Source organism: Halopseudomonas sp. 4NH20-0008 (assembly GCF_057548395.1).
Genome location: NZ_BAAJMD010000001.1, coordinates 342225 through 397387, shown reverse-complemented (window position 1 = coordinate 397387; position 55163 = coordinate 342225). Strand labels below are relative to the sequence as shown.

Genomic DNA, 55163 nt, shown 5'->3' with positions numbered 1-55163 from the left:
GCGTCAGGCCCTGTTCAACCAGTTCCTGCAGCATAGCGAGCCCATGGGCGGCATGCTGCTGGGTCGGCTGGCCTTTGATGGCCCGGCTTTTGCTCAGCATGCCGAGCAACTCTCGCAACTGGCCGATACGCCCTGGACACATTTCCCCAGCCCTGATCCCGACAACCCGCAACCCAATGCCGCGTTACCGGCGGTCTGGTCCGATGCCGAGGGCTTTGCCGCCCGCATCGAGCAATACCAGTCAGCGGTTGCCGCACTTCAGCAGACCACCGCACAGGGCGTCGACGCCCCCGAGCAGGTTTCCTCCGCCGTGCAGACCGTGCAGCAGGCCTGTAAGGCGTGTCACGACGGCTATCGCCGGTGACACGCAGCTTCAAGCCTCAAGCTTCAAGCTGCAAGCTATCCGCACTGGTTTTAGCTTGCCGCTTATAGCTTGCCGCTTGCCGCTGCTTTTAGCGCGTCTGCCTTGTCCGTCTTCTCCCACGGAAACGCAGTAAAAGTATCGCCCTTGACCGTCATCTCCACCGGGTTACGACCGAAGTGACCGTAGGCGGCGGTGGCGCGGTACATCGGGTGCAGCAGGTCGAGCATGCGCGTGATGGCGTAGGGGCGCAGGTCGAAGTGCTCGCGTACCAGTTTGACGATCTGCTCGTCGCTGATCTTGCCGGTGCCGAAGGTATTGATCGAGACCGAGGTCGGCAGTGCCACGCCGATGGCGTAGGACACCTGGATTTCGCAACGCTCGGCCAGCCCGGCGGCAACGATGTTCTTGGCCACATAGCGACCGGCATAGGCGGCACTACGGTCAACCTTGGACGGGTCCTTGCCGGAGAAGGCGCCACCACCATGGCGAGCCATGCCGCCGTAGGTGTCAACAATGATCTTGCGGCCGGTCAGGCCGCAGTCACCCACCGGACCGCCAATCACGAACTTGCCGGTCGGGTTGATGTGATACTGGGTGTCGGCATGCAGCAGATGCGCGGGAATCACTTGCTTGACGATCTCTTCCATGACCGCTTCCTTCAGGTCAGCCTGGCTGATTTCCGGATTGTGCTGGGTCGAGAGGACGATGGCGTCGATGCCCACTACCTTGCCGTTGTCATAGCGGCAGGTCACCTGTGATTTGGCGTCCGGGCGCAGCCAGCTCAGGGTGCCGTTCTTGCGCACTTCCGACTGACGCTCGACCAGGCGATGGGCAAAGGTAATGGGCGCAGGCATCAGTACGTCGGTTTCGTTACTGGCATAGCCGAACATCAGGCCCTGGTCACCGGCGCCCTGGTCTTCCGGCTTCTGCCGATCCACGCCCTGGGCGATATCCGGTGACTGCTTGCCGATGATGTTGATCACGCCGCAGGTATCGCCGTCGTAACCGACCTCGGATGAGGTGTAGCCAACATCCTTGATCACATTGCGCACCAGGTCTTCCAGGTCGACCCAGGCGCTGGTGGTGATTTCACCACCGACGATGGCAACACCGGTCTTGACCATGGTTTCGCAGGCGACGCGGGCGAATTTGTCTTCGCTGATGATGGCATCCAGCACAGCGTCAGAGATCTGGTCGGCGAGTTTGTCCGGGTGACCTTCGGAGACGGACTCGGAGGTGAAAATCGAGTAATCACTCATGCTGCAGTACCTTCTGTTCGCAATGCGTTGTCGGAATGGGGTTTGAGATATTGCTGTATCTGAATTTGAAAGCCGTTGCGCAGGCCCAGATACAGGCTGTTGCCTGCACTCAGTCCGGCTTCGGCAGCCCAATGGTTCAGGTCGAGCTGGTCAAAACCGAGCCACAGGTCGCCACAGCTTTCACGAACCCAGTTCTGGTCATGGCTGCACAGCTCGGTGAGGATCAGGCTGCCGCCGGGCTTGAGCAGGGCGGTAAAGCGCTTGATCGCTTCGGCCGGGGCGGGCATGTGGTGCAACACCATATTGCAGACCAGGCAATCGGCAGCGGGCAGTGACTGCGGTTGCAGGGCGTCGGCGAGCTGGCAGTCAACGTTGTAGAGTCCGGCCTCGGCGCAATGCTGGCGTGCACGCTCAAGCATCGAGGGTGCGTTATCCAGACCAATCACGCGCGTGAAGCGCGCGGCCAGGTCCGGCAGAAAGCCACCTTCACCGGGGCCGACTTCTATGGCCAGGCTGTTATCGTCCTGACGCAGATTGTCGATCATGCCCAGCAGCGGTTCACGATAAAGGCCAAAGTGGGCGATCAGGTCCTGCTGCGCCGGGGTGCCTTCACTGAAACGGGCAAAGAACAGCCGTGACAGCTCGGCGCGCTGGCTGTGAATGGCGTCGATGCCTTGCTGCAACGCCGGGCTCAGCGCGTCGGCATCAATGCAGTTGAATAGCTCGGCATGCATGCCATGCCAAGGCTGGCTGCTGTCCGGCAGGCTGCGGCGGTAGAAGATCGAGTTGCCTTCGCGGCGGGTGCTGACCAATCCGGCATTGGCCAGGACTTTCAGATGATGGCTCATGCCGGATTGGCGCATATCAAACAGCTGCGCCAGTTCCAGTACACCCAGTGAGTCATTGCGCAGTACCCGCAGTATTTCCAGGCGCAACACATCGCCGGTTGCCTTGCAGAAGGCGGCCAGTTGTTGTGTGACGCTGCTGGATGGCGGCGTGATATGAGCAATCTGATTCATGGGCTGAAGTGTAGGGGCGGATGCGAGGTACCGCAACACCTATATCAAAATAAATTGATATAGGTGTTGCGGTCTGTGTCGGTTACAGGTGCCCGTTTGTCTGATGCAAAGTGCCTGCGCAAGGCTTTATCGGGGTTTTCGTTGCCCGTCGGCGCGGATTGCGCGAAAATGCTCGGCCTTGCTTCGGGTCAACTCTTTGTTTGACCCTTATTCTGTCTTGTCAGCCACAGGAGTTACCCATGCCCAGCCGTCGTGACCGTGCCAATGCCATTCGTGCCCTCAGCATGGATGCCGTGCAGAAAGCCAAAAGCGGCCATCCCGGCGCACCCATGGGTATGGCGGATATCGCCGAAGTGCTGTGGCGTGATTACCTCAAGCACAATCCGAGCAACCCGCAGTTTGCCGACCGCGACCGTTTTGTGCTGTCCAACGGTCACGGCTCGATGTTGATCTACTCGCTGCTGCACCTGACCGGTTACGATCTGTCGATTGATGATCTGAAAAACTTCCGTCAGCTGCACAGCAAGACCCCGGGTCACCCGGAATACGGTTATACCCCAGGCGTGGAAACCACCACCGGCCCCCTGGGCCAGGGTATTGCCAATGCCGTGGGCTTTGCCCTGGCGGAAAAGGTGCTGGGCGCGCAGTTCAACCGTGACGGCCACGCTATCGTGGACCACTTCACCTACGCCTTCCTCGGTGACGGCTGCATGATGGAGGGCATCTCCCATGAGGTCTGCTCACTGGCCGGCACTTTGGGTCTGGGCAAGCTGGTTGCCTTCTACGATGACAACGGGATTTCCATTGATGGAGAAGTCGAAGGCTGGTTCAGCGACGACACGCCGAAGCGCTTCGAGGCTTACGGTTGGCAGGTGATCCGCAATGTCGATGGTCACGATGCCGATGAGATCAAGATGGCCATCGAGACCGCGCGCAAAAATACCAGTCAGCCGACGCTGATCTGCTGCAAGACCATCATTGGTTTTGGTTCGCCGAACAAGCAGGGCAAGGAAGAGTGTCACGGTGCGCCGCTGGGTGATGATGAAATCGCCGCCACCCGTGCCGCACTGAACTGGAGCCATGGTCCGTTCGAGATTCCGGCGGACATTTATGCCGAATGGGATGCCAAGGCGGCTGGTGCAGTCGCCGAGGCGGAATGGAATACCCGCTTTGCCGACTATCAGCAGGCCTATCCGGATCTGGCATCCGAGTTCAAGCGGCGCATCGCCGGTGAGCTGCCGGCTGATTTTGCCGCCAAGGCCAGTGCCTATGTGGCAGACGTGGTCGCCAAGGGCGAGACCATCGCCAGCCGCAAGGCCAGCCAGAACAGTCTGAATGCCTTTGGTCCGCTGTTGCCTGAACTGCTGGGCGGCTCCGCCGATCTGGCCGGTTCCAACCTGACCCTGTGGTCCGGCTGCAAGGGTGTCGAGGCGGCTGATGCGGCGGGCAACTACCTGTACTACGGCGTGCGCGAGTTCGGCATGAGCGCGATCATGAACGGCGTGGCGCTGCACGGCGGCTTCATCCCCTACGGTGCGACCTTCCTGATCTTCATGGAGTACGCGCGTAATGCGGTGCGTATGTCGGCGCTGATGCGTCAGCGTGTGTTGTATGTGTTTACCCATGACTCCATCGGTCTGGGCGAGGATGGCCCGACCCACCAGCCGATCGAGCAGATGGCCAGTCTGCGTGGCACGCCGAATCTGGATACCTGGCGTCCGGCCGATGCGGTCGAGTCGGCCATTGCCTGGAAATACGCGATTGAGCGGGCCGATGGCCCCAGCGCGCTGATTTTCTCGCGCCAGAACCTGAACCATCAGTCGCGCGATGCCGAGCAACTGGCCAATGTGGCCCGCGGCGGTTATGTGCTCAAGGATTGCGCCGGTGAGCCCGAGCTGATTCTGATTGCCACCGGTTCCGAAGTCGGTCTGGCGGTGGATGCCTACGAACAGCTGACCTCCCAGGGCCGCAAGGTGCGCGTGGTGTCCATACCGTCGACCAGCGTGTTCGATCAGCAGGATGCTGCCTACAAGCAGCAGGTACTGCCGCTGGAAGTGGGTGCGCGGATCGCCATCGAGGCCGCCCATGCGGACTTCTGGTACAAGTACGTGGGCCTGGATGGTCGCATCATCGGCATGCACACCTTTGGTGAATCCGCCCCGGCAGCCCAGCTGTTCGAGGAGTTCGGTTTCACCCTCGAAAACGTGTTGGCGGTCGCTGAAGAACTGTTGGAAGACTAACCCAGCGACAAGCTTCAAGCGCCTAGCGGCAAGCAGCCCCGTGCAGCTTGGGGCTTGAAGCTTGAAGCTTGAAGCTCAACGGAGTTGCTTAATGCCCTCTTCCCGTCCCTATCGTATTGCGCTCAACGGCTATGGTCGCATTGGCCGTTGCGTGTTGCGTGCGCTGTACGAGCGTGGCGATACCGGGATGCAGATTGTGGCGCTGAATGATCTGGCGGATCAGGCCAGCATTGAGTACCTGACCCGCTTTGATTCGACCCATGGGCGCTTTCCCGGTGACGTGGGGGTGCTGGACGATGGTCTGCATATCAATGGCGACTGTGTACAGGTGCTGCGTGCCTCCGAGCCTGAGGCTATTGATTGGAAGGCTTTGAATATTGATCTGGTACTGGAATGCTCGGGCCAGTACACCACCCGCGAGCAGGCTCAGCGCTTTATTCATGCTGGTGTGCCGCGCGTGCTCTTTTCACAGCCTATGGCCAGTGAGCAGGCGGTGGATGCCACGGTGGTCTATGGCGTGAATCATGATCTGCTGGGTGGTGCGCAGCGACTGGTGTCCAATGCTTCCTGTACAACCAATTGTGGTGTGCCGCTGCTCAAGCTGCTGAATGAGCAGATCGGGCTGGACTATGTGTCCATTACCACTATTCACTCGGCGATGAATGATCAGCCGGTGATTGATGCCTACCACCATGATGATCTGCGTCGGACGCGTTCGGCGTTTCAGTCGGTGATTCCGGTGTCGACCGGTTTGGCACGCGGTATTGAACGTTTGTTGCCGGAGCTGGCGGGGCGCATTCAGGCCAAAGCCATTCGGGTGCCGACGCTGAATGTCTCGGCCCTCGACATCACATTGCAAACAGCGCGTGATACTACAGCTGAAGAGATCAATGCATTGCTGCGGGCGGCGGCCGAGGGTGAGTATGCCGGGTTGCTGGATTACACCGAGCTGCCGCATGCCAGCTGTGATTTCAACCATGATCCGCATTCGGCGATTGTCGATGGCAGCCAGACCCGTGTGTCGGGGCCGCGCATGGTGAATCTGCTGGTGTGGTTTGATAACGAATGGGGCTTTGCCAATCGCATGTTGGATGTGGCGGGGTATTGGTTGCGGAGTTGCGAGTCAGAGTGACTGTGAAGAGTGGAGAACTGCTCGCATGTGCTGCAAGGATCGTGCATGCGCTATTGCCGATAGTTGATCAAGGACACGCTGCAAGTACGTCCCTGTAAGCTCGCTATGCCCATCCGACCGCCATGGATGGCGGAAGTGCCGAAAATGCAGGAGCATTTTTCGGCCCTGGGCATAGACGGTCCTTGATCAACTATCGGCAACCGCGCCTCAAAGTTATGTGGGTGCTTCCGGCTCAGGTAGTGCTGATTACTGAAAGTCTATTTGATTGAAAATTGATTTATTCAAGGAGCGGTAAATGAGCGTATTGACCATGCAGGAGCTGGACCTCAAGGGCCAGCGGGTGCTGATTCGTGAAGACCTGAACGTGCCGGTCAAGAACGGCAAGGTCAGCAGTGATGCGCGGATTGTGGCGTCGCTGCCCACCATCAAGCTGGCGCTGGAGAAGGGCGCGGCGGTGATGGTCTGTTCGCACCTGGGGCGCCCGGAAGAGGGTGTGTTCAGTGAAGAGAACAGTCTGGCGCCCGTGGCGGCCTACCTGAGTGAGGCGCTGGGTCGTGAGGTGCCGCTGGTACGTGATTACCTGGATGGTGTTGCGGTACAGCCGGGTGAGCTGGTGCTGCTGGAAAACGTACGCTTCAATGCCGGTGAGAAGAAGAATACCGATGCGCTGGCCCAGCAGTATGCTGCGCTCTGCGATGTATTTGTCATGGATGCCTTTGGCACCGCGCACCGCGCCCAGGGCTCAACCCACGGTGTGGCCAAGTTTGCCAAGGTCGCTTGTGCTGGCCCGCTGTTGGCCGCCGAGCTGGAGGCACTGGCCAAGGCGCTGGACAAGCCGGCGCGGCCGATGCTGGCGATTGTGGCTGGTTCCAAGGTGTCGACCAAGCTGGATGTGCTGACGGCGCTGGCGGACAAGTGTGATCAGTTGATTGTGGGGGGGGGTATTGCCAATACCTTTCTGGCAGCGGCCGGTTACCCGGTAGGCAAGTCCCTGTATGAGGCGGATCTGCTGGACACGGCCAAGGCCATTGCGGCCAAGGTCAGCGTGCCGCTGCCGGTTGACGTGGTGGTGGCCAAGGCCTTTGCCGAGGATGCAGAAGCGACCATCAAGGCGGTTGCTGATGTAGCCGAAGACGACATGATTCTGGATATCGGCCCGCAAACCGCCCGTCTGTTCGGTGAGATGCTCAAGGCCTCCGGTACCATTCTGTGGAACGGTCCGGTCGGGGTATTCGAGTTTGACCAGTTTGGCGAGGGCACCAAGGCCTTGGCGCTGGCCATTGCCGAGAGCCAGGGCTTTTCGATTGCCGGCGGTGGCGACACCCTGGCGGCGATCGACAAGTACGGTGTGGCGGAGCAGATTTCCTATATTTCCACCGGTGGTGGCGCGTTCCTCGAATTTGTCGAGGGCAAGGTGCTGCCTGCGGTCGAGATTTTGCAGCAGCGAGCGCGTTAAAGCGCAGCGGCAAGCTGCAAGCCATAAGCGACAAGCTACCCAGAGTGCAGAGGCGTTTGAAGAAAAGCCGTTAAACTGCCAGTCTGTGCAGATAACTTGCCGCTTGAAGCTTGCCGCTTGAGACTTTATTTAACGATACGGAGAAACAACCCATGGCCCTGATCAGTCTGCGCCAAATGCTGGATCACGCTGCCGAGTTCGGTTACGGCGTGCCGGCTTTCAACGTCAACAACCTGGAACAGGTTCGGGCAATCATGGAGGCTGCTGCTAACAGCGATTCTCCGGTGATCCTGCAAGCCTCTGCCGGTGCTCGCAAGTACGCCGGTGCGCCCTTTCTGCAGCATATGATTCTGGCGGCCATCGAGGAGTTTCCACATATTCCGGTGTGCATGCACCAGGATCACGGTACCAGTCCGGCGGTGTGCCAGCGTTCAATTCAGCTGGGCTTCTCGTCGGTGATGATGGACGGCTCGCTGGGTGAAGACGGCAAGACGCCGATGGATTATGACTACAACGTGCGCGTCACCCGTCATACGGTGGATATGGCGCATGCCTGTGGTGTGTCGGTTGAGGGTGAGCTGGGTTGTCTGGGCAGTCTGGAAACCGGTATGGCCGGCGAGGAAGACGGTATCGGTGCCGAGGGCGTTCTGGATCACAGCCAGATGCTGACCGACCCCGAGGAAGCCGCTGACTTCGTCAAGCAGACCCAGGTTGATGCCCTGGCGATTGCCATTGGTACCAGCCACGGTGCTTACAAGTTCACTCGTCCGCCGACGGGTGACATTCTGGCGATCGAGCGCATCAAGGCGATTCACGCGCGCATCCCCAGCACGCATCTGGTCATGCACGGCTCCAGTTCGGTGCCGCAGGAATGGCTGAAGGTGATCAACGAGTTTGGTGGCGAGATTCCGGAAACCTACGGTGTGCCGGTTGAAGAGATCGTTGAAGGCATCAAGCACGGCGTGCGCAAGGTCAACATCGATACCGATCTGCGTTTGGCCTCTACCGGTGCGGTGCGTCGCTTCCTGGCCCAGAACCCGAGCGAGTTCGATCCGCGCAAGTTCCTGGCCAAGACTGTGGATGCCATGCGTGATATCTGTATGGCCCGCTACGATGCCTTTGGTTGTGCCGGTCAGGCGTCGAAGATCCGTCCGGTATCGCTGGAGAAGATGTATCAGCGTTATGAGGCCGGTGAGCTGGCACCCAAGATTCACTGAGTTGACAGCATTGCGTTAACGGGGCCACAGGGCCCCGTGTTTCAATCTGTTTGGAGATACCCTATGCACGGCCCTGAAGATCAGGCTGATGAGGCCTTTACCCACGAACGGCTGCTCGAGGCCGTTGAAAACCAGTTGGCAGCCAACCAGCCGCCGGCGGCCCAGGCGACACTGAACAAGCTGACGTTGGTGGGTTACAGTCGCGAGGATAGCCTTGATCTGATGGCTCAGGTGCTGGCCTGGAGCATCGGCTTGATGCTGGATCAGGATAGCGGTTTTGACATGCCCGCCTATGAGCAAGCGCTGCGTAACCTGCCGGAGCTGCCTGCGTCGCTGGAATAAAGATGCGACACATGCCGTTACAGCACCGGCATGCCGGTCTTTTGTTGCGCTGGCACACTTTCACCTTTCAGGAATAACAAGATGACTCTGATGAGTGTATTGCGCGTATTTTTTTTCTATCTGCTGGCAGTGGTCATTGCCACTGTGCTGGGTACCCTGGTCCAGACCCAGTTCAATCTGGCGGCGCTGGGTCTGATTGGCACTGACATTCCCTTCACTGTTCGCCTCAGCACCAGCCTGGCTGATTTGCGTGGTTTTACGCCTATTTTCGGCATCATGGTGGCCGTGACGCTAGTCCTGGCGCTGCCCGTTGCGGCAGGACTGGGGCGAATTTTCAAGCCCTGGCGCGGGGTGTTGTTTTTCCTCGCCGGCGCAGTAGGCATCAAGGTGGCTTTTGATATTGCCGATTACCTGTTGCCGATGCCGGTGTTTATTGCAGCGACGCGCGGTATTGCCGGTCTGCTGGTGATGATGCTGGCGGTGGGCGTTGGTAGTGCGGTGTTTGGTCGGCTGACCAAGCCCAAGAGCAAACGCGGCTTGCGCGTTCTCGGCTAATTGAGGAGTAACAAGGCATGACGTTCAAAGCGAATACGTTGGCAGTCGCGGTGTTGTTGGGTTCTGCGGGTCTGGCACAGGCGGTCGAATACCGGATTGATACCCTGGCTGAAGGCCTGAACCAACCCTGGTCGCTGGCTTTCCTGCCGGACGGGCGCATGCTGGTTACCGAGCGGGCAGGCCAGTTGCGCATGCTGGATGCCGAGGGTCAGTTGCAGACCGAACCGCTCAGCGGTGTGCCCGAGGTGCTGGTAGAGCGCCAGGGCGGTTTGTTTGAGGTGGCGCTGGACCCCGAATTTGCCGAAAATCAGCGGCTTTTCCTAAGCTATGCCTGCGGCACGGTGGACGCCAACAATACCTGTCTGGCCAGTGCACGTTTGACGGATAACGGCCTTGAGCAGGTGCAGGAGATCTTTCGCGCCGAGTTCGCCAAGCGTGGGGGTGCTCACTACGGTGCGCGTATCGCCTTTATGCCCGACAACAGCCTGGTGCTGACCTTGGGAGATGCCTTTATTCACCGTGAGGAAGCCCAGAACACCAGTAATCATCTGGGCTCGATTGTGCGCCTGAATCGCGATGGTTCGGTGCCTGAGGACAACCCCTTTGTCGGTCAGGCCGGTGCCCTGCCTGAGCTTTACAGTATCGGCCACCGCAACGTTCAGGGTGTGCTCTGGGACAGTGCCAATCAGCGTCTGCTGGCGCATGAACATGGCCCGCGCGGCGGTGATGAACTGAATCTGATCGAGGCCGGCAAGAATTATGGTTGGCCGAAGATCACCTACGGGGTCGACTACAGCGGCGCGGTGATCAGTCCCTATACCGAAATGGAGGGTCTTGAGCAGCCACTGCTGCACTGGACGCCGTCCATAGCACCGTCGGGCATGGCCTTGTACTCCGGTGAGCTTTTTGCTGCCTGGCAAGGCAACCTGCTGGTTTCCACGCTGGCCGGGCAGCATGTCCGTCGGGTGGTTTTGCAGGGCAATGAGGTGGTTGAGCAGGAAGAGCTGTTTGGCGAGCTGCAGTCGCGCTTTCGCGATGTCCGCAGCGGCCCGGATGGGGCTATCTATCTGCTGACCGACTCGCCTGAAGGCAAATTGCTCAGGGTCTCGCCAGCCCAGTAAGTGTGTCCTGTAACAGTCGGCTCAGGCCGGCTGTTCGGAGCCTTTGCCTGGTGCGCTGTAGATCACCACACCGTGTCGGCCGCTGCGCTTTCGCTGATACATGGCTTGGTCGGCCTGGCGCATCATGCTTTCAATATCCGGCTCTATACCGTTACTCAGGCTGATACCGATACTGGCGCCGACGCTGATGCTGCCGTTCGTTAACATGATCGGCATGCTCAGCGCATCGAGCAGGCGTTCACCCAGGCTCAGGGCGTCATCGCGGTCAACAATGCCCTCACTGACCAGAATAAACTCATCCCCGCCCAGACGCGCGACCAGATCGGTTTCGCGCGCGCACTCGCGCAGTCGTTTGGCCGTCTCGACCAGCACTTGATCGCCGGCGTCGTGGCCCATTTCGTCATTGATGGCTTTGAAGGCATCCAGATCAATCAGCACCAGTGCCAGCCACTCATCGCGACGTTCGGTACGCAGTATCGCTTGCTGCATGTGCTGAGCCAGCGCGGTTCGGTTGGCCAGTCCGGTCAGAGGATCCTGCATGGCCAGCAGTTCAAGCTGTGCATTGGCCTTGGCTAGCGCTTCAGTACGCTCGGATACGCGCTTTTCGAGGATCTTTTCCTGTTGCATCAATGAACGCACTACCTGCCGCTGAGCCAGCAAGGCCTCTTTTTGGGCCTGTTCCTTGAGGCGCTTCATTTCGTTGAAGCGCGCAGCCAGACCGAACGATAGGAGCAACATTTCCATGGCAGAGCCAATTTGCATGGCGTTGATGGTCAGGAAGTTGGAGGGTATGACGCCAAAATTGCGCAACCCCAGCAACATTCCGCCAATCAACAGCATCAACCATGCAGTTACAAAGATGGCTGAGCCCGGAACCCGTCGAATCACACACAGGGTACCGGTAACGAAGAGTACCAGGGTGGTCATAACGCCAACCAATGACATCAGCTGCAAGGCAGATTGGACCGGCAGTGCCAGGATGCTCAAAGTCGCAATCATGGCAATCCAGGCCCAGACGGCCAGCACCCGGTCAATCCGTGCAGCTCGCCGTGCAGTATCAAGAAAGGATTGAGCGAAGAGGACACCAACGGCGGCTGAGAGACATAAACTGAAGGGCAGGATAAGGTTGCCGTGTGCACCCAGGTCAGGCCACACATACTGGGCGCCTAGACCGTTGATCGCCAGCATGGCGGTGCCAAAACTGAAAACAAAGCAGACATACAGCAGGAACGAGCGTTCACGCAGAACCAGGAAAAGCAGTAGGTTATAGCCACCGAGCGCCAGCAGCATGCCGAAATACAGGGCTAAGACGACATAATCGCTATTGCTTTGCTGAGTGAAGTGTTCGGCTTTCCAGAGCAGACCGTCGAGGGTCAAATTGCCTTCGGAGCTGGCGCGCAGCATCAGCGTACGGGTTTCACCCGGCTCCAGTGACAGGTTGAATACCGGGTTGCGGTGGCCGGTGCTGCGCTCAGCGTAGGGCAGGGTGTCACCAGCATGTTGCGCCTGCCAACTACCGTCTGGCGCCAGCAGAAACAGGCTGACTCGGTCGAGTGAGGAATAGTGCATCTCGATTACCCAGTCGGTTCTTTTGTCTGCACGGGAGGTTAGCTCCATGTGAAGCCAGACATGATCGTGGGTATAACTGAAGTTCAAGTCGCGCCGCGTGCTGGCATTTTCAAAGGCAGTCAGGCGCGACAGCACCTCGTCGGGTTGCATTGTGCCACTCGGATCGCGCAGAAACTGGCTGTGGGCCTGTAGGCTGAGAGCGGTTTCATTGCCGCTGAGCTCAACTGGCTGGCTGGCCATAAGAGACCTGGGCAATAGAAAAAACAGGCAGACAAACAGCATCAGCAGAGCCGTTGGCCCTGCTGCAAAGCTTGATATTCGATACAGACCAACGCACGGAAGGTCTGATGAGCGAGTTGGAAACATCATGCTTGTCTGGCTGACCTGATCCATGGTGTCGATCGGCAGTTGTCGGGGGCGTTTACCGATGCGTGCAGGTGGGTAATGTGATCCAGTTCGCAGATCATGAGCAGACTATAGGTGGCTCTGGGGCTTGACGTCAAACGCGGCGGAGCCTTTGCCAAGCTGCTGCCGAAAACCGCGTGGTGTGACGCCTAACCAGCGCCTGAAGGTACGGCTGAAGTTGGTTGGGTCGAGGTAGCCCAGGCGCTCAGCAACGGCCTCGATACTCAGATCGGTCTGTGCCAGTAGCCAGCAGGCCAAGTCCGAGCGGACATCATCCAGCAGGGTCTGATAGCGCACGCCTTCATCGTTCAGGTGGCGAATCAGGGTACGGGGTGCCATGTGCTCCTGCGCGGCCATTTGCTCCAGGGTTGGATAGCTGTGCTGGCAGGCCAGCAGGCGCTGCTTGATGCGTTCGCTCAGGCTGCCGCCGCGCACCAGTCGTTGCAGTTGATTTTCACAATCGCGCAGCGCCAGGCGCTCGGCGTCGGGGTCGGCGGCCAGACAGGGTGTGGCCAGGTAATGGGCTGGTAATTCTATGCGTAACTGGCTGCTGCCAAATACCACCTTGCGCGCCAGGTGCTGGTAGGCATTGGCCCAGGGTGGGGCAGGCATTGGCCAGTGCAGCACGATCTGTTGCTGTAGCGGCAGACCGGTGGCGGTTTCCAGCAGGCGCAGGATCGCAGCGGTGAAATGCCCAAGCAGGTATTCGCGTAATTCCGGCAGTATCAGACGCTCATCCAGTACCAGCTCCGGTTTTTCCCCGTCTATCGCGCGGAAAACCGCAATGTTCTGACGCAGGCTTGAATAGCGCTGCAATATGCCGCAGCAGGCGCCGACATCGGCCGTGGCAATACAGGCATAGCCGGCCGATCCATGGGCAGAGACATCCGTATGCCGGCCGACTTCAATACCCAGCCAGGGGCAGTCGCTGAGGGCCAGTGCATGCAGCACCAGACGGTGCATCTGGTCAAAGCTGAGGAAGCGATTGTCCTGGTGCAGTGTGTCCCAGTTCAGACGGGTATCGGCAAGGATTTGCTGGTTGTTAAAACCGCGGCGCTTGAGTTCGGCGCAGATCAGCCGGGCATAAACAGGGTGGATAGAGGGGCTGAGCCAGATTTGCTGAGAAAGCATGGTCTTCATTAATCCTGGGCTGGGCTGTCACAATATGACGATTTATTGCCCGTTGCAACGGTAGGCGCGTTACAAGTCCGGGCGCATGATCAGGGCCGTAGGCGGTTTGTTCAAAAGCAAAAATAAAAGGACTCTGTCATGAACAATAGTGCGTCATCGGCCACGCCGGTGGTCGAGTATGTCGATCACAAGCGGCACCTCTGGCTGTTTTCCCTGTTGGTGCCCTGTACCGCGCTGGTCGGGCCCTTGCTGTACCTGTTCGTATCACCCAAGGTGCTCTGGCTGTGGCTGCCCACCCTGTTTGCCTATGGTGTGATTCCGCTGCTGGATGCGTTGATCGGCGAAGACCAGAGCAATCCGCCCGAGGAGGCGGTACCGGCGCTGGAAGCGGATAGCTATTATCGGTATGTCACCTATGCTCTGGTACCGATTCTGTGGATCAGTTTTCTGGTCAGCGTGATCTTTGTCGGTACCCATGACCTGCCCTGGTATGGTGTGTTGGCCGTGATTCTGGCAGCGGGCGGCACCCTGGGTTACGGGCTTAACCTGGGCCACGAGATGGGACACAAGAAAACCCCGCTTGAGCGATGGCTGGCCAAGATCACCCTGGCATTGGGTTGCTACGGCCATTTTTTTGTCGAGCACAACCGCGGTCATCATCGTGATGTTGCTACGCCAGAAGACCCTGCATCCTCACGCATGGGCGAAAGCATTTATCGGTTTGTCTTCCGTGAGATGCCCGGCGCCTTTTTTCGCGCCTGGGATCTGGAAGCCGAGCGTCTGGATCGCTGCGGTAAATCGGTCTGGAGTCTGGATAATGAAGTACTGCAGCCGGGCCTGATCAGTCTCGCGTTATACGCCACGCTGGTTGCCTTGCTGGGTATCGAGATCATACCGGTATTGCTGCTGATTGCCTTCTGGGGTGCCTTTCAGTTGACACAAGCCAATTACATCGAGCACTACGGCCTGTTGCGGAAAAAACTCCCGAACGGCCGCTATGAACGGTGCCAGCCCTACCATTCCTGGAACAGTAACCATCTGTTTTCCAACTGGGCCCTGTTCCATCTGCAGCGCCACTCTGATCACCACGCCCACCCAACCCGGCGATATCAGTCATTACGTGATTTTCCCGATCTACCCAGATTGCCCAACGGGTATTTTGGCATGTACCTGATTGCTTACCTGCCGCCACTGTGGTTCAAGGTAATGGACAGCAAGTTGCTCGATGCAGTGAATCGTGATCCGGCCAGAATCAACTTCGAGCCGGCCAAGCGCGAGCGGCTGATACGTCAATACGGACTGTCAGAGGGTGGTACACAGGAGGTGGCTGCATGAGTCGCTATCTGTGCCCGGAGTGTGGCTACGAATATGACGAAGAAAAAGGTGACAGGCATTTGGGCTATGCGCCCGAGACCCCCTGGGCATCGTTGCCGGACAGTTTCAACTGTCCGGACTGTGCCATTACCTACAAGACGGATTTTGTGCTGCAGGGTGAGCCTTGATCAGAGAGGCCAGACCCACAGCAGCACAGGGATGCTGACGCACACCACGATTATTTCCAGGGGGAGCCCCAGCCGCCAGTAATCGGTGAAGCGAAAGCCGCCCGGCCCCAGAATCAGGGTGTTGTTCTGGTGCCCGATGGGCGTCAGAAAGGCGCAGGACGCGCCTATCGCGACAGCCATTAGAAAGCTGTCCGGGTTGACGCCCAGTTGACTGGCAACGCTCAGGGCGATCGGGCACATAACGGCAGCCGTGGCGGCGTTGTTCATAAAATCCGACAGCGTCATGGTGATGACCAGAATCAGCCCCAATGCCAGCACTGGACTGCCTTGTGCCAGTTGTTCGAGCATCGACTTGGCCAGCAGATCGGCCGCTCCGGTTGAGGCCATGGCCGCTGCCAGCGGCATCAAGGCTCCGAGCAAAACGATGATCGGCCAGTCCACCGCATCGTACAGTCGGCGCAATGGGATCACCCGGGTCAGCATGTAGCCGAGCACGCCCAGAGTAAAGGCCAGCGCCGCTGATAGCAGTCCGCTGGCAGCCAGTGCGACGCAGCCCAGCATGATGGCCAGGGCTGTATAGGCTTTGCGCTTGTCGGGTATCAGAATGCTGCGCTGGGCCAGCGGAATGCAGCCCTGCTCAAGGGCGAAGGCACTGATCGATTCTGCTGTGCCCTGCATCAGCAGTACATCACCGGGCTGCAGTTCGGTCCAGCGCAGGCGGCGAATGGAACGGTGACCCTGACGCGAGATAGCCAGCAGGTTGATCCCATAGCGTGTGCGGATCTGGATATCCGTGGCACTGTGACCAATCAGCATGCCGCCGGGTTGGGTAACCAGTTCCTGCAGGGTGATCTCTTCGTTCTGGGCGGGTGCTGCCAGTGACTCTTCGTCTGGCGTCTCTTCATCCTTGTTTGTCGGGCCGCTGTTGGCCGCCTCTGGGCTTTCATCGGCATCGGGCTGCTCATCTACAGGCTTGTTGGGTTTGGCTTCTTCAAGCTGTAACCCGAGTCGGGTCAGGGTGGCGCCCAGCGCGTCCGGTTCAGCCTCGATAACCAGAATGTCACCTGCCTTGAGAATACGACCGGCCATGGGGGCGGTGACACGGAAGTCATTCCGGACCATGCCGACAATCTGCGCGTCATCGTCCAGCAGGCGCTCAACATCACCCAGGGTCTTGCCCACCGCCTTGGCGGACTCGGTAATCCGCACTTCCGTAAGGTAGGTGCCGGTATCAAAACCCTCGGCATCGGATTTCTCCCGGTGCGGCACCAGCCAGCGCCCGGCTAGCACGGCAAACACGATACCGGTCAAAGCGACGGCGAGACCCACAGGAGTGAAGGCAAACATGCTGAAACCAGCACCGGTTTCTGCTGCGCGGAAACCCGAGACAATCAGGTTGGGCGGGGTACCAATCAACGTAGTCATGCCGCCGAGAATGGTGCCGAAGGCGAGCGGCATCAACACCTTGCCCGGCGGAATGCCTTGGCGCGCAGCCAGCTGCATGGCAATCGGCATCAGCAGCGCCATCGCCCCGACGTTGTTCATGAAGGCTGACAGGCAAGCGCCGAGCAGGGTCAGGGCGGCGATGCCGAGCAGGCTGTGCCCCCCGCGAGGCAGTATGCGCTGAGCCATGGATTCGACGGCGCCAGTGGTCTGCAGGCCGTAGCTGAGAATCAGCACAGCGGCCACGGTAATCACCGCCGGTTGGGCAAAGCCATTAAAAGCTTCGGCGCTGGGTATTAGTCCGGCCAGCACACAGGCCATCAGGGCAATCAGCGCGACTATGTCGTGGCGCAATCGACCCCAGAGAAACAGGCCAATTGTCGCTATCAGGATAACCAGAACCAGCAACTGATCGGTATTCAACACAGCACTCCGGGGGTGGTGGGCGACAGAGCCCGAATCAGATCAACCTGACTTTGAAGCGTCTGCCCTTGATTTTGCCATCTTCAAGCCGCTCGAGTGCCAGCTTGGCGACATCGCGGCGAATGGCGACCAGGGCCTGGTAATCGCTGATACTGATCTTGCCGATGGCATCACCGGGTAGCCCGGCATCACCGGTCAAGGCGCCGAGCAGGTCGCCCGGACGAACCTTGTCCTTGCGGCCACCGGCCACCACCAGGGTGCGCATCGGCGCAATCAGTGGGCTGTCGAGGGTTTCCGGCAGGCGTGACAGAGGCTGCCAGTCCAGCGGGCTGCCGAGCGCGGTTTCGATGGCGCTGGCACGACCGCCTTCGGACGGCGCGACCAGACTCAGGGCCAGGCCCGGTTGGCCGGCACGGCCGCTGCGGCCGATACGATGGGTATGCAGGGCCGGGTCCGGCGAGAGTTCAACATTGATAACCGCAGCAACGCCTTCGATATCAATCCCGCGTGCCGCCACATCGGTCGCGACCAGTACGCTGCAACTCTGGTTGGCAAAGCGCGCCAGAACTTCATCACGCTCACGTTGTTCCATGTCGCCATGTAGCGTCAGGGCACTGATCTTGTTGGCTTCCAGGTGCTGTAACAGGTCATTGCATTGTAGTTTGGTATGGCAGAAGGCGATGCAGGGTTGCGGCCGCTCGGCGGCGAGCAATCTGACCACAGCCTGAAAGCGGTCCGCAGGGGCAATTTCATAGAAGCGCTGAAGGATCGGGTTGCTGACGACGGCCTCGGCTACGGTGACGCGTTCAGGCTGGCGCATGAAGCGACTGGCCAGCGTCTCGATGGTGTTGGGGTAGGTGGCCGAGAACAGCAGGGTCTGGCGGCGTTCGGGGGTGCTGGCGATGATGGTGCTGATGGGCTCGAAAAAGCCCATGTCGAGCATCCGGTCAGCTTCATCCAGAACCAGGCAGTTAAGCCCCTTGAGTTCGAGCGTGCCGCGCTCAAGATGGTCGAGCACCCGGCCCGGCGTGCCAACAATCACATGCGCGCCCTGTTCCAGTGAGGCCGCTTGTGGGCCAAAGGGTGTGCCGCCACAGAGCGTGACTATCTTGATATTGTGCAGGCCGCGGGCCAGGGTGCGCAGGCTGGTGGCGGTCTGGGTTGCCAATTCCCGCGTTGGACTCAGAATCAGTGCCTGGCAGCCGTAGAAGCTTGGGTTCAGCGGGGTCAGCAGGCCGATGCCGAAGGCGGCGGTCTTGCCACTGCCGGTGCGTGACTGCGCCAGCACATCCTTGCCGGCGAGAATCAGCGGCAAGGCCTGAGCCTGAATCGGGGTCATCTCGGTGTAGCCAAGATGTGCCAGGGTGTCGAGAATGGCGCCGGGCAGTGCCAGGCTGGAAAAGGACGATGAGCTCAAGGCGGTGGCCTGCAGGAAAATGGAGGCTCAGTGTAGCAGATGCCGCCGGGCTATTCCGTTTGTGCCAGAGTGATGCGGTTACGGCCGCCTTCCTTGGACTGGTAGAGCGCCTTGTCGGCCTCCTCGATCAATATCGTATGGTTGATCATGCTATCCCTGATTTCGGCCACGCCCAGACTGATGGTGACCTTCAGCAGTTCATCGCCATGCTCGATCTGCAGACGTTCGATGGCGCTGCGTAGGCGCTCTGCGAACTGTGCAGCGCCATTCAGGTCGGTATCGGGCAGCAGCACCACGAACTCTTCGCCGCCATAGCGGCCGGCAAAGTCGGTTTCGCGTGCAAACAGCTTGGTCAGCCGGGACACTTCACGAATAACTTCATCACCCAGTTGGTGTCCGTAGGTATCGTTGAAGCGCTTGAAGTGGTCGATGTCGAACATCACCAGACTGGCCGGTGATTCATAGCGCATATGGCGGGCGAACTCACGCTCCAGACACTGCTCCCAATAGCGGCGATTGAGCAGTCCGGTCAGGCCGTCGCGCAGTGCCAGTTCCTGCAGCTGCTGGTTGGCCGCCTCAAGCTGGCGCTTGTTGATCGCCACCCCGGTCACATCATAAATGATCAGACAGACGTGGTCGGTTTGGCCGGTGGCGCTGCGCAGCGGCAGTATGGTGACATTCTGGTACATCTCATCGGCCAGGCCGGTGATCGGCTGATAACTCTTGAAGTGCACCAGGTTGGGTCTTTGCTCCCAGATGGTAAAGGCGCGGGTACCGAGCATTACCGCGGTTTCAACTTTCTTTTTGAACCACTTCGGCTCGATTTCCGGGAACAGCTCAAACAGCGTTTGACTGGACGCCTTGTCAGAGCTCATGCCGGAGTGATTTTCCATGAAGCTGTTCCAGACTTCGATACGGTATTCGCGGTCCATCACCACCACGCCCACGTCAATGCTCTGGACAATATCCAGAAGCCAGTGAAGTTCATTAATGTCAAACTGAGCGGGCATGACAGGATCCTGTGCGAAAGATCAGTTGATCATGAAGTCAAGCTGCTGGCGCAGATGCGGAACCGAGTCTTCGGTAAACAGCAGCAGCAGATCGAAGTGGATATCAAGGTCTTCCAGGCTGTAACTGATCTCGACCGCCAGGGTACGCTTCCAGCGCCGCTGATTGATGCGAATCAGGTCCTCGATCGGACAATGCTGCCCAAGCACCAGAGGGTGCCCCTGCGACAGACTGATATTCAGTTGCTCCGAAAGGCCGTTGAGGCAGGCACCGATAATGATGCTGGCCAGATCAAGCAGCATCTCCAGTTTGGCGGACTCGTCTTCCTGGGTGTTCAGCAGACGCGCGACATCATTGATTTCGGCATCATGGAAAATCAACAGGGCCTCGCCGGCCACGCCACCGCCAATATACCCCTGGCAAATTGCTGACAGGCGCTCGCCACGCTGGGCGTCGGCCAGGGTCATGTGCAGCTCGCCAACTTCGAGGATATTGACGTTGGGGATGGGCAACTGGATGAACACGCCCAGCACCTTGCTGAGCAGGTCGGCAGCACGACCCATGGCGATATTGGTGATCTCCCGGAAGGCGTCTCGGAAGGTTACGCTGGGCAGCTCTGACAAGCTGGGTGCGGTCTGTGTGACAGGTGTGCTCAACGGAACGTCGATGCCCAGGGCATTCAGCGCTGCAGTCAGCTGCATGGGGTCGGCGGGCTTTTTGATGAAAGCTTTGGCACCCAGCGCCTTGGCTCGGCGCACGGCTTCTTCCTGTACATCTCCAGACACCACGATGACGTCCGAACTCAATCCTTCTTCACGCAGTTGCGCGAGCACACCGAAACCGTCCAGTTCCGGCATGGTCAGATCCAGCAGGACGATATGTCCGTGGCCAGCACGAATGGCTTCGAGACCTTCAATCCCGTTGGTAGCCTGGGTAATGCGGAACGGCCAGCTGGACGGCAAGGCGCGGATAAGCTGCTTGCGGGCCATATTGGAATCGTCGCACACCAGCAGGGGTATGGTGCTCACATCCGCTATCCTTGTTGCATCATCGGTTATTGTTATGGGGCAATGCGCAGGTTCTGCTTGTAAAGGCAGGCATTTGGCCATATTTTGCGCAAGCATGCCAAGATATGAGGCCATTGAGAAGTGATTGAGGTCACATGTCGAGCTTTTTTTTACAGCTGAACGGCGTCATTGGTCAGTGCACTATACTGGCTGTATCAGTCAGAGGTGCACATGCCCTCTCAAGGATGGGTGCCCAACGGGGGGGATATCGGCATGTCTGAGGTTGCCTACACCAGCCAGAAACACCGCGTACAGGTGCTCAAAGCGCTGTTGTGGATCACGTTGATCGGCGGCGGTTTTTTTGCCGCGCTTAATCTTGGGCGACAGATTTGGCTGCTTGCCACGTTGGAAATCGGCTATGCGCTCTTTGCCCTGTTTATGCTGTGCATTGTTGATCGTACTCGGCACTTAAAGGCCTGGACGCTGGCCTTTCTGCTACCTTTCTTTGCCATTATGGCTTTTGCCGTCCTGCTGCCGCGCACTTCGCTCACGGTGTTTGCCTGGCTTCAGGCGATCCCGATTATCTGTTATTTGTTGCTCGGCCTGCGTCTAGGCTTCTGGATGTCACTGAGCTTTCTTAGCGTTGGTATCCTGGCCTTCAGTTATCGCTTTATGGGCGAAGACCCTTTGCTGATCATGGCGATTCTCGCCAATATTATTTTGAGCAGTATGGCGATCATGCTGTTCTCCCACATTTACGAGCGCAGCCGGGTTGATAACGAGCGTCGCCTGATCGAGTTGGCCAGCACCGATACACTGACCGGGTTGGCCAACCGCATGAAGCTGGCCGAGGTTTTTGCCCGCGAACGCAGTCATGCGTTACGGGATAACACGCCGTTGTCGCTGATTGTGCTTGATCTCGATCACTTCAAACAGATTAATGACCAGTTTGGCCATGACGGTGGCGATCAGGCCTTGCGTTATTTATCTGCCCTGTTGCGTGAAGGCTTGCGAGAGACTGATCTGGTCTGCCGCCTGGGGGGCGAGGAGTTTGCCATCCTCATGCCTGGCGCTGACCTGGCCGACACGGTGGAGCGTGCCAATCTGCTGCGTGAGCAACTCGCGCAATCGCCACTGAGTATCAACGGCAGCAGCCATACCATGACCTTCAGTGCCGGCGTAGCCAGTCTGGGTGAAGATGGCCAGAGCCTTGACCAGTTGTTACTGATTGCCGACCGGCGCATGTATGAAGCCAAGGGCGGTGGGCGCAATCAGGTGGTTGCCGCTGGCCAGCAGTACAGCCTCAGCTCGGTGTCACTGCCCGGGGTTTGACCTGTATCAGTCCGGCCGTTCAGCGGTTGAACTAGACTTCAGATGTTGGCTACCAGTCATCCTATCTGGAGTATGTCCATGAACAGCAACGCACTGACGCACTTGCAAACCCTGCGTGATGAATACACGGCCCGTTCCGCTGCGTTGCAGCGCGACCTGTCGGCTGGGCACTCGAGTGACTCGGCTGAGCAGGCCCAGGAGCGAGAAAATGATGAAGTCATGCACGCCTTGCTGGCCGAAGCCAACAGTCTCCTGCAACAAACCGAGGCGGCCATTGCGCGCTATCAGGCGGGTCAGTATGGCCTCTGCATCCAGTGTGGTGAGCCGATAGCGGCGGCCCGTCTCGACGCCTTGCCGGTAGCCGATACCTGCATTGCCTGCGCGGAAAGCTGAGTCAGCGTTGTTCCAGTCTGAGCTGTGCCAGACGCGCATCCTTCTGCAGCCACAGCTGGTTGACCCAATCCTGAAAGATGGCACGAAACTGCGGGTCATTTTCATAATCACCCTTGAACAGGGCGCTATCCAGCTCTACTTGCCGAATGTCCACGACCACCCGCTCCACCCGCCCACAGAGCAGGCTCCAGAAGCCGGGCGGTTGGCCCTCCGGGTAGAGCAGGGTGACATCCAGCATCGAACTCATCTGTTCACCCAGTGCGGCCATGACAAAGGCGATACCGCCAGATTTTGGTTTCAGCAGTGAGTGGAAGGGTGACCTCTGTTGCTGATGTTTGGCCGTCGTAAAGCGCGTGCCTTCAAGGAAGTTGACTACAGTGACGGGCAGCGCCTGGAATTTTTCGCAAGCCCTTCGGGTGATCTCCAGGTCCTTGCCCTGATCCTCCGGGTGTCTGGCCAGATGAGCCTTGCTATAACGCTTCATGAAGGGATAGTCCAGCGCCCAGAAGGCCAGGCCGAGAAAGGGGGTCCAGATCAGTTCCTTTTTCAGGAAGAATTTGAAGTAGGGGGTTTTCCGGTTGAATGCCTGCAGCAGCGCCGGGATGTCTACCCAGGATTGATGATTGCAGACCACCAGATAGGAGTGATCCGCTTGCAAGGGCGCATCACAGCGGATATCCCACTGGGTGGGGGTCATGCGATTGAAGGTCCAGTTGATGCTTTCTGCCCAGGTTTCAGCGATCCACATCACAATGCGTGAGCAGTGGCGTTGGAATGCCTTGACCGGTATGGCCGCTTTCAGTAGCGCAAAAACCAGCATCGGGCCGATACCAATCAGGGTAAAAAGCAGCATCATCAGGCACGATAGGGTGCCTATCAACCAAGGTGGCAGCATGTGGATTTCCCTTGACAGTCCTCCGCAAGGATACCGATTTTTGCAGCGCCGGGCAGTGCTCTGTGGCATAAAACCTCGGCTGCCGCGTCGCCTTTTCACCCGAACAGGGTATTGTTGCTGCAGGGGGTGCTGACTACCGTGGAGCTTTCATGCTGATTGGTCATGCGCTGACCAATTCTCTTCAGCCAACTCCGGAGGTCGGCAATGTCACGGCTTGATCCCGCGATCATTGCGTTGGGTGGTCCTGTCAGTCAACTCGAGTCCATGTCACTGGGCCTGTCTCTGCCGGTGCGCATATTGTTGGCACTCGCTGGCGGTTTCCTGATGGGGGTGCCCTGGTTCGACCAGGATCTGTATTGGACTGCCTGGATTGGCAGTGTGCCCTTGCTGTTTGCGCTGCATCAGGTGCGTCTGCCGACAGCGCTGATGCTGGGCTGGCTGAACGGAATTGCCTACTTCGCCGTCGCCAGTTACTGGATCGTCGAATTCCTGATGAATCTGCGCGACTTCAGCTGGTCCAGTGCGCTGTTACTGGGTTTTCTGTTCTGGTGCTACGCCGGTCTGTCTATTGCGTTGTCCTGCCTGCTGTTCCGCTGGGTGTCCCGCCGCCTGCCCGCCTGGGATCTGCTGAGTTTTCCCGTCTGTATGGTTGCCATCATGGGCTTTTATCCGCTGTTGTTTGGCGTGTATTACGCCGAAGCCCAGGCGCGTTTTCTATTGGCCCTGCAGGGTGTGTCGCTGTTTGGCGTGCAGAGTCTGGACATGCTGATGCTGATGACCAGCATGCTGATCTTTCAAGTACTGACCCTGAAACAGCCAGGGCTGTGGCCAGGCAAGCTGGCAGGTGCCTTGGTGCTGGTTGTGTGGTTTGTTTTCGGGCTGGTATCGCTGGATCGCTGGGACCAGCGCATGCAGAGCTGGGATGTACGGCAGATCGGGCTGGTGCAGCCCAATGATGCGGTGACGCTGGATGTGCCCGAACCGCCCAAGGGCTTCAGTCGCGAATACCCTGAAGAAATGGCGGCAACCGAGCGTCTGGTCGAGGCGGGTGCCGAAGTGGTTGTCTGGCCCGAAGCGCGTTACAAGGGCTACTTTGATCTTTACAGCGTGCGTCTGGGTTATATCGAGGCGGTGCGCAAACTTGGCGTTTCGCTGATTTTCCATGATGCCGAGAGTGCCTGGCATGAAGGCGAAGAGCATAACTACAACTCATTGGTGCACCTTGATGAAGAGGGTGACCAGCTGGGCGTTTATCGCAAAATGCTGCGCATGCCCTTTGGTGAGTATCTGCCGGCCTTTTTCCATCTGCCCGGAGTCAGTTGGTTGACGCAGCAGTTCTTTGGCGAGTTTCTGCGGCCACTGCAAGCGGGCACCGTGCATGAGATATTCGAGGTCAAGGGTATGCGCATGGTGCCCAAGATCTGTTACGAAACGGCCTTCCCGCGTTTTATAGCCGATAGCATAGGCAACGATGCAGCCGGCAAGGTGCTGCTCTTCGTATCCCAGGATAACTGGTTTGGCGAGAGTACCCAGCCGTTCCAGCACAGCGCCATGTCAGTGGTGCGTGCGGTAGAGAACCGAGTGCCGATGATCCATCTGATCAATAACGGACCCTCGGTGGTGGCCGCGCCCAACGGTCGACTGATTGCCAGTACCGAGGCGTTTGTTCGCTCCGAGCAGGTGGTTGCCATGCCTTACTCGGCGACGTCGGGCGGCAGTCTGTACAGTCGTCATCCGTTACTGGTGAAAATCTTCATGTATTCGGTACTGGCCCTGCTGATTCTGGCGGGATCCTATCGGATTATTCGCCTCAGGCTCGATCAGACCGACAAGCCGGCGCTGTGACCGGATGACCAGGCCCACTGGAAGTTGAAGCCGCCCAGGTGACCGGTGACATCCAGTACCTCGCCGATGAAATACAGGCCCGGCTGTTTTTTTGCTTCCAGGGTCTTGGAACTGATCTCACTGGTATCTACGCCGCCCAGTGTCACCTCGGCGGTGCGATAACCTTCGGTTGCCGAGGGTTTTACCGACCAGCCCTGCAGCTGTTCTGAAAGCTGGGTCAGCAGCTTGTCGCTGCATTCGGCCAGGGGCAGTTCGTCGGCCTGTGGGCACCATAGACTGATCAGCTCATTGACCAGTGCCTTGGGCAGTTTTTGCGCCAACAGGGTTTTCAGGCGCGTGCGGCCTTGCAGACGCTTGTTTTCCAGCAGCCACTCTGTGGTCTGCAGGTCGGGTAGCAGATCAATATCCAGTGGTTGGCCAGGTAGCCAGTAATTGGAAATCTGCAGCATGCTCGGGCCACTCATGCCACGGTGAGTAAACAGCATGTTTTCCCTGAAGCTGGTGCCGTTGCAGCTGACCCGCACCTCCAGCGCCAGTCCGCTCAGACGCTCGCACAGGGCCTTGGTGGTATCGCTGAACATGAAAGGCACCAGCCCGGCTCGGCGCTCGGTCAGTTTCAGACCAAACTGCTCGGCCAACTGGTAGCCGATGCCACTGCCGCCGAGGGTCGGCACCGAGAGGGCGCCGGTCGCGACGACCAGTGATTCACAGGCCATCTTCTGCAGTCGCCCGTTGCTCTCGACCTCAAGCTGAAAGCGCAGGGGCGGCTTTTCCAAGGTAGTGACCGTCTGTACTTCGCACAGCGTTCGGATCTGCACGCCGGCCTGCTCGCACTCCTCTACCAGCATAGTGACGATGTCCTTGGCGGAGTCGCGGCAAAACAACTGGCTGTGCTTGCGCTCCTCGTAGGCGATACGATGCTTTTCCACCAGACTGATGAAGTCCCATTGGCTGTAGCGCGACAGCGCGGCCTTGCAGAAATGCGGATTGGCCGAGATAAAGTTGTCCGCTTCAATAATCTGGTTGGTGAAATTGCAGCGCCCACCCCCAGACATAAGGATCTTCTTGCCTACCTTGTTGGCGCGCTCCAGCACCAGCACCCGGCGGCCGCGTTGTGCGGCAGTAAAGGCACACAGCAGGCCTGAGGCACCGGCACCGAGAATGATTACATCGTGGGATTCTTGCACGGGATAGGTCCATCGTCAGGGACGCAGAGTATAACCCTGCAGCGAGGCTGCCTGCACCGCTCTGCAGCGGGTATACTCTGTGTCTGACTTTACAAGGCTGAAAAAATGAAAATCCTGATTCGCAATCTGTCGCGTAGCACCACTGAAGCCGAGCTGCGTACCCTGTTTGAAGGGCACGGGCTGGTGAGCGCCTGCACCCTGGTGATGGACAAGGTAACCGGCGGTTCCAAGGGCTTCGGTTTTGTCGAGATGCCCAGACATGACGATGCCAAGAGCGCTATCAAGGCGTTGAACGGGCTGGACGTGGCCGGCAGCAAAATCCGCGTCAAGCGCGACGAGTCCGAGGCTACTGGGGGCAAGTCGGATGCCTGATCCACTGCATGGTGTGACCTTGCAGGCACTGCTGACCGATCTGGTTGAACGCTATGGTTGGCCGGAGCTGGGTCGGCGTATTCCGATCCGCTGCTTTACCGATCAGCCGAGTATCAAGTCCAGCCTGACCTTTCTGCGCAAGACCGCCTGGGCGCGCGAGAAGGTCGAGGCTTTGTATGTGCAGAGCCTTAGCGACGCAGGCGCGCCTCGGGTGCGTTGAGCAGCCGGACCAGCGGGTTGTCACGTTCTATAAGCGTTTTCAGCTTGCGGCCCAGAAGCAGACCGAAGGCAAAGCCGGCCAGGTGAGCCATAAAGGCTACGCCGCCCTGGCCAGAAAACATGCCGAAGAGGTTCAGGCCGCACCAGATGAGAAAATACCAGTGCGGAGCCAGCTTCTTCTGGAATACCAGGATCATGAAGGTCAGGCTGGAATAACGGAACCACATCAGATAAAGGCCAAAAAGCGCGGCTATTGAACCGCTTGCGCCGACCAGCAACAGGCGTTCGCCGCCGAGCAGATGAAACCAGGTCAGCTCGGCCAGCGCCGCAACAGCGCCGGCCAGCAGATACAACGCCAGGAAGCGCCAGTGGCCCAGCACGTCCTCGATGTTGTCGCCGATGATCCACAGAAAATACATGTTGCCGATCAGGTGCAGCCAGCCGCCGTGCAGGAACTGGTAGCTGAGCAGTTGCAGCAGCATGCTCGGGGTGCCAACCGTGTCGGTCTGCACGGCATAGGTGTTGAGCAGCCATTGCTCTGTACCTGGGCTAACCAGGCCAAGCACAAATACCAGGCTGCAGAGCACAATCATCGTATAGGTCACCCAGGGCGTTCGATGACTGGCAACGTTGTATTCCACCGGCATCTGGGTCAGGAACTGGAATAGCCAGGAGCGCCAGTTGATGCCTTTATTGAGACTTTTCATGGCCTCGATGATGCGCGGTGAGTGCAGTACCTGATCCACTTCGGCATGGTCGATCCATACCCCATCACAACCCGTGCAACGGTCGATTTCAACCTCGTAATCGGCGAGCAGGTAGTGGTGTTCCATGGCGATATCGCAATGGCGGCATTGCCGCTGGCCCGTGCCCAGGCGTTTGCCTAGATGGCTGACGTGGCAGTGTTCCTGGATATCCGGATCAAAACCGCTGATCAAGTCATTCAGTTCGCCATCTTCAAACCACAGGCCCTGGCACGTGGTGCACTGGAATACGTGCTGGTCCTGGAAGGGCACTTCGGTCAGGGTGCGGGTCAGGCAGTGTGGGCAGCGGGAGCGCAGGCGAGGCATCGGCAATGAGTTCCTTTCAGTGTCAGTCGCAGATAATGCGATGTCTGGCGCCAGCGGATCAAGTAGTGCCTGTTGCTGGTTTGTCCGGATTGGCAATCTGTTGATGCCAGTTTTCGGCGGAATGACCCAGAATGCGTTGCATTTGCTCGAATACCGCTTCTATGTCGTGGGTGACGTTGTCTTCGCCGAGCCGAAACAGCGCTTCACGTTTCAGGTCGATCAAGGCGTAGAGGATGCTGCGTTCATGGACCCAGAGGTCAGCCGGGTTGTGCAGGCCCTCGAGCGAGGTGATCAGGCCAATCAGTGCGGATACCGCGACAATGCCCAGGCTGATGCCCAGATTGGACTCGGGAAAGCTGATCGACAGGGCCGCCAGCAGGGTAGACAAGGCAGTCAGGACAAAGATGCCATAGCGCATGCGCCGGTACATCTGCTTATGCCGGGTGGACTCCTTGTCAAAAACGCTGATTTTGTCGTCCAGTTCCTTGAACACAAAGGCTCTCTTGTCCACGCTCAATCTCCCTTTTGCCTGGGCCGGTGACTACGTGCTTTGTTACACAAGGCAGGCCGCTAACCCGGCCAGCTTGGCGTAAGCTTGATGCATCAGTTATAGCTGACCAATATTGAGCTGACCAATGGGGGCAAGCATGTTTGGATTGTTCAAGACCGATCCGGTCAAGAAAATGCGCAAGGAGTATAACGCCAAGCTGGAACAGGCCATGCAGGCGCAGCGCAATGGCGATATTCGCAGCTATTCGATGCTGACTGCTGAGGCGGACGCGCTATGGAAGACCCTGGAACCACTGGAGAAGGCCAAAGGGTGACGTCAGGTCTTTGTGTCGGGGTCTGCGGCCAGTGCTGACTGGTTGCCACCACGGCGTTTGGCCTGATACATCGCCTTGTCCGCCGCCTGCATGAGTGCGTCCTGGGCTTCGCCGTGATCGGGAAAGAGGGCAATGCCAATGCTGGGGATCATCTCCAGTTCCAGTCCGTCGAGCAAGAATGGACTGTTCATGGTCATGCGCACCTTCTCCGCGATGGTCGACGCATGGCCAGCCTGCTGTATCTGCTCCAGCAGAATGATGAACTCGTCGCCACCGATGCGCGCCACGGTATCGGCATCGCGAGTGCAGGTCTTCAGGCGCTCGGCGACGGCCTGTAGCAAGCGGTCGCCGATCGGGTGGCCGAAGGCATCATTGACCTCCTTGAACTTGTCCAGATCCATGTACAGCAGGGCAAAATGGCTGCGCGTACGTTGCGCGCGCAGCAATGCCTGCTCAAGACGGTCATACAGCAGGACACGATTGGGCAGGCCGGTCAGTTGATCATGGTGCGAGAGATACTGCAGACGCGACTGCATTTGCATGCGCATTATCGCCGAGGCAATCTGGGTAGAAACGAAGTGCAGTAATTCCTTGTTTTTGTTGTTATAGCGCAATAGTGCCGAGCTGCCATGAATCACCAGCGCGCCAAAGCTGCCCTCCTTGCTGCTCAAGGGGACCGCCAGCCAGTTTCCCGGATCGGGGTTGTCCCCGAGAAGCTGGCGGCGCACCTCGGGTAAGGAGTCGGGTGTCAGCAGCAGCGGCTCTGAGTGCGCAATGACATCAGTGCACAAACGCCTGGTTTCAATGCGCTCAGACTCGCCATCCTGGCCGTCCTGGTCGACATAGTAGGGGAACATCAGCTCGCCGTCCTGGTCGTCACGCAGGGCAATGGCGAACAGGCTGACGGGTAGCAGGTCGGCAATGATCCTGTGAATCTGCTGAAACAGGGCGCTGAGGTGCTCGGAGCGGTTGGCGGCCTCTGAAATGGCGTAGACCGCAGCCTGCATGGCCTCGGTATGCTTGCGCTCGGTGATGTCATGGGCCACGGCCACGCGCAGTTGCTCTTCTTCCGACCAGCTGGCCGACCACATGATGTATGCCAGTTGACCATCCTTGCGCACATAGCGGTTCTCGAAATGATTCTTCTGCCGTCCCTGCATGACTTCATGGGCAGTCTTGAGGGTGGCCTCCAGATCGTCAGGGTAAATGAGCTCAAGCATCGAGCGACCGACCAACTCGTCGCGGGTATAGCCAAAGATACGTTCACAGGCTGCGCTGACATAGACAAAGTTGCCCTCTGCATCGACAACGCAGATGGCATCCAGTAGCAGATCCATCACCTTGGGAGAGGGTGAGTACACATCGGCCTCGTGCATAGGGTGTGATTTGCAGCGGCTGTGCTGAGAAGCAAAGCCGCACTAAAGCAAAGTGCCATTAGTGAGTCTAGTTGAAATGTGTCTGGCTGACTAAGAAAATCATGCCGGAGAAAGGCGCCAGCGTCAGATATCAACCGCCATATGCCAACGCACCTGGTTACGCTGCAATACTTCGAGGATGTGCTGATATTCTTTCAGGTCATCCAGAACCGCCTGTTGTCCTTCCAGCTCATTGGGATGCGCTGACAGGTATTCACGCAGGGCTTTTACGGTCTTTAGGCCTTCTTCGGGGTGGAACCATTCTTCATCCGGAGTATCCAGAGGTTCATCGGCATCCTCACCCAGATAGGCTTCCAGCAGCATGGCGGTCTCGACCGGATCAACACTGAAGAAGTCCATCAGTGGACGCACGCCGAGCTCCAGGCACAGTGACTCCAGACGAGCCTCGTCGGCATGGGCAATCGATTTGCCATTGCAAAAGATATCCAGACCGTCCACATCCGTTTCGGCGGCAATATACCAGGCAAGTCCCATGTTGCGGCTCTCGTGTTGATTCTGAGGGGGCCCTGCATTCTGCTGTCAGGGACAATGAATTAATAGGCTCAATGATGCCTTTTTGCCGCCACAGCCGACAAGGCTGTATCTGTGAGCCAGGTCTTGCTTTGTAGAAATACTTGTTCAGCTCGGATCGTTCATGTTGCCACAGCGGATCTTGGGAAGGTGCTGGGCAAAGACAAAGACCTCCAGACCTTCAAAACGGGAATACAACTCATCCACATTCAGGCTCAGGGTATAGTGTCCTTCTGGCAGGAAAACGGTACCGGCAATGAACTTGATCGGGTCCGGGCCGTAGCGCATGGGTAGGTCGGGCCCGCCAATCACCCGCTGATGAAAAAGCCTTTCTCCGTCCAGATTGTGCAGGGTAAGGCGATAACGTGCAGGTAGATTGATATTGTTGAAGCCATTGCCAAAGACATTGTCGATCCTTGCCTGATCGCCATCCAGGCTGCGAAATCCCAAACCGATTTCATGGCTGCAGGCTTGGGTAACCTTGAAATCGATCAGTTGCTCGGATCCGAGCGTGAGCTCAACGGGGGTCTCACGGTACTTGCGGTCCGGGCTGAGCATCAGATAACCGAGACCGACAATCATAAGAACCAGTGCCGCGGCGATGACCAGTAGCCTGAATGGCTGCATCAGCGCAGCCATCATGATTCAGTAACCGTTGGCGACTGAGTCGGTAGTGGCAAAGGGTGGGCTGAGTGGCAGGAACTGGGCGGCAATGAAAGCAGGTACGGGTTGATCATCTTTGCAATAGGTGCTCAGTGGTTGGCTGTATTCATATTCCGCAGCCTGCGGCCCATGCTGATGGTCCTTATAATGCAGCAGGCTTCAATGACTATGCCGGCAAGCAGCAGGCCGTAGAGCATCAGCGGTTCATTCAGCAGTGGGTGAAAGGCGTTGCCGTTGGCAATAAACAGGCCGTACAGCGCCAGAATCAGGCACAAGGTGCCAGGTAGGCCGGCGATCTGAGTCAGCACAATTTCCTTGCGTATTGCTGCTGGAGAAGTAGGGCGTGCCATAGATTGACTTCCTGTCCTTGTAAATCATCTGACAGGTTTAATAGCACAGTGGACCAAGTGGCGTCATCTGCACAGGGGGGTTGGATGGCCAAAGCGTGACAGGGTTGACGGCATTAGGTTGATTTGGGCTTGCATTGACCCTTGCGAAACAGCTGTCAGCGCTTTCCAGCTCAGGTGTCAGCGCAATCCGAGCTGGTTGCGCTGACATTCAACAGGACGCTGGTGATTCTGTCTCAGCGTTTGATTACTTCTTCGCGAACGATGGCTGAACCGCGTTGCAGCATGCTGCCGGTGGCATTGCCCAGGTAGGTTGAAATGGCCTTGTCGGCAATCACAGACGCGCTTTGAGCCAGTTTGTCGAGGATGTCCTGATTGACTTCCTTGAGGCTTTCGGTTTTCTCGATAACGATATGCGGCTGAAATGCCGGGATACCATTGACCAGCAATTGATACTGGTAACCGATGACAGACTTGTTGGCGTTCCAGAGTATGCCGGTGGTTTTCTCAATGCGCACATAGGGCTGAATTCTGACGCTGAAGGCTTTGGTCTGTGATTCAAGTTCCGCCCGTGCCAGTCGCTTGCCATTCTCTTCAGCCTGCTGGCAATCGCGTACGCATTGTTCGCGCAGCTCGGAGCGCAGATTGGTGATTTCAATCTGATGGTCTTTTTCGCGCAGTGACTTCCCGGCCTCGATACCTTCCTGCAAATACTGCTCGCGCGCCAGTTTCAGTTGTTCATGGTGCTGGATTTCCATCTGGTTCTTGGCTTGCAGAAAGCCCGCTTCGTTGGTGTGAATCTGCCGCTCCAGCGCATGGGTATTGTTCTGGTGCTCCGCCTGTGTCCTTGCGGCCTGGGCAAGCCGGCCTCTGACGGCCAGAAAGCTCAGGGCCAGTGTGGCAAGGATGCTGATGACGGCGGTAAGGATAATGTCCATGGTTCATGTCTCTGGGTGTATGTGTTGGGCTGGCGCGCTCTGCAGGGGGCAAGCCCGGTTCCCGCTTATTCCATCGCCATTCCGAGGAGTAAGACGAACAAGGTGCCCAGGATAGTCACGCTGGCAAATACAGTGCCGAGGATGGCGAAGACTTTTTTCCGATCGCGCTGAAAGAGCGCGCCTATGCCCAGGCCGAGTGATAGCAGCGCAGCACCCAGAAAGGCGAACAGAAGCAAACCAATAACCATGGCGCCAACCGAGTTTTCATCAATACCGCCGGGGGTGCTGAGCTCAATGGCGCCGGCGAGGATGATCAGGATGAAAATCAGTACTGCAGAGGCAAGGCTGGTGATAAAGGCAGCAATGCCCAGACCCGAGTGTTTCAGTTGTTCCATAACCGCTCCTTTATTGTGGCGTAGCCCTCAGTGCAACCGGATTTATGCGTTCGATTTAAATGGAATGCAAGTGCTGATGCAGGCTTTAAACGGGTCATTGCTGCTCGCTGGGCTGGTCTGCCTGGTTGAGTATCTGCTGCAATTGTTCGGCAATCAGACCCTCATGCCGGGCCAGCTGATCTTCACAAATTTGGCGAACCTGTGGGTGCTGGCGGGCGTTGGCGGTGAGTGACCAGCGTGCAGCGCCGCTGGTGGCCATCAACATCAGTCCAGCACCACCCATGGCCAGGACTTCATCTTTCTTGCTGGCATCCAGCCAGGGCAGGGTGTCAATGATGTTGGCCACCGGCTGACTACTGCCGGTGGCAAAGAAATAACCCCACAGCGCATCCAGCAACCAGGGGCCTCGCTCAGCGGGGACTTCGAGCAAACTCAGGGGTTCGCTGGTGATAAAGGGGTAGGCCTGCACTAAAGCAGGGTGTTGGTTCAGGCCCGCCGCCACCAGTGATGTTGACTCGTTGTCCGGGAGATTGGCGTACCAGATGCCAATCAGAACCAGGCCAAAGGTCGTCTCGTCCAGTGTCGCAAGGTCATCAATCAGACGTTCTGCCAGGCCGGGATGGTGGCTGGATACCCCGGCGATAAAACCGAAAAGGGCTGGGCCTGATTTGTTCGGCTCGCTGAAAACCCCTGCCTCTGCAGCCTGCCGCAGCATGGGCGCGATCCGCTCGGGCTCAGGTTGCAGGTAGTAATGGCTGAGCCAGGCGCTGAAAGCATCACGGGGCATATCCTGTGTGGCGGCTTGGGGGTGGGTGCCGTACGTCAGCAGCAACAGAAACAGAAAAAGAGACGGCAGCAGGCGCGACAAGGATAGGGGAAAGTGGCGGCGTCCAGCTATGAGGGTGTAAGGCATGCAGGGTATATCCTTCCGTGGTTCAGTCTGGTGAGCTGGCTGCGCCTGTCTGGTGCCGATGCCGGCATGTGATTATTATCGAGCAAAGCCTGTGTTGACTTTAACCCCTTTTACGCAAGGATCCCAGCCATGTCGGCTGCTACTGTCCCCTTGATTCTGCTGCCTGGCCTGCTCTGTGATGATGCCTTGTGGGCGCATCAGGTGGCCCACCTTGCCGATGTGGCCATACCGCATGTGGCTGACTTGGGCGATGCAGACACGTTGCCGATGATGGCGGCGGCCATTCTGCGACAGGCACCTGAACAGTTTGCTCTGGCGGGTTTGTCCATGGGCGGTTACCTGGCGCTGGAGATACTCAGGCAGGCGCCTGGCCGGGTTGTGCGGCTGGCGTTGCTGGCAACCCATGCCCGGGCTGATAGCCAGGAACAGACTGAGCGCCGTCGGCGTTTGCAACGGTTGGCGCAGACCGGGCGTTTTGCCGCCGTTGCGCCCTTGATGCTGACGCAGTTGCTGCATCCCGAGCATGTGCAGGACCCGCAGCCCTCGTCAGTCTTTCTGGCCATGGCTGAGCGCGTTGGCGCTGCAGCCTTTGTACGTCAGCAGCAGGCCATACTCGAGCGAGTCGACAGTCGCGAACTGTTGCCCACTATCCGCTGCCCAACCCTGCTGATCTGTGGTGCCCAGGATCCGCTGGTACCCAGAGCCTTGATGCAGGAGATGGTCGAGGCGATACCCTGTGCGCAACTGGCGGTGATTGACGGTGCCGGGCATCTGTTGCCTCTTGAACAGCCGCAGGTGGTAACCGCACTGCTGCGTGACTGGCTGCAGCGTCCACTCTGATCAAGCCCGCTGGCCGAGTTGCCGGGCCTTTTCCAGCCAGATTCCACGTTGCTTGTCGCTTGATCCGCGTACCGGGCCGAACTCGGCAATGTTCACCGGTTTGATGCCGCTGAATTCCAGAATGGTGCGACGCATCTGGTTGTGCGCGGGCATGCGGTATACCCAGCGGTAGTACCAGGGCGGGGTATCCATGCACACCAGTAACTGAGCAGAGCGTCCGGTCAGCAGGCGGTCCCAGAGAATCGAGTTGTTGCGGTAGCGAAAGGCAAAGCCGGGCAGAAATGTCCGGTCAAGGAAGCCCTTGAGCAGCGCTGGCATGGCGCCCCACCAGATCGGGTAGGCAAACACCAGATGGTTGGCCCAGCGGATGGCATCCTGGGCGGTCTCAAGATCCGGTTCCAGCGCCTGGCTGCCGCGGTAGCCCAGGTGCAGTATCGGGTCGAATACAAGGTCGCCGAGGGCAATAAAGCGCACGTCGTGTCCCGCCTTGGTGGCGGCCTCGGCATAGGCTTTAGCCAGTGCGGCGTTCAAGCTGTCTCGGTTGGGGTGGCCAAGCAAGACCAGAATACGTTTGCCCATGGGCGGTTACCTGTGACTGTGAAAGACTTGTTGACAGCATAAAGCTGCCCCCTAGGGTTCAAGTCAAGTCGGTTCGTGGCAGCTCAGACCTGGATGACAGATCACTTCCTGTTGCAAGGCCGCCAGTTGCCTGTCCAGTCGTTGGGCATGACGTATGTCGGCCTGAAGCTGACTGCGCTTGGTGGCGATCAACGCGGTCATCAGCGTCATGGGCAAGCTGCCCTGGCTGGCTGTGGTGGTAATCAGGGCCGCCATGTCGCGCAGACTGAAGCCCAATTCGCGAGCGCGTTTGATCAGGCAGATCAGGTCGGCATCAGCCTGGGTATAGATGCGATAACGCCCTTTGCGTTGGGGGGCGGGGAGGAGTCCCATGGCTTCATAGTGTTTGATTGCCTTGCGGGTTACGCCGGTCAAATCTGCAAGTGCACCGATATACATGATGTCAGTCTTGGTCCGGGGGGGTGTCAGGTTCAGACCGGGTTAAGCGGAGTGCTTCCGCGCGGTGGTTCCAGGCGGCTGCAAAGCTGATGCGAAACAGCAGAAAAAAACTGGCCCAGCCAAAGGCCAGACTGGCGAGCAGGCTCCCAGGCGTGTCGAACTGCCCGGCCAGCGCCACCAGGACCCCCGTCAGCGTGCCGAACACCGGGGTCATCTTCAGCACGACCAGGGTGTTGATAGGCTGATCTTTGGCCGGACGACAGCGCAACAGGGGCCACCAGCTCCAGTCCATGTCATTTAGCTGGTTCATGATGTTGATCAACGTCTTCATTGAGGCCTCATGGCGAGTGGGTGCGCTGCAGGGGTCTGTTTACCTTAGCAGCTCGGACTAGGGTGCGCAGCACTTGAGATTTCAGGCCTCTGGTGCACAGGGCTGAACAAAAAGCACATGCTGTCTGAAGGGTTGCAGGTAGCCGATGCTCAATACATCAAACAATACCCACAAAGGCGTGCCGCACTCGAGCTGCTGGCTGTTTCGGCCTGGTTTAAGGGTAATGGCCTTGCTGCAGATATCGGTTTTTGGCAGTTGCAACTGCAGGTTCACCGGTTGATCAGGCAGCACCATCTCCAGGGTCTGGCGCTCATCCAGCCGCGCGGCGCGCTCGCCATCAATGAGAACATCCAGGGCCATCTGTCGGGCCATGAATCCGGGGCGTCGGTACAGTGTGATATGCATGCTGAAAGGCTTCATTGATTCTTGTTCGGCGGCACTATAGCAAAAGCACCCGGGCGCAACCTGCGGCCAGCGTCACGTTTTTGTCATTCAGCGACCCTGTCTGCAGGGCAAAAAAAAGCCCCGACACAAGGTCGGGGCTGTTGATGGCCGGTGATGTCCGGTCATCAGATACGATCAGCGTTCGTAACGGGCCTTGAACTCGCGGCGACGGCGGTGCAGAACCGGTTCGGTGTAACCGTTCGGCTGCTTGCACCCTTCGATGCACAACTCAACGGCGGCCTGGAACGCGATGCTGTCGTCAAAGTTCGGTGCCATCGGCTTGTAGGCCGGATCACTGGCGTTCTGGCGGTCAACAATAGGCGCCATGCGCTTCATGGTTTCCATGACCTGAGCTTCGCTGCAGATGCCATGGCGCAGCCAGTTGGCGATGTGCTGGCTGGAGATGCGCAGTGTGGCGCGGTCTTCCATCAGGCCAATGTCGTTGATGTCCGGTACCTTGGAGCAACCAACACCCTGGTCAATCCAGCGCACCACGTAGCCGAGAATGCCCTGGGCATTGTTGTCCAGCTCCTGTTGAATCTGCTCGGCAGTCCAGTTGGTCTCAGGCGCCAGCGGAATGCTCAGGATATCATCGACCGAGGCCGGTGCGCGCTTGGCAAGCTCGGCCTGGCGCTCGGCCACATTGACCTGGTGGTAGTGCAAGGCATGCAGGGTAGCTGCGGTTGGCGAGGGTACCCACGCGGTATTGGCGCCGGCCATGGGATGGGCAATTTTCTGTTCGAGCATGGCGGCCATCAGATCCGGCATGGCCCACATGCCTTTGCCGATCTGCGCACGACCTTTCAGACCTGCGGCCAGGCCGATATCGACGTTGCTGTTCTCGTAGGCGCTGATCCACTTGGCGCCCTTGATATCGCCCTTGCGAATGAAGGCGCCGGCTTCCATGGAGGTATGGATTTCGTCGCCAGTGCGATCCAGGAAGCCGGTGTTGATAAACACCACGCGCTCACTGGCCGCCTTGATGCAGGCCTTGAGGTTGACCGTGGTGCGGCGTTCTTCATCCATGATGCCGACCTTGAGGGTATTGCGCTTCAGGCCCAGCAGGTCTTCCACGCGACCAAAGATTTCAGTGGTGAAGGCAACCTCTTCCGGCCCGTGCATCTTCGGCTTGACGATATATACCGAGCCACAGCGTGTGTTCTTGCGGCTGTTGTTGCCGTTCAGGTTGTGGATAGCGATCAAGCTGGTGATGACGCCATCCAGGATACCTTCGGGCATTTCATTGCCGGCGCCATCGAGGATGGCTTCGTTGGTCATCAGGTGGCCGACGTTACGCACAAACAGCATGGAGCGACCGTGCAGGGTCAGCGTCGAGCCATCAGGCCGGGTGTACTCGCGATCAGGATTCATGGTGCGGGTAAAGGTGCTGCCGCCCTTGTTGACGCTTTCAGCCAGATCGCCCTTCATCAGACCAAGCCAGTTGCTGTAGACGACTACCTTGTCATCAGCATCGACCGCGGCAACCGAGTCTTCGCAGTCCATGATGGTGGTCAGGGCGGACTCCATAAGGATGTCCTTGACGCCAGCGGCATCGGTTTGGCCGACATTGCTGCTTGGATCGATCTGGATCTCGAAGTGCAGGCCATTGTGCTTGAGCAGCAGGCCCTCAGGCTGGCTGATGTTGCCGGTGTAGCCGACAAACTGAGCCGGGTTCTGCAGGCCGGAGCGGCTGCCGTTGCTGAGGCTTACCGACAGTTGGCCATCCTGGATCTGGTAGGCCGTGGCGTCAACATGCGAGCCGTTGGCCAGCGGAGCGGCCTGGTCGAGGAAGGCGCGGGCGAAAGCGATGACCTTGTTGCCACGGATTTCGTTGTACCCCGGGCCCTTGGTGGCGCCGCCTTCTTCAGAGATGGCATCAGTGCCATACAGGGCATCATACAGGGAACCCCAGCGGGCGTTGGCGGCGTTCAGTGCGAAACGCGCGTTCATCACCGGCACGACCAGCTGCGGACCAGCGAGGACGGCAATTTCCTCATCGACGTTTTCGGTCGTGATTTTGAAGTCGGCCGGCTCAGGCAACAGATAGCCGATGTCCTGCAGGAAGGCTTTATACTCGACAGCGTTGTGCGCCTGACCGGCACGCGCCTGATGCCAGGCATCGATTTGCGCCTGCAGGGCATCGCGCTTGGCCAGCAAGGCCTTGTTTTTCGGTGCCAGGTCATTCAGAAGGGTTTCAAATCCAGCCCAGAAGGCGGCAGCATCGACCCCGGTGCCGGGGATGGCCTGTTGGTTGATGAAATCGTGGAGAACCTTGGCAACTTGCAGGCTGCCAACTTGGACGCGTTCAGTCATGGAAAACCCTCACTCTGCAGACAACCTGCGCACTTCTGGCAGGACGTGGAATTTGGAGACGCAGCATATTACACGATGATCGGTTGCAAATCATGTTCAAAGCATGGAATTCTGATGCTCCGTTTGTCCGTCTCGATCTATTCGAGCCACCGAACTTTGGAATCTGAATGGATCAGGCTTTTTTTGATTTGCTGGTAGAGCGCTTGCCCGAGCTGCAGCCAGGATTGACCATGGATGATGATGCTCAACGCTATGCAGCGTTTTACGGCATTGACTTCAGTGCCCAGGCTGACCAGCATCTGGGCCTGGTTCAGGTCGATGAATACAGCGTAGCGGTCCAGGTCTGGTTGCCTCCTGATGCCCGTGGCAGTCTGATCATATTGCACGGCTATTACGACCATATGGGCCTGTACCAGCATTTGATCGGCTGGGCGCTGGCGCAGGGGTTGGCAGTTATGGCTTTCGATTTGCCCGGACACGGTCTGTCCAGCGGGGCGCGGGCGAGTATTGATTGTTTTCTCAGTTATCAGCGGGTTCTGGACGAGGTGTTGTTACGGGCGGCCAGTTGGGCGTTGCCGGCACCCTGGCATCTGCTTGGGCAAAGCACTGGCGGGGCGATAATTATCGACAAGCTGCTACACGGGCCGCTACCCGAAGAGTTGGGCCAGACCATTCTCATGGCGCCGCTGATCCGACCTCGTCAGTGGGCGGTGTCACAGCTTGGGCTCAAGTTGCTTGGCGGCTTTGTACAGCAGCTGGGCCGGCGTTATACCGCCAACTCCAGCGATCAGGCCTTTCTCGATTTCATTCGCAGAGAGGATCCCCTGCAGCCGCTGGTTCTGTCAGTGGCCTGGGTGCAGGCCCTGGAGCGATGGATTCCGCGTATCGAGCAAGCACCGGGCAGCACGCATCGGCCCCTGATTGTGCAGGGGCAGATGGACCGAACGGTGGATTGGCAGCACAACATCAACGTGCTTCAGCAGAAATTCAGTGATCCGCAGGTGTTCTATTTACCGCAGGCGCGCCATCACCTGGCCAATGAGGTTCAGGTCTATCGCAAGGCTTATCTGGACTGGCTGGCTGAACGACTGCGCTGACCCCTTATCATCTGAGCAATAACCCGCTTTCTCAGGGGTTGAGAGCATCTCGGGCGGCCAGCTCCATCGCGCGCAGTGTGGTGCTACCCTGGCTTGACTGACTCCAATCCAGATAGGCGCGTAGCTCGCTGTCACTCAAATCACGATACACATGCGCCAGGGTGTTGGGTAGATTCGACTGCATCTGGTTGCGCAGGGCGTCACGATTGCCGCTCATCAACTCCCCTGGGACCTGGAAAAGACCACCGAGCAGGTCATTGGCACTCTGTGTGGCCAGATTGGCCAGCGCCATCGACACTTCCACGCCCAGTTCAAGCGCCGGCAGGCTGCGGCTCAATTGCTCAATCAGCTGCTGACGCTCCGGGCTAAGGGGTTGCGCGGGCAGGCCACGCTGTATCGCGGCAATTGAAGCCGGTGCGGTTGCCCTGGTTTCAGCCTGAACCACCTTGCGGCCGAGGGGGGTATTGAAAAACGCCACGGCATCTCGTTGAGCGTTGTCATCCAGAGCCACGGCCAAACGCGTACGGGCACGATTGTGCATGCCCTCGGCGGCAAATCGCTGGTTGCTCTGGCGTACCAGGCTTTCGTGCACGGAACGCGGAAGCTGTTGGGCATAGCGTTGCTGTGCGGCAGCCAGGGCAAGCTGAAAGTGGCTCTGGTGGATCGACATGCCCGACAGGTCATAGAGATCGGTGCTGGCACGTGCGTTCAGGCTCAGCAGCATCAGGCTGGAGAGTAAGGTCATGATCATCAGATGAAGCGGAGTCAGGCGCATGGTTTCTCGTGGGCAAATGTATTGGGATGGGGCTTGTTCGGCGCTGTGCAGAGGATACAATGGCGCGTGGCCTGGTCAGGCCGTCTTTTCGTCCTTCTTCTGAGTCTTTTATCATGACCGAGTTCCCTGCGGCGCTGGGTGAATGCTTTGTGCGTGTGTCTGATGATCTGGCGCTGCAGGGCTGGTCAATTCAAGCTGACGCCCTGCCGAGGGAGCTGGCGAGCAGTCTTGCCGCAGTTTGTCGGGCCCTGTGGTGCAATGATGACCTGACCCCGGCGGCCATCGGTCAGGCAGGAGAGGCGCTGGTGATGCCGACCATTCGCGGTGACTACACGCGCTGGCTTGACGACTGTCCGCCCTGCGCCGCCAACGCGGCTTATCTGACCATCATGGAAGGTTTGCGCTGCAGCCTGAATCGCAGTCTGTTTCTCGGTCTGGACAATTTTGAGACCCACTACGCCCTGTACCCGCCGGGGGCCGGTTATCGCAAGCACCTGGACCGATTCAAGGGCAATCCGCTGCGCATGGTGTCGGTGGTGGCCTATCTGAATGCCGATTGGCAGCCGGGAGATGGCGGCGAGTTGCGTTTGCACTTGCCGGGTCGAACCCTGGATGTGGCGCCTCTCGCGGGCACCTTGGCAGTGTTCATGAGTGACAGCATCCTGCATGAGGTGCTGCCCGCCCAGCGCGAGCGGGCCAGTCTGGTTGGCTGGTTCCGCCGCCGTCCGGATAACCCGCTGCAGCGTTGAGCAGCAGACACGCGCGCCTGCTCAGGCGCTGAGGCGTTGGCGCAGGCGTCCGAGCATGCCCATGAAGTTGCTGACGCCCCGTTGCTCCTCGGCAGCACGGGGCACTTCGGCCTGCTGCAGGACCGGTGCGGCAGGTTGTTGCCGGGCTTCCTCAACGCGGGTTACGGCTGTCCTGATGGCTCGCTCAAGCATGCCTCGGCGAATCGGTTTGGGCAGATAGCGGAAAATCTGCGCCTGGTTGATCAGCTTGAGCAGCAGCTCGGTATCCTGAAACGGCGTGATGACGATACTCAGTAATTGCGGATGCGCTTGTGCCAGGGTCATCAACAAGGGTCGCAAGTCATCCTTGCCCAGGCGGATGTCGGTGAGCAGGATGTCGATTTCCTCCTCGTTCAAGCGCGCTAAAGCGGCGTCCAGGGTCAGGGCCGTCTGCAGCTGTACGCCCATCTGCTGGCAGATTTCGCTACTCAGTCGTTGATTCTCCGGGTCGTCATCAATCAACAGCAGGCGCATTGGCTTGGGCTTGCTGATGGCGCTGGGCACTGCAACCGGGCCTTTGGCAAAGCGCCGGCGGTGCAGCACAATCTGCGCCGCTTGTGCCAGCGTATCGGCCATGGCCTGCTGGTCCCAGGGCTTGGTCAGGTAGCGGAAAATACCGCCATTGTTGAGGGCCTCGACAGCCGCATCCAGATCGGAGTAGCCGGTCAACAGGATGCGCAGACTGTTGGGATAGCGTTCCTGTACCTGCTCAAGAAGCTGACTGCCGCTCATCTGTGGCATGCGCTGGTCGCTGACGATGATATCCACGGGTTCGTCTTGCAGCCGGGCCATGACCCGCTCGGGATTGGATTCGGTTATGACCTGGTACTGGCGCCGAAACTGCATCGACAGACTTCGCAGAATGCGTTCTTCATCATCGACAAAGAGGATGCGCACGCTATGGGCAGGGGACATTTAGGCACTCCGTTGCAATGACTGGCTTTGGTTGAGCGGCAGGCTGATATCAAAGCGTGTGCCGCGCCCCGGCTCCGAGGCGAAGCGGATAGTGCCGCCGTGCTCCTGAATGATCTTGTAACTGATGGCCAGCCCCAGACCGGTACCCTCACCAACGGCCTTGGTCGTGAAGAAGGGATCGAAAATGCGCTGTTGCACGGCTTTGGGGATGCCCTGACCGTTATCCTGAATCGACAGGTAAGCGTGCTGCTCGTCAGCCCAGCTTTTCACCAGAATCTGCCCGCTACCCTGGATCGCCTGAGCCGCGTTGGTGAGCATGTTGAGCAGCACCTGGTTGATCTGTGAGGGCGTGCAGGTGATGGTCGGCAGTTCACCCAGGCGGGTAATCACCTTGGCCTTGTCCTTCAGGGTGTTGCGGGCAATCACCAGAGCATTGCGGACACAGTCGTTCAGGTCGATATCTTCACTCATGCTGCGATCCAGGCGCGCAAAGTCCTTGAGGCTCACAGCCAGTTCGCCGATCTGCTCAAGACCATACAGGGTGTCGTCCATCAGGGGGGTGAAGTCTTCCTCAAAAGTGGCGGGCGATGCCATCGCGGTGGCGTCCTGGACCCGGACGAAGTGCGCTTCAACCGTCTCGGCAGGGGTGTCCGGATCATTCAGGCAGGCACTCAGCTGCGCCTGAGCGTCAGCCAGTTCCAACAGTGGCTGCACCAGGTCGCGTAGCAGTTGCACGTTGTTCTTCACGTAGCCCAGGGGGGTGTTCAGTTCGTGCGCAACACCCGCAACCATCTGACCCAGCGAGGCCATTTTCTCGGACTGGATCAGATGCGCCTGGGAGTTCTTCAGTTCGCGCAGGGCGCGATTGAGGGCGCGGTTGCGCTGGTCAATACGCAGTTCCATGGCCTTGAGCAGGTCCAGTACGGTGCCCAGCCCCTGATAGTGGCCGGCCTCGTCAACCATAATAAAGTCTTCGGTAATCGGGTACTGCAACTGCGCGGTAACGATGCGCGCAGCCTCGTCCAGTGGCGTGTTGATGGCGATGACCAGCGAATCGGTGTTGACCGCCTCGGTCACCGAGCGCTTGCCCCAGAGATCGCGACCGAAGCGCTGCATGAAAATGTCCTGCAGGCGATAACGGCTGATCAGGCCCAACGGACGTTGCTGGTCATCCACTATGGGCAGGGAAAGGAAAGCCTTGTAGGCAGGTTGCAGCAGTTGGTCGGCAACATCACTGATGATCATGGCCGGACTCAGGGGGTCGACGGCTTTGAGCAGGGCAGCAAGGGAATCAATGGCTGACATGGTGTGGGTTCAGTTGGCAGATTGGAATGCCATTGAACCAGCGCCAGGTTTCCGCCATGTTACAAAAACTGATTGTGCCCCATAAAAAAACAGGACGCCGCCCAAGCCCTGGGCGGCGTCCTGTGGTCTTGCAGCACGGCAGAGCGTGCTTCGCTAGCCTCTTAGAAAAGGACGCGGGAGCGAATGGTACCTTTCACTTCCTGCATTTTTTCCAGAGCCAGCTCGGAGTTGTCGGCGTCAACGTCAATTACCACATAGCCAACCTTGTCGTTGGTCTGCAGGAACTGACCGCAGATGTTGATGCCATTGGCGGCGAACACCTGGTTGATTTCGCTCAGTACGCCTGGAATATTCTGGTGAATATGCAGCAGACGGTGCTGGCCAGGGTGCGAAGGGAGCGCTACCTCAGGGAAGTTGACCGAGGTGATGGAGGTGCCGTTGTCGCTGTAACGGACCAGCTTTTCCGCTACTTCAAGGCCAATGTTGGCCTGGGCTTCAAGGGTTGAGCCGCCAACATGCGGCGTCAGGATGCAGTTGTCGAACTCGCGCAACGGGCTGATGAATTCATCCTTGTTCGAGCGCGGCTCAACCGGGAATACGTCAATCGCAGCGCCGTTCAGGTGCTTGTCGCGCAGGGCCGCTGCCAGTGCATCGATATCCACTACCGTACCGCGCGCGGCGTTGATCAGGATGCCGCCGGGCTTCATGGCGCGGATTTCCTTCTCGCCAATCATCCACTTGGTCGCGGCGGTTTCCGGTACGTGCAGGGTGACGATGTCGGCCTGGTTGAGCAGGTCGGTCAAACTGGCGACCTGAGTCGCGTTCCCCAGCGGCAGCTTGGTGACCACGTCATAGAACAGTACCTGCATGCCCAGCCCTTCAGCCAACACGGACAGCTGAGTGCCGATTGAGCCGTAGCCGACGATGCCCAGCTTCTTGCCGCGGATTTCGTAAGAGTTCTCGGCGCTCTTGATCCAGCCACCGCGGTGGCAGGAGGCGTTTTTCTCGGGCACGCCGCGCAGCAGCAGAATCGCCTCGGCCAGCACCAGTTCGGCTACCGAGCGGGTGTTGGAGTAGGGCGCGTTGAATACGGCTACGCCCATTTCCATCGCCGCATCCAGATCAACCTGGTTGGTGCCGATGCAGAAACAGCCCACGGCGACCAGCTTCTGGGCGTGGCTGAACACCTCGGCGGTCAGTTGGGTGCGCGAGCGGATGCCAATGAAATGGGCGTCGGCAATGGCTTCCTTGAGCTGCTCGTCCGGTAAAGAGCCGGTGTGGTAATCGATGTTGGTGTAACCGGCTGCCTTCAGGGTATCAACGGCAGTCTGGTGTACGCCCTCGAGGAGCAGAAACTTGATCTTGCTTTTGTCCAGCGAGGTTTTGATCATGGTGTCAGGTACCCGCGAAGCTGATGGAGTAGGGCCGATGAGCTCATTGACTTTTTTTGTCAAAGGTAGAGCCCTGTTTCGGAAGCCGCGTATGCTAACATAATCTCCCGTTTTGATGCCTGCCACTGCATGAATTGTGTTCAGGCGCAGCATGAATCCCGTTTGAGAGCCGACCATGACCCCAACAGCCGTGATTGAAACCCTCAAGACCCTGGTTGAGCCGGACAAGGTCCGCTGCGACCCGGAGTCCCTGAACAACTGGGGCAAGGATTGGACCAAACATTTTGATCCGGCACCCCTGGCCATTGTCTTCCCGAAAAGCATTGAGCAAGTGCAGGCGCTGGTGCGCTTTGCCAACCAGCAACAACTGGCGCTGGTGCCCTCGGGCGGCCGTACCGGTCTGTCTGCCGGGGCGGTGGCGGCCAATGGCGAGATCGTGGTGTCCTTCGACTATATGAACCGGATTCTCGATTTCAATGAGTTCGATCGCACCGTGCTCTGCCAGCCGGGTGTGATAACAGCTCAGTTGCAGCAGTTCGCCGAAGATAAAGGGCTGTACTATCCGGTCGATTTTGCGTCGGCGGGTTCCAGCAATATTGGCGGCAACATCGGTACCAATGCCGGCGGCATCAAGGTCATTCGCTACGGCATGACCCGTAACTGGGTGGCCGGCCTGAAGGTGGTCACCGGTACCGGTGAGCTGTTGGAGCTGAACAAGGACTTGATCAAGAACGCCACCGGTTATGATCTGCGCCAGCTGTTTATTGGCGCTGAGGGCACCCTGGGCTTTGTGGTCGAGGCGACCATGCGTCTGGAACGTGCACCGAAGAACCTGACTGCCATGGTGCTCGGTACACCGGACTTCGATTCCATCATGCCGGTGCTGCATGCCTTCCAGAGCAAGCTGGACCTGACTGCCTTCGAGTTTTTCTCGGACAAGGCGATGGCCAAGATCATGGGTCGCGGTGACGTGCCGGCGCCCTTCGAAACCAATTGCCCGTTCTATGCGCTGCTTGAGTTCGAGGCGCTGAACGAGGATATCGCCAATCAGGCGCTGGAGATTTTCGAACATTGTGTCGAGCAGGGCTGGGTGTTGGATGGTGTCATGAGCCAGAGCGAGCAGCAGCTGCAGAATCTGTGGAAGCTGCGCGAGTTCATTTCCGAGACCATCTCGCACTGGACGCCCTACAAGAACGACATATCGGTGACCGTGAGCAAGGTGCCGGCCTTCTTGCACGATATTGACGCCATTGTCGGTGAGCATTATCCGGATTTCGAGATCGTCTGGTTCGGCCATATCGGCGACGGCAACCTGCATCTGAATATCCTCAAGCCGGAGGCGATGGACAAGGACGAGTTTTTTGGCAAGTGCGCGACAGTCAACAAGTGGGTATTCGAGATTGTGCAGAAATACAACGGCTCGATCTCTGCCGAGCATGGCGTTGGCATGACCAAGCGCGATTACCTGCATTACAGTCGTAGCCCCGAGGAAATCGCACTGATGAAGGCGGTCAAGGCGGTATTCGATCCTAACGGCATCATGAATCCGGGCAAGATATTTAACTGACAGCGGCAAGCGGCAAGCGGCAAGCCACAAGCCACAAGCCACAAACTAAAAGCTAAAAGCTAAAAGCTAAAAGCTAAAAGCTAAAAGCTAAAAGCGAATGCGCATACTGTTTTCTTGAAGCTTGAAGCTTGAAGCTTGAAGCTTGAAGCTTGAAGCTTTTGGCTATCCTGAAAGGATCCCCGATGTCTTACCAACACCTTTTTATTGATGCATCCGCCGCCAACCTGCCGCTGGGCAAGGTGGTCTGTGTCGGGCGCAACTACGCCGAGCATGCGCGCGAGCTGAACAATCCGGTTCCCAGCGAGCCGCTGCTGTTTCTCAAGCCGGCCACGGCGGTGGTGTCGCTTGACCAGCCCCTGCGTCTGCCGCAGGGCAAAGGGGATGTGCATTATGAAACCGAGATTGCCCTGCTGATTGGACAGACTCTGAGCGGTGAGGTCACTGAAGCCCAGGCGCATCAGGCCATAGCCGGTGTCGGTCTGGCCCTGGACCTGACCCTGCGCGAGCTGCAGGATCAGCTGAAAGCCAAGGGGCATCCCTGGGAGCGGGCCAAGGCCTTTGATGGTGCCTGCCCGTTGTCACACTTTGTGCGACCCGAACAGCTGCCGAATTTGCAGGATATTGCGCTGCAGTTGCATATCAACGGTGTGCTGCGTCAGCAGGGCAACAGCAGCCAGATGATCACCCCGATTATCGCGCTGCTGCAGCAGATTGCCTGCGTCTTCACCCTGCAGCCGGGTGATGTGGTCATCACCGGTACGCCAGTCGGTGTCGGCGTGCTGTCTGCCGGTGACAAGCTTGAACTGGCGATTCCAGGCGTACTGAAACAGTCTGCAACAGTTGGTTGAATTCGGACTTGTGAACTATCGCCACCCCTGGCGCTCAGACCTCTGAGTCTGTCTGTGGCCTGTTCAGGAGTCTGAGCCTTGAAAGCGCTGGTGGCTGTGTTTGTTCTATTGTTGCTGGTCGTGGCAGTAACACTTCACGTGACCCGTCTTGACGCATTGCTGTGGCATAGCTGGCAGCTTTCCGGCAAGGCCCTGCCGGATAGCGCCCTGGATCTCGGGCGCTATCATGTGGATGTTGAGGGACGGCCGATTGACGGCATAGAAGATGATTTGTCTGCGCTGACCTTCAATAGTGAAACCGGCACCCTCTGGTCGGTTCTCAATGGCCTTCCTTTAATGGTTGAAATCAGCCGCGATGGCGAGCTGTTGCGTCAGATTGCCATCGATGGTGTCAGTGATATGGAGGGCCTGACCCATGTGAGCGGAAATCGCTTCGTGATCGCCGAGGAGCGAACGCAGCGTCTCATTGTTGTGGATATTCCGCCTCATGCCGAGCGTTTCAGTGTTGAAGGTGCGCCAAGTTTGAAAGTCGGTCTGGACCTCAATGGCAACAAGGGCTTTGAAGGTGCCTCCTGGGATGCTGTAGGTCAGCGGCTGCTGGTCGTCAAGGAGCGGGACCCTCTCAGGGTTCTGGCAGTAACAGGATTTGTGGATGCCGCTCCGAACGCGCCGACGGCCATCCGCATTACCGAACTCAAATCGCCGGACTCGCCACGTCTTTTTATGCGTGACCTGTCCTCTTTGGCCTTGCACGATGCCAGCGGGCATCTGCTGTTACTGAGCGACGAGTCGCATATGCTGGTGGAGTATGACGCCGACGGGAAGCCACTCAGTCTGTTGGGTCTGTGGCGCGGCATGAGCGGCTTGCAGCGAACCGTGCCACAGGCTGAAGGGGTGGCAGTTGATGACACCCGGCGGATTTATCTGGTCAGTGAACCGAACCTGTTCTACCGCTTTGCCCCACAGAATTGAAGGGCATTACTGTCCGCGCTCAAGCCGTTTGACGCCGGATGTTGTGCCAAGCAGCAGGATATCCGCCGGGCGTGCAGCAAAAAGACCGCAGCAGACCACGCCGACAATAGCGTTGAGTTGTTCTTCAAGCCTGCGCGGGTCATGTATCTGCATATTGTGTATATCCAGAATGACGTTGCCATTATCCGTGACACAACCTTCGCGGTAGACCGGATCACCACCGAGCTTGACGATTTCGCGGGCCACGTGACTGCGGGCCATGGGGATGACTTCAACCGGCAGCGGAAACTGCCCCAGAGTGTCGACCAGCTTGCTTTCATCAGCAATGCAGATGAAGGTGCAGGCCACGGCTGCGACGATCTTTTCCCGGGTCAGGGCAGCGCCGCCGCCCTTGATCAGTTCCAGATGCTTGTTGGCTTCATCGGCGCCATCAACGTAGTAGTCAAGCTGCGCCACGCTATTCAGGTCATACACCTGTATGCCATGCCCCTTCAGGCGTTGAGCGGTGGCTTCGGAGCTGGCTACGGCACCATCAAAAAAACCTTTGTGCTTTGCCAGTGCATCAATAAAGCAGTTGGCCGTGGAGCCGGTGCCCACGCCAATCACGCTACGATCATCCAGCGTCGGTAGCAGAATCTCGACAGCGGCTTGGCCTACGGCCTGTTTCAGTTCGTCCTGGGTCATGGGCTGTTACCTTATTTGCCGCGGTTAAAGTGCAGATTATACGCCTGCCAGGTTCTCAGCGTGTAGTCGCCGCGCGGCTGATTCGCTAGACTGCCTCCTTTACCCTCAGAACAGTTGAAGTCCGATGCTGGAAACTTACGTCAAGAAGATCCTCAGTTCACGCGTCTACGATGTGGCGGTTGAAACGCCTATTCATGCCGCCCCCTTCTTGTCCGAGCGGCTGGGCAATACCGTGTTGCTTAAGCGCGAAGATCTGCAGCCGGTTTTTTCCTTCAAGATTCGCGGTGCCTATAACAAGTTGGCGTTGCTCAGTGATGAGCAGCGGGCTTGCGGTGTCGTCACCGCCTCGGCCGGCAATCATGCCCAGGGCCTGGCCTATGCGGCCCGGCATCTAGGCGTCAAGGCAACCATCGTGATGCCGCGCACTACGCCGGAAATCAAGGTGCGTGCGGTTCGAGCGCGGGGCGCCAAGGTGGTGTTGCACGGTGATGCCTTTGATGAAGCGTTGGCCTACTCGCAGAAACTGATCAAGGAAAAGGGGCTGGTGTATATCCATCCCTATGATGACCCGGACACGATTGCCGGTCAGGGCACTATTGCCATGGAAATCCTGCGTCAGCATCAGGGCCAGCTGGATGCGATCTTTGTGCCGGTCGGCGGCGGTGGTCTGGTCGCCGGCATTGCAGCCTACGTCAAATACCTGCGCCCTGACATCAAGGTGATCGGTGTTGAGCCGACCGAGGCCGCCTGCCTGAAGGCGGCCATGGATGCCGGTGAACGGGTGACCTTGAGCCAGGTCGGCCTGTTTGCCGACGGTGTGGCGGTAGCGCAGATCGGCGAGCATACCTTTGCGGTGGCGCGCCATTATGTGGATGAGGTGTTGACCATCACCACGGATGAAATGTGCGCGGCGATCAAGGACATCTATGATGATACGCGCTCCATCTGTGAACCGGCCGGTTGTCTGGGGGTGGCCGGGATCAAGAAGTATGTCGAACGCGAGGGTTGTGTCGGCAAGGTATTCATTGCCATCGACTCTGGTGCCAATGTCAATTTCGACCGTTTACGCCACGTGGCCGAACGGGCCGAAATTGGTGAGCAGCGCGAAGCCCTGCTGGCGGTGACCATTCCCGAGAAGCCCGGTAGTTTCAAGGCCTTCTGTCAGGCTATCGGCAAGCGCGCGATCACCGAGTTCAACTACCGCTATCACGATAGCCGGGAGGCGCATATCTTTGTCGGTGTGCAGACCCATCCCGAGTCGGACCCGCGCGATGCATTGGTCAGTACCTTGTGTGAGCAGGGTTTCCCGGTGCTGGATCTGACCGATAACGAGCTGGCCAAGCTGCATATCCGCCATATGGTCGGGGGGCACGCTGATCAGGTTACCGACGAGGTGGTGTACCGCTTCGAGTTCCCGGAGCGCCCTGGCGCGCTGTTCAACTTTCTCAACAAGTTGGGCGGCAAGTGGAATATTTCCATGTTCCACTACCGCAATCATGGCGCCGCCTATGGCCGCGTTGTAGTGGGTTTGCAGGTGCCGGAGCAGGATCGACACAAGGTGGCTGAGGCGCTGGATGAAATCGGTTACATGTACTGGGACGAAAGCAACAATCCGGCGTATGAGCTGTATTTGGGCTAGGCAGGCATGTCAGTCTGTAAGACAGGTCTTATTGCGGCCCTGTGATTTGGCCTGGTACAGCGCCTTGTCAGCCAGGCTGATCAGGCACTCTGGCTGCTGATCAGCGCTCGGTATCAGGCTGGCCGCGCCAATGCTCACGGTCAAATGCCCGTGAATGCTGGTGGGATGGGCTATCTTGAGCGCAGCAATGGTCTGGTGCAGGTGCTGGGCAACCTGGGCGCACTGGTTGATATCGGCACCGGGCAGAATTACTGCAAACTCCTCGCCGCCGTAACGACATACCGCATCCCCCTCACGCAACAGACTGGCCTTTAGTGTGGAACCGAGCTTTTGCAGGGCGTCGTCTCCGGCCGGGTGACCGAAGATATCGTTGAAACTCTTGAAGTGATCAACGTCCAGCATCAGCATGCCCAGCGGGCTGCCCTGGCGACCAAGCAGGCGCCACTCGCGCTGCAACTTTTCATCAAAATAACGACGATTGTACAGGCCGGTCAGGGCATCTTCGGTCGACAAGGCCTGCAGACGCGCGGCAGCTTGCAGCTGTTCGCTGTTGTTTCGACCTACACAGATCAGATAGTCGCGACCATAGCGTGACATGTGCTGCACGCTGATTTCCATGGGCAGAATCTGACCATCGCGGGTCCGCAGGCTTTGCTGAAACACCGCGGCGCTCTGGGATTTTGCCAGCTTGCTCAGGTCGGCGCTCCATTCAACCAGGTTGGGCATGATGTCCTGTGGTGAGATGGCGATTATCTGGCGTAGCTCTTTTTCGCTGTAGCCGAGAATGAACCAGCAGGTCCGGTTCAGGTAGACCAGCTCCTGCGGTTCCAGGCCAATAATGAACAGCGCGTCATGACTGTAATTGCTCAAGTCGAGGATCAGTTTCAGGCGAGCCTGATTGCGTTGCAGGCTTTGTTCGGTCTGTTGGCGGCGAATCATCTCTTGTTGCAGTTGTCGGTTGCTTTGGCTCAGGGCTAACCAGCGCTGCGAACTGATCGATGCCAGCCACAGCGCATAACATAGCGACAGGCTGGCGAGCAGACCGCTGATCAGGATCAGCAGCGGTAATGCTGTAGTGCTCTTGCGCATCAGACGCTCGGTGGGCAAGGCATGCAGGCTGAAGGTTTGGTTATTACCCAGGCTGATCATGGCGCTGGCTCGCCAGGGCAGATCCAGGGTATCTGGAGCGCGCCGCTGCAGCAGCAGTCTGTCGTATTCGTGCAGCTCAATACTCAGTGCATCTCGCGCACCGGTATCAAGCAGATCATTGAGCAGGACTTCAACACGAAATATGCCCAGCAGAAAACCATCGAAGCTCTGTGGGTCGTCCGTATTCCGCAGCAGTGGGACATAGTAGGCGAGCCCGGGCCCGCCCTGTTGCAGCACAAAGCTGTTACTGAGAATAGGCGTGCCAGACTCTCGAGCCTTGAGCAGGAAGGGGTAGTTCGGGTGGTTTGCCGTATAGCTGAAGCCGACTGCAGCTTCATTGCCCTGCAGTGGCTCGATCCAGCGCATGCGAAAGTCGGCGTCCAGCCACTCTATGGCCTGGAAGTTATTGAAGTCATCCAGCAGGTAATTGACTTCGCGTGTCCATAGCTCAAGTTCTTCGTGGTGCAAGTCCCAACGCTTGGCCAGACGGTGCAGGCTGCCTAACTGCAGATCAAAGTGGGTTTCCAGTTGTTCTGCCAGTGCGTTGACCTCAAGCTGCAGACGCGCCCGAGACTGGTCTTCCTCCGCGTTCAGCAGGGCTTGCCAGCCGCTCAGGATGCCAGCCGCCATCAGCAGAAATAGCGCTGCTATAAATACTCTGGTGAGGCGCGGGTGACGCGCGGCGAGACGGGCAAGCATGGCTGATCCTTTGCTGTTGCCCTACTGATAGCATAAGGCCGCATTTCAGGCTAGTTCGACGCGCATTGCTGCTCCAAAGGCGCTGATTGATCAATAAGATCACAGTATCGGACTTTATCTGTATCAATATTTGACAGGTGGCTGGTTGTTGGTCTAAAAAAGCAATCCGATACTGAGTTCTTTTTTGTCTCGGCGAATCGACGGTTCAGGTATCTGCTTGCGGAACTGGTCGAGCTTTTGCGCGGTTAGATGAGATGAGTTGGAACAAAGTAGCGAAAAAGCACCCAAAGACAATAATAAGAAATTGCCAGATTTTCCCTTAGTAAGGAGGGCAGTGTGCGCCGCAAACCTGATTTGTTATGGATTCTTGTGATTGTATTCGGCCTGGGTGTCGTCACCACAGGCTATACACAAAGTTACCTTGAACGTGCTTCACAGGCTGAGACGCGGATCAATCAACCCTGATCGGCATGAATTGCCGATCTGTGACTATCGCATCCAGACCTATGTCCCAGCTCGCCGCTGTCAGCGCCTCAACCTGTTGGCAGCGGTGAGCCAGGCCGACCAGCTTCGGACCTGACCAGCTTTGGCGGCGAGCTTTGTAAGACAGTGCGCGATCATAAAAGCCGCCACCCATGCCCAGCCTGTTTCCTTGAGAATCAAATCCCACCAGTGGTAACAAAATCAGGTTCAGGCGCCAGGCAGGCGGCTGTCTGCTATGTGACGGTTGGGGTTCGACAATCCCGTAGCGATTTTTAACCCAGCGCTGGCCGGGTTGAAGGGCCTGGAAGGCCATGTGTTGACGCGGCCAACGGCGTAATACCGGCAGATAGCAGGTCTTGCCGAGGCGTTGTGCATGCTGGAGCAGCAGGTTGGGGTCGATTTCGCCGTCGTTGGCCAGATAAAAGGCAATGTGTCGGCAGCGTCTGAAGAGCGGTTGTTGAGCTAGTTGCCTGAACAGCGCCTTGGCTGCGGCAGACTGGTCTGCTGGTGTCAGCGATCGCCGCTTGGCACGTAAGGCGCGGCGTAGCTGGGCGCGGTCGCTGCGAGTCATGAGGGTGTCCCCGGAAATGCCGCTGTCGGGTTAGCCCTTGAACCCGAAAGTTCAAGGTGGGGGACACGGTACTGCCTCAGGCTTTCCGTCATGCGGACATGCACACTGGCAACAACGCGTGGCCTCCTTCTGCAGGAGTATCGGCTCAGGGACATCACCGACTGGCAAACATCCCAGGGACGTGAACCAGTATACAGAAGAATGAACTCAAGAACATTGACCTTCAGTGCTGATGACGCGCCAGTGCCTGGTCCAGTCGACTGACCAGCTCACTGATCTGCTGTTGCTGGCTGTTCAGGGTTTGCCCTTGCTGGTGGCTGCCGGTGATCATTTCGTGGCTGATGTTCAGCGCCGCCATGACCGCAATACGCTCCACGCCGATAACCTTGCCGCTGTTGCGGATGTCGCGCATGGTGGTGTCCAGATGGCGTGCCGCCTGTTCGAGATTGCTGCGTTCTTCGGGCGGGCAACTGACGCGGTATTCCTTGTCGAGAATATGCAATGTAACAGTCAAAGCGGTGCTGCTCATGAATCATGCTCCAGGGATTTGAGACGCGATATCATGGCTTCGACCTTCTGACGGGCCAAATCGTTCTTTTCGATCAGTTGCAAGCGTTCATCTCGCCAGGTTTTTTCCTGTGCCAACAGATGCCGGTTCTGCTGTTGCAACCGGTCACACAGCTCGATGAGCTGGTTCACTTTAAGCGTCAAGGTATCGATAACGGGTTCTTCCATAGGTATCAGTCTGTCATCCCGGTGTTGGCCAACTATAGAGTGGCCCCGCTGGGCGGTCAAACCCCTGAATATTCTGTCTCTGCTTCCCTGGGGAAGCCAGGCTGGTAGACTGGAAGCTGACTGTGGCGCACCTTGGCATGACAGGGACGGAAACATTTCCTGCATCTATTGTTGCGGCGTTCACTTACGACCTTTGCGAGGCCCCGATATTATGGCATTGCTGCCTGCCGTTTTTGAGTTTGACCGTTATGACCAGTTGTTCGCTGACCTCGGCGCAGCGGCGTTCCCCGCCGAAATTCATGGGCATCTGGCCGGCCGGCTGTGCGCTGGTGCCCGTTATGACCATGGCACCTGGCTGAACGTTGCACATGAGTTGCTTGATGCTCGCAGCAGCTTGCCCGAGGCGGGTAAAGTGTTGATGATTCAGCTGTATGACGCCAGTCTGGCTGAGCTCAGTGGCAGCGGCTTTGACCTGACCCTGTTGTTGCCGGACGACAGTGCGGCAGTGGATCGTCGGACCCAGGCGCTGGGTCAGTGGTGCGAAGGCTTTCTCGGCGGGTTCGGCTTGGTCGAGCGCCAGGGTGAGCTGAGTGAGGAGGCCGACAGTGCGCTGCACGATTTTGCTGCGATTGCCCAGGTGCAGACCGATCT

The 55163-nt window shown here is 58.2% G+C and carries 57 protein-coding genes and 1 other RNA gene (2 of these 58 cut by a window edge); 24 read left to right on the top strand and 34 right to left on the bottom strand.

Features of this window, described 5'->3' with window-relative positions; all coding sequences use genetic code 11:
* Nucleotides 1–364: the 3' portion of a c-type cytochrome gene (locus AC27HQ_RS01785; protein WP_487154098.1), read on the top strand. 101 nt of this gene lie to the left of the window's left edge; 364 of the gene's 465 nt are visible here — the last part of the coding sequence; its start codon lies off the left edge, out of view; its stop codon occupies nucleotides 362–364.
* A 62-nt stretch (nucleotides 365–426) separates the two neighbouring features.
* Here the strand turns inward: AC27HQ_RS01785 and metK are convergent, their stop codons facing one another.
* Both metK and AC27HQ_RS01775 read right to left on the bottom strand, forming a co-directional pair.
* Nucleotides 427–1623, bottom strand: coding sequence for a methionine adenosyltransferase (metK, locus tag AC27HQ_RS01780; RefSeq protein ID WP_487154097.1), 1197 nt, complete (start codon nucleotides 1621–1623; stop codon nucleotides 427–429).
* The gene (locus AC27HQ_RS01775; protein ID WP_487154096.1) at nucleotides 1620–2642 is read right to left on the bottom strand and encodes an ArsR/SmtB family transcription factor; all 1023 of its coding nucleotides are present in this window, start codon (nucleotides 2640–2642) and stop codon (nucleotides 1620–1622) included. The genes metK and AC27HQ_RS01775 overlap by 4 nt, the downstream gene beginning before the upstream one ends.
* A gap of 239 nt (nucleotides 2643–2881) precedes the next feature.
* Between AC27HQ_RS01775 and tkt the strand changes: the two genes are divergently transcribed.
* From tkt to AC27HQ_RS01740, 7 genes are all read left to right on the top strand, one after another.
* Nucleotides 2882–4882 (top strand): transketolase, encoded by a 2001-nt coding sequence (gene tkt, locus AC27HQ_RS01770; RefSeq protein WP_487154095.1) that lies wholly within the window; start codon nucleotides 2882–2884, stop codon nucleotides 4880–4882.
* A gap of 91 nt (nucleotides 4883–4973) precedes the next feature.
* Nucleotides 4974–6014, top strand: a complete 1041-nt coding sequence (gene epd / locus AC27HQ_RS01765; RefSeq protein ID WP_487154094.1) for an erythrose-4-phosphate dehydrogenase — start codon at nucleotides 4974–4976, stop codon at nucleotides 6012–6014.
* Nucleotides 6015–6309: 295 nt separating this feature from the next.
* Nucleotides 6310–7470: a phosphoglycerate kinase gene (locus AC27HQ_RS01760; protein ID WP_487154093.1), complete on the top strand. Its 1161-nt coding sequence runs from the start codon at nucleotides 6310–6312 to the stop codon at nucleotides 7468–7470.
* A gap of 152 nt (nucleotides 7471–7622) precedes the next feature.
* A complete protein-coding gene (fba, locus tag AC27HQ_RS01755; protein ID WP_487154092.1) occupies nucleotides 7623–8687 on the top strand; it encodes a class II fructose-bisphosphate aldolase in 1065 nt (354 codons plus the stop codon).
* A gap of 63 nt (nucleotides 8688–8750) precedes the next feature.
* Complete coding sequence (locus AC27HQ_RS01750; RefSeq protein ID WP_487154091.1) at nucleotides 8751–9029, top strand: hypothetical protein; 279 nt, start codon at nucleotides 8751–8753, stop codon at nucleotides 9027–9029.
* Between the two features lie 81 nt (nucleotides 9030–9110).
* Entirely contained in the window at nucleotides 9111–9584 is a 474-nt protein-coding gene (locus AC27HQ_RS01745) for a hypothetical protein (RefSeq protein ID WP_487154090.1), read from the top strand.
* 17 nt (nucleotides 9585–9601) lie between these two features.
* Nucleotides 9602–10705, top strand: coding sequence for a PQQ-dependent sugar dehydrogenase (locus AC27HQ_RS01740; protein ID WP_487154089.1), 1104 nt, complete (start codon nucleotides 9602–9604; stop codon nucleotides 10703–10705).
* Between the two features lie 21 nt (nucleotides 10706–10726).
* Here AC27HQ_RS01740 and AC27HQ_RS01735 read toward each other — a convergent pair whose 3' ends face one another.
* Nucleotides 10727–12514 carry a 7TM diverse intracellular signaling domain-containing protein gene (locus AC27HQ_RS01735; protein ID WP_487154088.1) on the bottom strand — a complete coding sequence of 596 codons (1788 nt, stop codon included), beginning with the start codon at nucleotides 12512–12514 and terminating at the stop codon, nucleotides 10727–10729.
* A 234-nt stretch (nucleotides 12515–12748) separates the two neighbouring features.
* The gene (locus tag AC27HQ_RS01730; protein WP_487154087.1) at nucleotides 12749–13810 is read right to left on the bottom strand and encodes a helix-turn-helix transcriptional regulator; all 1062 of its coding nucleotides are present in this window, start codon (nucleotides 13808–13810) and stop codon (nucleotides 12749–12751) included.
* Nucleotides 13811–13948: 138 nt separating this feature from the next.
* On the opposite strand from AC27HQ_RS01730, the gene AC27HQ_RS01725 reads away from it, so the two are divergent.
* Both AC27HQ_RS01725 and AC27HQ_RS01720 read left to right on the top strand, forming a co-directional pair.
* On the top strand, nucleotides 13949–15145 hold the full coding sequence (locus AC27HQ_RS01725) for an alkane 1-monooxygenase (protein WP_487154086.1): 1197 nt from the start codon (nucleotides 13949–13951) through the stop codon (nucleotides 15143–15145).
* The gene (locus AC27HQ_RS01720; protein ID WP_487154085.1) at nucleotides 15142–15312 is read left to right on the top strand and encodes a rubredoxin; all 171 of its coding nucleotides are present in this window, start codon (nucleotides 15142–15144) and stop codon (nucleotides 15310–15312) included. Before AC27HQ_RS01725 ends, AC27HQ_RS01720 begins: the two co-directional genes overlap by 4 nt.
* On the opposite strand, the gene AC27HQ_RS01715 is transcribed toward AC27HQ_RS01720, so the two are convergent.
* From AC27HQ_RS01715 to AC27HQ_RS01700, 4 genes are read right to left on the bottom strand one after another with little or no spacing between them, the layout of a single operon-like run.
* A complete protein-coding gene (locus AC27HQ_RS01715) occupies nucleotides 15313–17181 on the bottom strand; it encodes an SLC13 family permease (protein ID WP_487154084.1) in 1869 nt (622 codons plus the stop codon). It abuts the gene before it with no gap.
* A 34-nt stretch (nucleotides 17182–17215) separates the two neighbouring features.
* Nucleotides 17216–18595 carry an ATP-dependent RNA helicase DbpA gene (gene dbpA / locus AC27HQ_RS01710; RefSeq protein WP_487154083.1) on the bottom strand — a complete coding sequence of 460 codons (1380 nt, stop codon included), beginning with the start codon at nucleotides 18593–18595 and terminating at the stop codon, nucleotides 17216–17218.
* 50 nt (nucleotides 18596–18645) lie between these two features.
* Nucleotides 18646–19605: a GGDEF domain-containing protein gene (locus AC27HQ_RS01705; protein WP_487154082.1), complete on the bottom strand. Its 960-nt coding sequence runs from the start codon at nucleotides 19603–19605 to the stop codon at nucleotides 18646–18648.
* Between the two features lie 21 nt (nucleotides 19606–19626).
* Nucleotides 19627–20631, bottom strand: coding sequence for a response regulator (locus AC27HQ_RS01700; RefSeq protein ID WP_487154081.1), 1005 nt, complete (start codon nucleotides 20629–20631; stop codon nucleotides 19627–19629).
* Nucleotides 20632–20883: 252 nt separating this feature from the next.
* Here AC27HQ_RS01700 and AC27HQ_RS01695 point away from each other — a divergent pair, with 252 nt between their 5' ends.
* Together AC27HQ_RS01695 and AC27HQ_RS01690 are read left to right on the top strand one after the other, a co-directional pair.
* On the top strand, nucleotides 20884–21942 hold the full coding sequence (locus tag AC27HQ_RS01695) for a GGDEF domain-containing protein (RefSeq protein WP_487154080.1): 1059 nt from the start codon (nucleotides 20884–20886) through the stop codon (nucleotides 21940–21942).
* Nucleotides 21943–22020: 78 nt separating this feature from the next.
* Nucleotides 22021–22335 carry a TraR/DksA family transcriptional regulator gene (locus AC27HQ_RS01690; RefSeq protein WP_487154079.1) on the top strand — a complete coding sequence of 105 codons (315 nt, stop codon included), beginning with the start codon at nucleotides 22021–22023 and terminating at the stop codon, nucleotides 22333–22335.
* Nucleotide 22336: 1 nt separating this feature from the next.
* Here the strand turns inward: AC27HQ_RS01690 and AC27HQ_RS01685 are convergent, their stop codons facing one another.
* Complete coding sequence (locus AC27HQ_RS01685) at nucleotides 22337–23230, bottom strand: acyltransferase (RefSeq protein ID WP_487154078.1); 894 nt, start codon at nucleotides 23228–23230, stop codon at nucleotides 22337–22339.
* Between the two features lie 204 nt (nucleotides 23231–23434).
* Between AC27HQ_RS01685 and lnt the strand changes: the two genes are divergently transcribed.
* Nucleotides 23435–25075, top strand: a complete 1641-nt coding sequence (gene lnt, locus AC27HQ_RS01680) for an apolipoprotein N-acyltransferase (RefSeq protein WP_487154077.1) — start codon at nucleotides 23435–23437, stop codon at nucleotides 25073–25075.
* On the opposite strand, the gene AC27HQ_RS01675 is transcribed toward lnt, so the two are convergent.
* Nucleotides 25051–26262, bottom strand: a complete 1212-nt coding sequence (locus AC27HQ_RS01675; RefSeq protein ID WP_487154076.1) for a BaiN/RdsA family NAD(P)/FAD-dependent oxidoreductase — start codon at nucleotides 26260–26262, stop codon at nucleotides 25051–25053. The genes lnt and AC27HQ_RS01675 overlap by 25 nt on opposite strands.
* A 105-nt stretch (nucleotides 26263–26367) precedes the next feature.
* Here AC27HQ_RS01675 and AC27HQ_RS01670 point away from each other — a divergent pair, with 105 nt between their 5' ends.
* Together AC27HQ_RS01670 and AC27HQ_RS01665 are read left to right on the top strand one after the other, a co-directional pair.
* Entirely contained in the window at nucleotides 26368–26634 is a 267-nt protein-coding gene (locus tag AC27HQ_RS01670) for an RNA recognition motif domain-containing protein (protein WP_487154075.1), read from the top strand.
* Entirely contained in the window at nucleotides 26627–26854 is a 228-nt protein-coding gene (locus tag AC27HQ_RS01665) for a VF530 family protein (protein ID WP_487154074.1), read from the top strand. The genes AC27HQ_RS01670 and AC27HQ_RS01665 overlap by 8 nt, the downstream gene beginning before the upstream one ends.
* Here the strand turns inward: AC27HQ_RS01665 and AC27HQ_RS01660 are convergent.
* Together AC27HQ_RS01660 and AC27HQ_RS01655 are read right to left on the bottom strand one after the other, a co-directional pair.
* Nucleotides 26823–27923, bottom strand: coding sequence for a rhomboid family intramembrane serine protease (locus AC27HQ_RS01660; RefSeq protein ID WP_487154073.1), 1101 nt, complete (start codon nucleotides 27921–27923; stop codon nucleotides 26823–26825). The genes AC27HQ_RS01665 and AC27HQ_RS01660 overlap by 32 nt on opposite strands.
* A 58-nt stretch (nucleotides 27924–27981) precedes the next feature.
* Complete coding sequence (locus AC27HQ_RS01655) at nucleotides 27982–28434, bottom strand: DUF4231 domain-containing protein (protein ID WP_487154072.1); 453 nt, start codon at nucleotides 28432–28434, stop codon at nucleotides 27982–27984.
* A gap of 136 nt (nucleotides 28435–28570) precedes the next feature.
* Between AC27HQ_RS01655 and AC27HQ_RS01650 the strand changes: the two genes are divergently transcribed.
* Nucleotides 28571–28747, top strand: coding sequence for a DUF6435 family protein (locus AC27HQ_RS01650; RefSeq protein WP_487154071.1), 177 nt, complete (start codon nucleotides 28571–28573; stop codon nucleotides 28745–28747).
* Nucleotides 28748–28749: 2 nt separating this feature from the next.
* Here AC27HQ_RS01650 and AC27HQ_RS01645 read toward each other — a convergent pair whose 3' ends face one another.
* The 7 genes from AC27HQ_RS01645 to AC27HQ_RS01615 all read right to left on the bottom strand — a co-directional run bounded on the left by AC27HQ_RS01645 (nucleotide 28750) and on the right by AC27HQ_RS01615 (nucleotide 33949).
* Entirely contained in the window at nucleotides 28750–30084 is a 1335-nt protein-coding gene (locus tag AC27HQ_RS01645) for a sensor domain-containing protein (protein WP_487154195.1), read from the bottom strand.
* 162 nt (nucleotides 30085–30246) lie between these two features.
* Complete coding sequence (locus tag AC27HQ_RS01640) at nucleotides 30247–30657, bottom strand: hypothetical protein (RefSeq protein ID WP_487154070.1); 411 nt, start codon at nucleotides 30655–30657, stop codon at nucleotides 30247–30249.
* A 144-nt stretch (nucleotides 30658–30801) separates the two neighbouring features.
* Nucleotides 30802–31320, bottom strand: coding sequence for a hypothetical protein (locus tag AC27HQ_RS01635; protein ID WP_487154069.1), 519 nt, complete (start codon nucleotides 31318–31320; stop codon nucleotides 30802–30804).
* A gap of 125 nt (nucleotides 31321–31445) precedes the next feature.
* Complete coding sequence (locus tag AC27HQ_RS01630) at nucleotides 31446–31706, bottom strand: hypothetical protein (protein WP_487154068.1); 261 nt, start codon at nucleotides 31704–31706, stop codon at nucleotides 31446–31448.
* 233 nt (nucleotides 31707–31939) lie between these two features.
* Nucleotides 31940–32641, bottom strand: a complete 702-nt coding sequence (locus tag AC27HQ_RS01625; RefSeq protein ID WP_487154067.1) for a hypothetical protein — start codon at nucleotides 32639–32641, stop codon at nucleotides 31940–31942.
* 65 nt (nucleotides 32642–32706) lie between these two features.
* A complete protein-coding gene (locus AC27HQ_RS01620; protein ID WP_487154066.1) occupies nucleotides 32707–33036 on the bottom strand; it encodes a hypothetical protein in 330 nt (109 codons plus the stop codon).
* Nucleotides 33037–33130: 94 nt separating this feature from the next.
* The gene (locus tag AC27HQ_RS01615; protein ID WP_487154065.1) at nucleotides 33131–33949 is read right to left on the bottom strand and encodes a hypothetical protein; all 819 of its coding nucleotides are present in this window, start codon (nucleotides 33947–33949) and stop codon (nucleotides 33131–33133) included.
* Nucleotides 33950–34078: 129 nt separating this feature from the next.
* On the opposite strand from AC27HQ_RS01615, the gene AC27HQ_RS01610 reads away from it, so the two are divergent.
* Nucleotides 34079–34789 carry an alpha/beta fold hydrolase gene (locus AC27HQ_RS01610; protein WP_487154064.1) on the top strand — a complete coding sequence of 237 codons (711 nt, stop codon included), beginning with the start codon at nucleotides 34079–34081 and terminating at the stop codon, nucleotides 34787–34789.
* Here AC27HQ_RS01610 and AC27HQ_RS01605 read toward each other — a convergent pair whose 3' ends face one another.
* The 5 genes from AC27HQ_RS01605 to AC27HQ_RS01585 all read right to left on the bottom strand — a co-directional run bounded on the left by AC27HQ_RS01605 (nucleotide 34790) and on the right by AC27HQ_RS01585 (nucleotide 38894).
* Nucleotides 34790–35368, bottom strand: coding sequence for an NAD(P)H-dependent oxidoreductase (locus tag AC27HQ_RS01605; protein WP_487154063.1), 579 nt, complete (start codon nucleotides 35366–35368; stop codon nucleotides 34790–34792).
* Between the two features lie 63 nt (nucleotides 35369–35431).
* Nucleotides 35432–35806, bottom strand: a complete 375-nt coding sequence (locus AC27HQ_RS01600) for a MerR family transcriptional regulator (RefSeq protein ID WP_487154062.1) — start codon at nucleotides 35804–35806, stop codon at nucleotides 35432–35434.
* Nucleotides 35807–35810: 4 nt separating this feature from the next.
* Entirely contained in the window at nucleotides 35811–36137 is a 327-nt protein-coding gene (locus tag AC27HQ_RS01595; protein WP_487154061.1) for a hypothetical protein, read from the bottom strand.
* Between the two features lie 81 nt (nucleotides 36138–36218).
* Complete coding sequence (locus AC27HQ_RS01590) at nucleotides 36219–36542, bottom strand: hypothetical protein (RefSeq protein ID WP_487154060.1); 324 nt, start codon at nucleotides 36540–36542, stop codon at nucleotides 36219–36221.
* Between the two features lie 174 nt (nucleotides 36543–36716).
* Entirely contained in the window at nucleotides 36717–38894 is a 2178-nt protein-coding gene (locus tag AC27HQ_RS01585) for a malate synthase G (protein ID WP_487154059.1), read from the bottom strand.
* A 167-nt stretch (nucleotides 38895–39061) separates the two neighbouring features.
* Between AC27HQ_RS01585 and bipL the strand changes: the two genes are divergently transcribed.
* A complete protein-coding gene (gene bipL / locus AC27HQ_RS01580) occupies nucleotides 39062–39991 on the top strand; it encodes a phospholipase BipL (protein WP_487154058.1) in 930 nt (309 codons plus the stop codon).
* 31 nt (nucleotides 39992–40022) lie between these two features.
* On the opposite strand, the gene AC27HQ_RS01575 is transcribed toward bipL, so the two are convergent.
* Nucleotides 40023–40766 carry a DUF2059 domain-containing protein gene (locus tag AC27HQ_RS01575; RefSeq protein WP_487154057.1) on the bottom strand — a complete coding sequence of 248 codons (744 nt, stop codon included), beginning with the start codon at nucleotides 40764–40766 and terminating at the stop codon, nucleotides 40023–40025.
* Nucleotides 40767–40879: 113 nt separating this feature from the next.
* On the opposite strand from AC27HQ_RS01575, the gene AC27HQ_RS01570 reads away from it, so the two are divergent.
* Complete coding sequence (locus AC27HQ_RS01570; protein WP_487154056.1) at nucleotides 40880–41515, top strand: 2OG-Fe(II) oxygenase; 636 nt, start codon at nucleotides 40880–40882, stop codon at nucleotides 41513–41515.
* 21 nt (nucleotides 41516–41536) lie between these two features.
* On the opposite strand, the gene AC27HQ_RS01565 is transcribed toward AC27HQ_RS01570, so the two are convergent.
* The 3 genes from AC27HQ_RS01565 to serA all read right to left on the bottom strand — a co-directional run bounded on the left by AC27HQ_RS01565 (nucleotide 41537) and on the right by serA (nucleotide 45165).
* Nucleotides 41537–42469 carry a response regulator gene (locus AC27HQ_RS01565; RefSeq protein WP_487154055.1) on the bottom strand — a complete coding sequence of 311 codons (933 nt, stop codon included), beginning with the start codon at nucleotides 42467–42469 and terminating at the stop codon, nucleotides 41537–41539.
* The gene (locus tag AC27HQ_RS01560) at nucleotides 42470–43774 is read right to left on the bottom strand and encodes an ATP-binding protein (protein ID WP_487154054.1); all 1305 of its coding nucleotides are present in this window, start codon (nucleotides 43772–43774) and stop codon (nucleotides 42470–42472) included.
* Nucleotides 43775–43935: 161 nt separating this feature from the next.
* Nucleotides 43936–45165, bottom strand: a complete 1230-nt coding sequence (gene serA / locus AC27HQ_RS01555; protein ID WP_487154053.1) for a phosphoglycerate dehydrogenase — start codon at nucleotides 45163–45165, stop codon at nucleotides 43936–43938.
* Between the two features lie 175 nt (nucleotides 45166–45340).
* On the opposite strand from serA, the gene AC27HQ_RS01550 reads away from it, so the two are divergent.
* The 3 genes from AC27HQ_RS01550 (at nucleotide 45341) to AC27HQ_RS01540 (ending at nucleotide 48552) form a co-directional block, all read left to right on the top strand.
* A complete protein-coding gene (locus AC27HQ_RS01550) occupies nucleotides 45341–46732 on the top strand; it encodes an FAD-binding oxidoreductase (RefSeq protein ID WP_487154052.1) in 1392 nt (463 codons plus the stop codon).
* Nucleotides 46733–46914: 182 nt separating this feature from the next.
* Nucleotides 46915–47580 carry a fumarylacetoacetate hydrolase family protein gene (locus AC27HQ_RS01545; RefSeq protein ID WP_487154051.1) on the top strand — a complete coding sequence of 222 codons (666 nt, stop codon included), beginning with the start codon at nucleotides 46915–46917 and terminating at the stop codon, nucleotides 47578–47580.
* A gap of 78 nt (nucleotides 47581–47658) precedes the next feature.
* A complete protein-coding gene (locus AC27HQ_RS01540) occupies nucleotides 47659–48552 on the top strand; it encodes an SdiA-regulated domain-containing protein (RefSeq protein WP_487154050.1) in 894 nt (297 codons plus the stop codon).
* Between the two features lie 6 nt (nucleotides 48553–48558).
* Here the strand turns inward: AC27HQ_RS01540 and rpiA are convergent, their stop codons facing one another.
* Nucleotides 48559–49236, bottom strand: a complete 678-nt coding sequence (rpiA, locus tag AC27HQ_RS01535; protein ID WP_487154049.1) for a ribose-5-phosphate isomerase RpiA — start codon at nucleotides 49234–49236, stop codon at nucleotides 48559–48561.
* Nucleotides 49237–49360: 124 nt separating this feature from the next.
* Between rpiA and ilvA the strand changes: the two genes are divergently transcribed.
* On the top strand, nucleotides 49361–50875 hold the full coding sequence (ilvA, locus tag AC27HQ_RS01530) for a threonine ammonia-lyase, biosynthetic (protein ID WP_487154048.1): 1515 nt from the start codon (nucleotides 49361–49363) through the stop codon (nucleotides 50873–50875).
* A gap of 9 nt (nucleotides 50876–50884) precedes the next feature.
* Here the strand turns inward: ilvA and AC27HQ_RS01525 are convergent, their stop codons facing one another.
* The 5 genes from AC27HQ_RS01525 to AC27HQ_RS01505 form a co-directional block, all read right to left on the bottom strand.
* Complete coding sequence (locus tag AC27HQ_RS01525) at nucleotides 50885–52723, bottom strand: diguanylate cyclase (protein ID WP_487154047.1); 1839 nt, start codon at nucleotides 52721–52723, stop codon at nucleotides 50885–50887.
* Between the two features lie 451 nt (nucleotides 52724–53174).
* Entirely contained in the window at nucleotides 53175–53777 is a 603-nt protein-coding gene (locus AC27HQ_RS01520; RefSeq protein ID WP_487154046.1) for a 5-formyltetrahydrofolate cyclo-ligase, read from the bottom strand.
* A gap of 3 nt (nucleotides 53778–53780) precedes the next feature.
* Nucleotides 53781–53960, bottom strand: a non-coding RNA gene (gene ssrS, locus AC27HQ_RS01515) — 6S RNA.
* A 40-nt stretch (nucleotides 53961–54000) separates the two neighbouring features.
* Nucleotides 54001–54306 (bottom strand): cell division protein ZapA, encoded by a 306-nt coding sequence (locus AC27HQ_RS01510; protein ID WP_487154045.1) that lies wholly within the window; start codon nucleotides 54304–54306, stop codon nucleotides 54001–54003.
* Nucleotides 54303–54512, bottom strand: a complete 210-nt coding sequence (locus AC27HQ_RS01505; RefSeq protein WP_487154044.1) for a TIGR02449 family protein — start codon at nucleotides 54510–54512, stop codon at nucleotides 54303–54305. The genes AC27HQ_RS01510 and AC27HQ_RS01505 overlap by 4 nt, the downstream gene beginning before the upstream one ends.
* A gap of 211 nt (nucleotides 54513–54723) precedes the next feature.
* Here AC27HQ_RS01505 and AC27HQ_RS01500 point away from each other — a divergent pair, with 211 nt between their 5' ends.
* Nucleotides 54724–55163 carry the 5' portion of a UPF0149 family protein gene (locus AC27HQ_RS01500; RefSeq protein WP_487154043.1) on the top strand. Its footprint extends 133 nt past the window's final position, so 440 of the gene's 573 nt are visible here — the first part of the coding sequence; the start codon lies at nucleotides 54724–54726; its stop codon lies beyond the right edge, outside the window.

Coding starts and splice junctions, on each gene's coding strand:
- metK (WP_487154097.1), bottom strand. CDS start 1,623: ATGAGTGATTACTCGATTTTCACCTCCGAGTCCGTCTCCGAAGGTCAC.
- AC27HQ_RS01775 (WP_487154096.1), bottom strand. CDS start 2,642: ATGAATCAGATTGCTCATATCACGCCGCCATCCAGCAGCGTCACACAA.
- tkt (WP_487154095.1), top strand. CDS start 2,882: ATGCCCAGCCGTCGTGACCGTGCCAATGCCATTCGTGCCCTCAGCATG.
- epd (WP_487154094.1), top strand. CDS start 4,974: ATGCCCTCTTCCCGTCCCTATCGTATTGCGCTCAACGGCTATGGTCGC.
- AC27HQ_RS01760 (WP_487154093.1), top strand. CDS start 6,310: ATGAGCGTATTGACCATGCAGGAGCTGGACCTCAAGGGCCAGCGGGTG.
- fba (WP_487154092.1), top strand. CDS start 7,623: ATGGCCCTGATCAGTCTGCGCCAAATGCTGGATCACGCTGCCGAGTTC.
- AC27HQ_RS01750 (WP_487154091.1), top strand. CDS start 8,751: ATGCACGGCCCTGAAGATCAGGCTGATGAGGCCTTTACCCACGAACGG.
- AC27HQ_RS01745 (WP_487154090.1), top strand. CDS start 9,111: ATGACTCTGATGAGTGTATTGCGCGTATTTTTTTTCTATCTGCTGGCA.
- AC27HQ_RS01740 (WP_487154089.1), top strand. CDS start 9,602: ATGACGTTCAAAGCGAATACGTTGGCAGTCGCGGTGTTGTTGGGTTCT.
- AC27HQ_RS01735 (WP_487154088.1), bottom strand. CDS start 12,514: ATGGCCAGCCAGCCAGTTGAGCTCAGCGGCAATGAAACCGCTCTCAGC.
- AC27HQ_RS01730 (WP_487154087.1), bottom strand. CDS start 13,810: ATGCTTTCTCAGCAAATCTGGCTCAGCCCCTCTATCCACCCTGTTTAT.
- AC27HQ_RS01725 (WP_487154086.1), top strand. CDS start 13,949: ATGAACAATAGTGCGTCATCGGCCACGCCGGTGGTCGAGTATGTCGAT.
- AC27HQ_RS01720 (WP_487154085.1), top strand. CDS start 15,142: ATGAGTCGCTATCTGTGCCCGGAGTGTGGCTACGAATATGACGAAGAA.
- AC27HQ_RS01705 (WP_487154082.1), bottom strand. CDS start 19,605: ATGCCCGCTCAGTTTGACATTAATGAACTTCACTGGCTTCTGGATATT.
- AC27HQ_RS01695 (WP_487154080.1), top strand. CDS start 20,884: ATGTCTGAGGTTGCCTACACCAGCCAGAAACACCGCGTACAGGTGCTC.
- AC27HQ_RS01690 (WP_487154079.1), top strand. CDS start 22,021: ATGAACAGCAACGCACTGACGCACTTGCAAACCCTGCGTGATGAATAC.
- AC27HQ_RS01685 (WP_487154078.1), bottom strand. CDS start 23,230: ATGCTGCCACCTTGGTTGATAGGCACCCTATCGTGCCTGATGATGCTG.
- lnt (WP_487154077.1), top strand. CDS start 23,435: ATGTCACGGCTTGATCCCGCGATCATTGCGTTGGGTGGTCCTGTCAGT.
- AC27HQ_RS01670 (WP_487154075.1), top strand. CDS start 26,368: ATGAAAATCCTGATTCGCAATCTGTCGCGTAGCACCACTGAAGCCGAG.
- AC27HQ_RS01665 (WP_487154074.1), top strand. CDS start 26,627: ATGCCTGATCCACTGCATGGTGTGACCTTGCAGGCACTGCTGACCGAT.
- AC27HQ_RS01660 (WP_487154073.1), bottom strand. CDS start 27,923: ATGCCTCGCCTGCGCTCCCGCTGCCCACACTGCCTGACCCGCACCCTG.
- AC27HQ_RS01650 (WP_487154071.1), top strand. CDS start 28,571: ATGTTTGGATTGTTCAAGACCGATCCGGTCAAGAAAATGCGCAAGGAG.
- AC27HQ_RS01645 (WP_487154195.1), bottom strand. CDS start 30,084: ATGGATCTGCTACTGGATGCCATCTGCGTTGTCGATGCAGAGGGCAAC.
- AC27HQ_RS01640 (WP_487154070.1), bottom strand. CDS start 30,657: ATGGGACTTGCCTGGTATATTGCCGCCGAAACGGATGTGGACGGTCTG.
- AC27HQ_RS01635 (WP_487154069.1), bottom strand. CDS start 31,320: ATGCAGCCATTCAGGCTACTGGTCATCGCCGCGGCACTGGTTCTTATG.
- AC27HQ_RS01630 (WP_487154068.1), bottom strand. CDS start 31,706: ATGGCACGCCCTACTTCTCCAGCAGCAATACGCAAGGAAATTGTGCTG.
- AC27HQ_RS01625 (WP_487154067.1), bottom strand. CDS start 32,641: ATGGACATTATCCTTACCGCCGTCATCAGCATCCTTGCCACACTGGCC.
- AC27HQ_RS01620 (WP_487154066.1), bottom strand. CDS start 33,036: ATGGAACAACTGAAACACTCGGGTCTGGGCATTGCTGCCTTTATCACC.
- AC27HQ_RS01615 (WP_487154065.1), bottom strand. CDS start 33,949: ATGCCTTACACCCTCATAGCTGGACGCCGCCACTTTCCCCTATCCTTG.
- AC27HQ_RS01610 (WP_487154064.1), top strand. CDS start 34,079: ATGTCGGCTGCTACTGTCCCCTTGATTCTGCTGCCTGGCCTGCTCTGT.
- AC27HQ_RS01605 (WP_487154063.1), bottom strand. CDS start 35,368: ATGGGCAAACGTATTCTGGTCTTGCTTGGCCACCCCAACCGAGACAGC.
- AC27HQ_RS01600 (WP_487154062.1), bottom strand. CDS start 35,806: ATGTATATCGGTGCACTTGCAGATTTGACCGGCGTAACCCGCAAGGCA.
- AC27HQ_RS01595 (WP_487154061.1), bottom strand. CDS start 36,137: ATGAAGACGTTGATCAACATCATGAACCAGCTAAATGACATGGACTGG.
- AC27HQ_RS01590 (WP_487154060.1), bottom strand. CDS start 36,542: ATGCATATCACACTGTACCGACGCCCCGGATTCATGGCCCGACAGATG.
- AC27HQ_RS01585 (WP_487154059.1), bottom strand. CDS start 38,894: ATGACTGAACGCGTCCAAGTTGGCAGCCTGCAAGTTGCCAAGGTTCTC.
- bipL (WP_487154058.1), top strand. CDS start 39,062: ATGGATCAGGCTTTTTTTGATTTGCTGGTAGAGCGCTTGCCCGAGCTG.
- AC27HQ_RS01575 (WP_487154057.1), bottom strand. CDS start 40,766: ATGCGCCTGACTCCGCTTCATCTGATGATCATGACCTTACTCTCCAGC.
- AC27HQ_RS01570 (WP_487154056.1), top strand. CDS start 40,880: ATGACCGAGTTCCCTGCGGCGCTGGGTGAATGCTTTGTGCGTGTGTCT.
- AC27HQ_RS01565 (WP_487154055.1), bottom strand. CDS start 42,469: ATGTCCCCTGCCCATAGCGTGCGCATCCTCTTTGTCGATGATGAAGAA.
- AC27HQ_RS01560 (WP_487154054.1), bottom strand. CDS start 43,774: ATGTCAGCCATTGATTCCCTTGCTGCCCTGCTCAAAGCCGTCGACCCC.
- serA (WP_487154053.1), bottom strand. CDS start 45,165: ATGATCAAAACCTCGCTGGACAAAAGCAAGATCAAGTTTCTGCTCCTC.
- AC27HQ_RS01550 (WP_487154052.1), top strand. CDS start 45,341: ATGACCCCAACAGCCGTGATTGAAACCCTCAAGACCCTGGTTGAGCCG.
- AC27HQ_RS01545 (WP_487154051.1), top strand. CDS start 46,915: ATGTCTTACCAACACCTTTTTATTGATGCATCCGCCGCCAACCTGCCG.
- rpiA (WP_487154049.1), bottom strand. CDS start 49,236: ATGACCCAGGACGAACTGAAACAGGCCGTAGGCCAAGCCGCTGTCGAG.
- ilvA (WP_487154048.1), top strand. CDS start 49,361: ATGCTGGAAACTTACGTCAAGAAGATCCTCAGTTCACGCGTCTACGAT.
- AC27HQ_RS01525 (WP_487154047.1), bottom strand. CDS start 52,723: ATGCTTGCCCGTCTCGCCGCGCGTCACCCGCGCCTCACCAGAGTATTT.
- AC27HQ_RS01520 (WP_487154046.1), bottom strand. CDS start 53,777: ATGACTCGCAGCGACCGCGCCCAGCTACGCCGCGCCTTACGTGCCAAG.
- AC27HQ_RS01510 (WP_487154045.1), bottom strand. CDS start 54,306: ATGAGCAGCACCGCTTTGACTGTTACATTGCATATTCTCGACAAGGAA.
- AC27HQ_RS01505 (WP_487154044.1), bottom strand. CDS start 54,512: ATGGAAGAACCCGTTATCGATACCTTGACGCTTAAAGTGAACCAGCTC.